At 68.2% G+C, this 49209-nt stretch carries 46 protein-coding genes and 1 pseudogene; 25 read left to right on the top strand and 22 right to left on the bottom strand.

Annotation, left to right across the window (positions count from 1 at the left end):
* Together GV790_RS24360 and GV790_RS24355 are read left to right on the top strand one after the other, a co-directional pair.
* Window positions 1–779 (top strand): TerD family protein (locus GV790_RS24360; protein ID WP_256673498.1); only part of this gene is annotated, 779 nt, incomplete at its 5' end.
* A 21-nt stretch (window positions 780–800) separates the two neighbouring features.
* Entirely contained in the window at window positions 801–2330 is a 1530-nt protein-coding gene (locus GV790_RS24355; protein ID WP_163816446.1) for a TerD family protein, read from the top strand.
* Between the two features lie 17 nt (window positions 2331–2347).
* Here the strand turns inward: GV790_RS24355 and GV790_RS24350 are convergent, their stop codons facing one another.
* The 3 genes from GV790_RS24350 to GV790_RS24340 all read right to left on the bottom strand — a co-directional run bounded on the left by GV790_RS24350 (window position 2348) and on the right by GV790_RS24340 (window position 7618).
* A complete protein-coding gene (locus GV790_RS24350; RefSeq protein WP_163816444.1) occupies window positions 2348–4087 on the bottom strand; it encodes a glycosyltransferase family 87 protein in 1740 nt (579 codons plus the stop codon).
* Between the two features lie 11 nt (window positions 4088–4098).
* Window positions 4099–6903 (bottom strand): transglycosylase domain-containing protein, encoded by a 2805-nt coding sequence (locus tag GV790_RS24345; RefSeq protein WP_163816461.1) that lies wholly within the window; start codon window positions 6901–6903, stop codon window positions 4099–4101.
* Between the two features lie 295 nt (window positions 6904–7198).
* Window positions 7199–7618, bottom strand: a complete 420-nt coding sequence (locus tag GV790_RS24340; protein WP_158430226.1) for a DUF5318 domain-containing protein — start codon at window positions 7616–7618, stop codon at window positions 7199–7201.
* Between the two features lie 346 nt (window positions 7619–7964).
* Here GV790_RS24340 and GV790_RS24335 point away from each other — a divergent pair, with 346 nt between their 5' ends.
* The 4 genes from GV790_RS24335 (at window position 7965) to GV790_RS24320 (ending at window position 11916) form a co-directional block, all read left to right on the top strand.
* Entirely contained in the window at window positions 7965–9086 is a 1122-nt protein-coding gene (locus GV790_RS24335; RefSeq protein WP_163816442.1) for a DUF1707 SHOCT-like domain-containing protein, read from the top strand.
* Between the two features lie 7 nt (window positions 9087–9093).
* Window positions 9094–9909: a DUF1707 SHOCT-like domain-containing protein gene (locus GV790_RS24330; protein ID WP_163816440.1), complete on the top strand. Its 816-nt coding sequence runs from the start codon at window positions 9094–9096 to the stop codon at window positions 9907–9909.
* 359 nt (window positions 9910–10268) lie between these two features.
* A complete protein-coding gene (locus GV790_RS24325; protein ID WP_014353629.1) occupies window positions 10269–10826 on the top strand; it encodes a PadR family transcriptional regulator in 558 nt (185 codons plus the stop codon).
* A complete protein-coding gene (locus tag GV790_RS24320; protein ID WP_163816438.1) occupies window positions 10819–11916 on the top strand; it encodes an inositol-3-phosphate synthase in 1098 nt (365 codons plus the stop codon). Before GV790_RS24325 ends, GV790_RS24320 begins: the two co-directional genes overlap by 8 nt.
* 70 nt (window positions 11917–11986) lie before the next feature.
* On the opposite strand, the gene GV790_RS24315 is transcribed toward GV790_RS24320, so the two are convergent.
* From GV790_RS24315 to GV790_RS24290, 6 genes are all read right to left on the bottom strand, one after another.
* Window positions 11987–12412 carry a GyrI-like domain-containing protein gene (locus tag GV790_RS24315; protein ID WP_163816436.1) on the bottom strand — a complete coding sequence of 142 codons (426 nt, stop codon included), beginning with the start codon at window positions 12410–12412 and terminating at the stop codon, window positions 11987–11989.
* A gap of 10 nt (window positions 12413–12422) precedes the next feature.
* Complete coding sequence (locus GV790_RS24310) at window positions 12423–12881, bottom strand: GyrI-like domain-containing protein (protein ID WP_163816434.1); 459 nt, start codon at window positions 12879–12881, stop codon at window positions 12423–12425.
* Window positions 12882–13153: 272 nt separating this feature from the next.
* Window positions 13154–15469, bottom strand: coding sequence for a transglycosylase domain-containing protein (locus tag GV790_RS24305; protein WP_178128286.1), 2316 nt, complete (start codon window positions 15467–15469; stop codon window positions 13154–13156).
* A gap of 265 nt (window positions 15470–15734) precedes the next feature.
* Window positions 15735–16631, bottom strand: a complete 897-nt coding sequence (locus GV790_RS24300; protein ID WP_375139423.1) for a carbohydrate ABC transporter permease — start codon at window positions 16629–16631, stop codon at window positions 15735–15737.
* Complete coding sequence (locus tag GV790_RS24295) at window positions 16628–17668, bottom strand: carbohydrate ABC transporter permease (protein ID WP_375139422.1); 1041 nt, start codon at window positions 17666–17668, stop codon at window positions 16628–16630. The genes GV790_RS24300 and GV790_RS24295 overlap by 4 nt, the downstream gene beginning before the upstream one ends.
* Window positions 17669–17713: 45 nt before the next feature.
* Window positions 17714–19009: an ABC transporter substrate-binding protein gene (locus GV790_RS24290; RefSeq protein ID WP_163816429.1), complete on the bottom strand. Its 1296-nt coding sequence runs from the start codon at window positions 19007–19009 to the stop codon at window positions 17714–17716.
* A gap of 120 nt (window positions 19010–19129) precedes the next feature.
* Between GV790_RS24290 and GV790_RS24285 the strand changes: the two genes are divergently transcribed.
* Together GV790_RS24285 and GV790_RS24280 are read left to right on the top strand one after the other, a co-directional pair.
* Window positions 19130–19978: a DUF2786 domain-containing protein gene (locus GV790_RS24285; protein ID WP_175585995.1), complete on the top strand. Its 849-nt coding sequence runs from the start codon at window positions 19130–19132 to the stop codon at window positions 19976–19978.
* Window positions 19979–20249: 271 nt separating this feature from the next.
* Window positions 20250–20762 (top strand): TIGR04338 family metallohydrolase, encoded by a 513-nt coding sequence (locus GV790_RS24280; RefSeq protein WP_163816427.1) that lies wholly within the window; start codon window positions 20250–20252, stop codon window positions 20760–20762.
* A 97-nt stretch (window positions 20763–20859) separates the two neighbouring features.
* Here GV790_RS24280 and GV790_RS24275 read toward each other — a convergent pair whose 3' ends face one another.
* Window positions 20860–21831 carry an o-succinylbenzoate synthase gene (locus GV790_RS24275; protein ID WP_163816425.1) on the bottom strand — a complete coding sequence of 324 codons (972 nt, stop codon included), beginning with the start codon at window positions 21829–21831 and terminating at the stop codon, window positions 20860–20862.
* Between the two features lie 83 nt (window positions 21832–21914).
* Here GV790_RS24275 and GV790_RS24270 point away from each other — a divergent pair, with 83 nt between their 5' ends.
* Complete coding sequence (locus GV790_RS24270; protein WP_163816423.1) at window positions 21915–22232, top strand: hypothetical protein; 318 nt, start codon at window positions 21915–21917, stop codon at window positions 22230–22232.
* A 109-nt stretch (window positions 22233–22341) separates the two neighbouring features.
* On the opposite strand, the gene GV790_RS24265 is transcribed toward GV790_RS24270, so the two are convergent.
* A complete protein-coding gene (locus tag GV790_RS24265; protein WP_163816421.1) occupies window positions 22342–23511 on the bottom strand; it encodes a thiolase family protein in 1170 nt (389 codons plus the stop codon).
* Between the two features lie 88 nt (window positions 23512–23599).
* Between GV790_RS24265 and GV790_RS24260 the strand changes: the two genes are divergently transcribed.
* Window positions 23600–24124 carry a winged helix-turn-helix transcriptional regulator gene (locus GV790_RS24260; RefSeq protein ID WP_163816419.1) on the top strand — a complete coding sequence of 175 codons (525 nt, stop codon included), beginning with the start codon at window positions 23600–23602 and terminating at the stop codon, window positions 24122–24124.
* 57 nt (window positions 24125–24181) lie between these two features.
* Here GV790_RS24260 and GV790_RS24255 read toward each other — a convergent pair whose 3' ends face one another.
* Together GV790_RS24255 and GV790_RS24250 are read right to left on the bottom strand one after the other, a co-directional pair.
* Entirely contained in the window at window positions 24182–25279 is a 1098-nt protein-coding gene (locus GV790_RS24255; protein ID WP_163816417.1) for an ABC transporter ATP-binding protein, read from the bottom strand.
* Window positions 25280–25418: 139 nt separating this feature from the next.
* A complete protein-coding gene (locus GV790_RS24250) occupies window positions 25419–26162 on the bottom strand; it encodes an oxygenase MpaB family protein (RefSeq protein ID WP_163816415.1) in 744 nt (247 codons plus the stop codon).
* Window positions 26163–26334: 172 nt separating this feature from the next.
* Between GV790_RS24250 and GV790_RS24245 the strand changes: the two genes are divergently transcribed.
* From GV790_RS24245 to GV790_RS24220, 6 genes are all read left to right on the top strand, one after another.
* A complete protein-coding gene (locus GV790_RS24245; protein ID WP_163816413.1) occupies window positions 26335–27129 on the top strand; it encodes an LLM class F420-dependent oxidoreductase in 795 nt (264 codons plus the stop codon).
* Window positions 27130–27388: 259 nt separating this feature from the next.
* A complete protein-coding gene (locus GV790_RS24240; RefSeq protein WP_163816411.1) occupies window positions 27389–29179 on the top strand; it encodes an ABC transporter substrate-binding protein/permease in 1791 nt (596 codons plus the stop codon).
* Window positions 29180–29905, top strand: a complete 726-nt coding sequence (locus GV790_RS24235) for an amino acid ABC transporter ATP-binding protein (protein WP_163816409.1) — start codon at window positions 29180–29182, stop codon at window positions 29903–29905.
* A gap of 171 nt (window positions 29906–30076) precedes the next feature.
* Window positions 30077–30373: a hypothetical protein gene (locus tag GV790_RS24230; RefSeq protein WP_163816407.1), complete on the top strand. Its 297-nt coding sequence runs from the start codon at window positions 30077–30079 to the stop codon at window positions 30371–30373.
* A 41-nt stretch (window positions 30374–30414) separates the two neighbouring features.
* Complete coding sequence (locus GV790_RS24225; protein WP_218586465.1) at window positions 30415–30627, top strand: type II toxin-antitoxin system RelE family toxin; 213 nt, start codon at window positions 30415–30417, stop codon at window positions 30625–30627.
* A 20-nt stretch (window positions 30628–30647) separates the two neighbouring features.
* Window positions 30648–31055 carry a nitroreductase family deazaflavin-dependent oxidoreductase gene (locus GV790_RS24220; RefSeq protein ID WP_280212033.1) on the top strand — a complete coding sequence of 136 codons (408 nt, stop codon included), beginning with the start codon at window positions 30648–30650 and terminating at the stop codon, window positions 31053–31055.
* On the opposite strand, the gene GV790_RS24215 is transcribed toward GV790_RS24220, so the two are convergent.
* The 3 genes from GV790_RS24215 to GV790_RS24205 form a co-directional block, all read right to left on the bottom strand.
* Complete coding sequence (locus tag GV790_RS24215) at window positions 31039–31419, bottom strand: hypothetical protein (RefSeq protein ID WP_163816403.1); 381 nt, start codon at window positions 31417–31419, stop codon at window positions 31039–31041. The genes GV790_RS24220 and GV790_RS24215 overlap by 17 nt on opposite strands.
* Before the next feature lie 359 nt (window positions 31420–31778).
* Window positions 31779–33002 (bottom strand): MFS transporter, encoded by a 1224-nt coding sequence (locus GV790_RS24210; protein ID WP_280212035.1) that lies wholly within the window; start codon window positions 33000–33002, stop codon window positions 31779–31781.
* Window positions 33003–33191: 189 nt separating this feature from the next.
* Window positions 33192–34421 carry a helix-turn-helix domain-containing protein gene (locus GV790_RS24205; RefSeq protein ID WP_280212037.1) on the bottom strand — a complete coding sequence of 410 codons (1230 nt, stop codon included), beginning with the start codon at window positions 34419–34421 and terminating at the stop codon, window positions 33192–33194.
* Window positions 34422–34609: 188 nt separating this feature from the next.
* On the opposite strand from GV790_RS24205, the gene GV790_RS24200 reads away from it, so the two are divergent.
* The 3 genes from GV790_RS24200 (at window position 34610) to GV790_RS24190 (ending at window position 37205) form a co-directional block, all read left to right on the top strand.
* A complete protein-coding gene (locus GV790_RS24200; RefSeq protein WP_163816399.1) occupies window positions 34610–34882 on the top strand; it encodes a hypothetical protein in 273 nt (90 codons plus the stop codon).
* Window positions 34879–35019: a hypothetical protein gene (locus GV790_RS24195; RefSeq protein ID WP_163816397.1), complete on the top strand. Its 141-nt coding sequence runs from the start codon at window positions 34879–34881 to the stop codon at window positions 35017–35019. Before GV790_RS24200 ends, GV790_RS24195 begins: the two co-directional genes overlap by 4 nt.
* Before the next feature lie 140 nt (window positions 35020–35159).
* Window positions 35160–37205 (top strand): PhoX family protein, encoded by a 2046-nt coding sequence (locus GV790_RS24190; RefSeq protein WP_163816395.1) that lies wholly within the window; start codon window positions 35160–35162, stop codon window positions 37203–37205.
* Here the strand turns inward: GV790_RS24190 and GV790_RS24185 are convergent, their stop codons facing one another.
* The 4 genes from GV790_RS24185 to GV790_RS24170 all read right to left on the bottom strand — a co-directional run bounded on the left by GV790_RS24185 (window position 37206) and on the right by GV790_RS24170 (window position 40314).
* Window positions 37206–37949 carry a glycoside hydrolase family 25 protein gene (locus GV790_RS24185; RefSeq protein ID WP_163816393.1) on the bottom strand — a complete coding sequence of 248 codons (744 nt, stop codon included), beginning with the start codon at window positions 37947–37949 and terminating at the stop codon, window positions 37206–37208.
* 145 nt (window positions 37950–38094) lie between these two features.
* On the bottom strand, window positions 38095–38631 hold the full coding sequence (locus GV790_RS24180) for a hypothetical protein (protein ID WP_163816391.1): 537 nt from the start codon (window positions 38629–38631) through the stop codon (window positions 38095–38097).
* On the bottom strand, window positions 38628–39725 hold the full coding sequence (locus GV790_RS24175) for a helix-turn-helix domain-containing protein (RefSeq protein ID WP_163816388.1): 1098 nt from the start codon (window positions 39723–39725) through the stop codon (window positions 38628–38630). The genes GV790_RS24180 and GV790_RS24175 overlap by 4 nt, the downstream gene beginning before the upstream one ends.
* Before the next feature lie 181 nt (window positions 39726–39906).
* Window positions 39907–40314: an SdpI family protein gene (locus GV790_RS24170; RefSeq protein WP_163816386.1), complete on the bottom strand. Its 408-nt coding sequence runs from the start codon at window positions 40312–40314 to the stop codon at window positions 39907–39909.
* A gap of 305 nt (window positions 40315–40619) precedes the next feature.
* On the opposite strand from GV790_RS24170, the gene leuS reads away from it, so the two are divergent.
* Window positions 40620–43490 (top strand): leucine--tRNA ligase, encoded by a 2871-nt coding sequence (gene leuS, locus GV790_RS24165; protein ID WP_163816384.1) that lies wholly within the window; start codon window positions 40620–40622, stop codon window positions 43488–43490.
* A 28-nt stretch (window positions 43491–43518) separates the two neighbouring features.
* Here the strand turns inward: leuS and GV790_RS24160 are convergent, their stop codons facing one another.
* Window positions 43519–44310 (bottom strand): polysaccharide deacetylase family protein, encoded by a 792-nt coding sequence (locus tag GV790_RS24160; RefSeq protein ID WP_228815192.1) that lies wholly within the window; start codon window positions 44308–44310, stop codon window positions 43519–43521.
* Between the two features lie 222 nt (window positions 44311–44532).
* On the opposite strand from GV790_RS24160, the gene GV790_RS30815 reads away from it, so the two are divergent.
* Window positions 44533–44766: a DUF2510 domain-containing protein gene (locus GV790_RS30815; RefSeq protein ID WP_218586464.1), complete on the top strand. Its 234-nt coding sequence runs from the start codon at window positions 44533–44535 to the stop codon at window positions 44764–44766.
* Window positions 44767–44804: 38 nt separating this feature from the next.
* Here the strand turns inward: GV790_RS30815 and GV790_RS24150 are convergent, their stop codons facing one another.
* A complete protein-coding gene (locus GV790_RS24150; RefSeq protein WP_163816382.1) occupies window positions 44805–45521 on the bottom strand; it encodes an SDR family oxidoreductase in 717 nt (238 codons plus the stop codon).
* Between the two features lie 201 nt (window positions 45522–45722).
* Here GV790_RS24150 and GV790_RS24145 point away from each other — a divergent pair, with 201 nt between their 5' ends.
* From GV790_RS24145 to GV790_RS24130, 4 genes and pseudogenes are all read left to right on the top strand, one after another.
* Window positions 45723–46289, top strand: coding sequence for a DUF6069 family protein (locus tag GV790_RS24145; protein WP_163816381.1), 567 nt, complete (start codon window positions 45723–45725; stop codon window positions 46287–46289).
* A gap of 288 nt (window positions 46290–46577) precedes the next feature.
* The gene (gene ggh / locus GV790_RS24140; RefSeq protein WP_163816379.1) at window positions 46578–47915 is read left to right on the top strand and encodes a glucosylglycerate hydrolase; all 1338 of its coding nucleotides are present in this window, start codon (window positions 46578–46580) and stop codon (window positions 47913–47915) included.
* A gap of 111 nt (window positions 47916–48026) precedes the next feature.
* The gene (locus GV790_RS24135; RefSeq protein WP_163816377.1) at window positions 48027–48923 is read left to right on the top strand and encodes a TIGR04222 domain-containing membrane protein; all 897 of its coding nucleotides are present in this window, start codon (window positions 48027–48029) and stop codon (window positions 48921–48923) included.
* Window positions 48916–49209: pseudogene (locus GV790_RS24130) on the top strand (TIGR04222 domain-containing membrane protein); the annotation flags it as partial. The gene GV790_RS24135 and the pseudogene GV790_RS24130, both read left to right, overlap by 8 nt.

The raw sequence follows: 49209 nt of genomic DNA, 5'->3' as shown, positions 1-49209 counted from the left end.
TTGCCGAACATGCCGCGGCTGCGCACCGGATCCCAGCCGAGACCCATCTTGACGAAGGTGAGCGCGGACCCGCCCTCTTTGCGCAGGGTGGCGGTTATCCGCCCCCGCCGGGCCCGGGTGCCGGCTACCCGCCGCCCGGTGCCCCGGTCCCGCCCCCGCCTACGCAGCCGCAGGGCGAGATCAGCCTGAGCAAGGACCGTCCGGTCAGCTTGCAGAAGGGCCAGCGGGTCACCCTGCGCAAAGAGGGCGGGTCCGCGCTCACCTTCGTCAAGATGGGTCTCGGCTGGGATCCGGTGCGCAGCCGCGGCATGTTCGGCAACCGCACGGTCGATATCGACCTCGACGCCTCGGTGGTCATGTTCGCCGACCATCAGCCCGCCGATGTCGCCTATTACGGCCAGCTCAGCTCCAAGGACGGCTCGGTGCGCCATCAGGGCGACAACCTCACCGGTGAGGGCGAGGGCGACGACGAGATGATCCTGGTGGATCTGACCCGCATCCCCGCCCACATCAGCACGCTGTTCTTCATCGTCACCTCCTACAAGGGTCACACCTTCGAGCAGGTGCAGAACGCCTTCTGCCGGTTGATCGACGGCGGCAACAACGCCGAACTGGCCCGCTACACCCTGGCCGGCGGCATGCCGTTCACCGCGATGGCGATGGCGAAGGTCTATCGGGCCGGCGGGGATTGGAAGATGCAGGCGCTCGGCGAAGGTTTCCAGGCCAAACATCCCGGGGAGGCAGTACCGCAGCTCGGCCGTTTCCTCGCCGCCGGCTGAGGGACGACGGGGGAAGTGGACGTGCGGCAACTGACGGCGGGGCAGAACGTTCCCCTGACCGCCCAGACGGTGCGGTTCGGCGTGCACGCCGATGCGGCACTGGATATTTCGGCGCTGGTGGTGAACGACGATCTGCGGGTGCGCGCCGCCGCCGATGTCGTCACCGGTGATCGGACGACGACGGCGGGAGTGCACCTCGGCGAGGACGGCGTCACCGTCTCCCTCGCCGAGGTCCGGGCCGACGCGCAGGCGGTCCTGCTGGTCGTGGCGGGCCGGTCGGCGGAACTGGGCAAGGTCGTTGCCGAGCTGTCCGAAAATGGCTCCGTCACGGTCGAATTCGCGATCGCGCCGGCCGCCGGTGAGCGCGCGCTGATCTGCCTGGAGGTGTACCGGCGTCAAGGCGCGTGGAAGGTGCGCGCGCTCGGCCAAGGCTATGCGGGCGGTCTGCCGGAACTGTTGCAGGCGCACGGTGCGGCCGGGATGGCGCCCGCCGCCGCCCCGCGGGCGGACACGTACGCGATGTCCGCACCCGCACAATCCGGCGGCAGCCCGCTCGACGTGGGCCACGGTCTGGAACGGCTGTGGATGATCTTCGAGGATGCCGCGAGATCGGCGGCGGCCCTGATCTCGGCCCGCGACTACGCGGCCAAACGGCTCGATCAGGAGCTGTCCGAAGCGGTCTCGGATCCGGCAACCAGGAACACCCCCGCCGCCGACGCCGCCCGCACCGCCGCCCAGCGCCGCCACGACGAACTCAACGCCACCGCCGAGGCGAACCATCGCCGCGACAGCGAGCAGCTGGTGCGGGAACTGGCCGAGGCCGATCAGGCGCTGCCGCCCGCGCTGGCGTCGTGGGAATCGCAGGCGTGGGATCGCGCCCCCGCACCCGCCGACGGCATCCGGCTCGGCGAGCTCTACGCCATCGACCGTGGGCCGCTGCGCATTCCGTACTGTGTGCCGGTCCCGCTGAACCGTCCGCTGTGGATCGATGCCGAATCCTCCGCGGCGGTCGCGCCGATCGTCGGCGCACTGCTGGCCCGGCTCGTCGCGGCGGCCCCGCAGCGCACCACCGTCGTCGACGTCATCGACCTCACCAGCGCGTTCACCGGCCTCACCGGCCTGCTCGGGCCCGTGCTCGGCGGCCCGCCGGTCACCCACCACACCGATATCTCGGCCCGGCTGAAGACTCTCGCCGACGCCGCCGAGCTCGCCGAAATGGCCTACAACAGCGGTGCGGGCACCCCGCCCACCGAGCATCGGGTGCTGGTGGCGGCCGATTTCCCGCACGGCTATCAGGCCACCGACGTGCAGCGGCTCGGTTCGCTGCTCATGCGCGGCGACCTGATCGGGCTGTCCACCGTGATCATCGGCAGCAATGAATCCGATTCCGACGACACCCTGGTCGCGACGTTATCGCAGGCCTGCCGTCACCTGCCGACGATCCCGGGCACCCCACTGTTCGATCCGTGGACCGGCAGCGCCTGGGAACTCGATCTGGATCTGCTGCCGCAGGAACCCGAACGGCAGGCCCGTATTCTGCGCGCTCGCTGAGGACCGCCCACGCGATGTCAGCGCGTGGGTACCCGGCCTTCCCGTGGCCGCAACCGTTCCGGTAGCCACGGCAGCAGCGGATCGGTGGCGTGGTCGAGTGGGCCGCCGACCGGATCGTCGACGAAATCGCGGCGCACCAGATCCTCCTCGGGCCGGTAGATCTGGCGCACGATCAGCGCGCACACGATGATCACCGCGATATCGCGCAGCAGCACGGTGCCGGTGAACCACTGCTCCGGCAGGCCTTTACGATCCAGGCCGAGGTAGTAGAACATTCGCGGCACCCAGACCAGCGCGTCGATCGTCATCCAGGCCAGCAGGATCCGGCGATGCGGCAGCGCGAGCACCGCGAGCGGTACCAGCCACAGCGAATACTGCGGGCTCCACACCTTGTTCGTCAGCAGGAAGGCGGCGATCACCAGGAAGCACAGCTGCGCCAGGCGCGGCCTGCGTGGGGCAGTCAGGCCGATATAGGCGATGAGCAGGCAGGCGATGACGAACAGCGTCAGCGACACCAGATTGAGGATGGCGGGCTGCTCGCCGTGCTCGAGCACACCGTCGAAGCCGGGCCAGCCGGTGAACGAGGTGATGACGTTGTAGATCGAATCCGGATCCGCGTGCCGGGTGGTGTTGAGCCGGAAGAACTCCCGCCAGCCGGTCGGATACAGCACCGCGATCGGGAGATTCACGATCACCCAGGTGCCCGCGGCGGCGCCGGCGGTGAGCCACGCCGCACCGAGCGGGCGAGTACCCAGAATCCGCACCCGATGGGGGATCTCGCGGATCCACTCTCGCGCCGCGGGCAGGCCGTCGATCTCGTTCAATCGGATCTTGATGTGCGCGCTCGGCGTGCGGTGCATCGGGTCGGCGCGCAGGCACAGCACCAGGATCGGGCCGAGCAGCAGCAGCGGATACAGTTTCGCCGCACCGCCCAAGCCGAGCAGCACCCCGGCCAGCACCGGTTTCTTGCGCGCCCAGGCCAGCAGGCCGGTCGCGGCGAAAGCCGTCGCCAGGGCATCGAAATTGGTGAAACCGTGCACGATCACCAGCGGTGAGCAGGCGACGAGGGCGGCGTCCCAGATCCGCCGGCCCGCCAGCAGCGCCGTCGCCCACACGGTGACCAGCCAGGCCAGCGCGAGACCGACCGCGATGACATTGAAGTAGATGACCACCTGCAGCGCGCCCGGCAGCGGACCGGCGTCCCAGCTCTTGGCGATCTGCATCGACACGTACTGATAGAGCCCCGACAGCACCGGATACTCCATGTACCGGGTTTCGGTACCGCCGTCCGGCGTCTCCTCGGTCCAGGACTTCTTGTACGGGAACGCGCCCTCGTTGAGCCGTTCCGCGCCGTAGAGCGGGACGGTGTCCGAATAGCACATGGCCGTGTACTGGCGGCCGTCGTTCCAGTCCAGGGTGAGGCCGCCGCCCGCGGCTTCGGTCTGCTGGATGCACGCGGCCTTGGTGCCCCAGCCGAGCGCGAGGAACAGCACCGTGAACAGGAACAGCACCCGCATCGGCGTCCAGAACCGGGTGCGGCCGATCAGGGCGTGATCACCGACCGGGCCGCCGATCACCGTGCACAGCTGCGCCGTCAGGGAGTCGTTGCGGCTCGGCCGGTCTCGGGCGTCGGCCGACCGGAGATCGGGAGCGAGCGGAGCCGGGGACTCGTATCGCGGGCTGCTGGGCTGCTCGGCCGACGGGCCGGTGTGCGCGTTCCCGTTGGTCGGCTCGCCCACCAGTCGCTGATCGGTCACGGCACCCGAGGCTACCGGGAGCGGCCGGGCGGAGCTCCGCTCGTCCCCCCGGAATCCTCGGCACCCTGGCCGCCGCCGGTGCCACCGCCGCCGGAGTCCTCGCCGCTATCGGAACTGTCCTCGCCGGATTGCCCCTGGCCGGTGGACGGTGATCCATCGGCCGGTGCGGTCGGCTGCCCCGGCAGCGGCCCGGAGTTCGACGGCTGCTGCGGCTGTGGCCGCACCTGCGCCTGCGGATTCGGTTGTACGCCCGGAACCGGGATGGTGATGCCGGGCAGAATCTCCACCTGGCTCGGGGTGATCACCACCGGCGGCTGGAACGGCGGCGCCTCCGTGGTGGACGGCGCGGTATACGGCGCGGTCCACTCCGGCACACCCGCCTGGCCCTTGATCGGTGCGGGCTTGGGGAAGGTCTCCTTCGGCGTGCCCTCGAGCGCGCCGTCCATGGTGTCCTTCCAGATGTCGGACGGCAGGCTGGAGCCGTAGATCATCGCGCCGCCGTAATTGCGCAGCGGCTCACCCTGTTCGGTGCCGACCCAGACCGCGGTGGACAGCGACGGCGTGTAGCCGACCATCCAGGCGTCCTTGTTCTCGCCGGTATCGCCGAGCTGGGCGGTGCCGGTCTTGGCGGCCGATTCCCGGCCGCCGGCCAGGCCGTGGTTGCGGGAGTAGGCGGCGATCGGCTTCATCGCCGCGGTGACGTTATCGGCCACGGCCTCCGAGACGCGCTGTTCGCCCGCGACCTCGCCACGGTCGAGCAGCACCTCACCGTCGGCGGTCACCACCCGCTGGATGAAGTGCGGGGCGTGGTACTTGCCCGAGGCCGCGAGAGTGGCGTAGGCGGAGGCCATATCGAGCACCCTGGCCTGGTACTGGCCGAGCACGATGCCGTTGTTCGGACCCGAACCATCCGGCTCGGTCAGCGTCTTGCCGACGCCGGGGATCTCCTCAGGGATGCCCAGCTTGTGCGCCATATCGGCGATCTTCTGCGGGCCGTTCTGCATATCCAGCTGCATGCGGTAGAAGCTGGTGTTCAGCGAACGCTTGAGCGCCTCGGCGATGGTGCACATGCCGCAGGATTCGCCCTCGACGTTGCTGATCTTGATGCCGTGCACGGTGAGCGGCGAGCTGTCGTACATCTGCGACAGCGGGATGCCCATCTCCAGGTTCTGTGCCAGGCCGAACACCTTGAACGACGAACCGGTCTGCAGACCCGCGTTGGCGAAGTCGTAGCCCTGGCCGTCCTTGCCGCCGTAGTAGGCCCGCACCGCACCGGATTTCGGATCGATCGACACCACGGCGGTGCGCAGCTTCTCCGGCTCGCCCTGCAGGTTCTCGGCGACCGCGTCGAGCGCGGCCTGCTGTGCCTTGGGGTCGATGGTCGTGGTGATCTGCAGACCCGCGGTGTTGAGCTGCTGCTCACTGATGCCCGCGGCCGACAGCTCACGCAGCACCTGCTGTTTGATTAGGCCCTCGGGGCCGTCGTCGTTGGCCTTGTCGCCCAGCGAGGACAGCGGCCGCACCGCCGGGTACTGCATCGACTTGCGTTCGGCGGCGGGCAGATTGCCCTCCGAGACCATGCCGTCGAGCACGTAGTTCCAGCGCGCCTTCGCGCCCTCGGGGTTCTGCTCCGGATCCAGCGAGGAGGGCAGCTGGATGGTGGCCGCGAGCACCGCGCCCTCGGCCACGGTCAGATCCTGCACCGGCTTGTCGAAGTAGGCCTTGGCGGCAGCGTCGATGCCGTAGGCGCCGCGGCCGAAGTAGATGGTGTTGAGGTAGGCGGCGAGGATCTCGTCCTTGCTCCACTGCCGCGCCATCTTCGCCGAGATCACCAGCTCTTTGAGCTTGCGGTTGAGGGAGCGTTCGTCACCGACCAGCGCGTTCTTCACGTACTGCTGGGTGATGGTCGAGCCACCGCCCGCGCTCTCCTTGCCGAGCAGGTTGTCGCGCGCGGCGCGGGCGAAACCGGACACCGAGAAGCCGGGGTTGGTGTAGAAATCCCGGTCCTCGGCCGCGGTGACCGCGTTGCGGACATGCGGCGGCACCTGGTCGATGGTGACCTCGGTGCGGTTGCCCTCCGGCGGAACCACCTTGCTGATCTCGGTGGTGCCGTCGGCGGCGTAGATCGTCGCCACCTGATTGGTTTTGAGATCGCCCGGCTGGGGAACGGAAACCGTGGAGTAGGCGATCAAGAACACGGTGCTCGGCACCACGATCGCCAAGGCGATCAGAACATAGATGGTGCGGCGCACGATTCGCCACGGCGATTTCTTCTTGGCGCGGGGCCTGCGTCCGCCGGGACCATCGGGGCCGTCGCCGTCGCCACCGCCACGCCGCGGCGGTGGGCCCGACGGCGGGCCGGAACGCGATTGTGCCCGGCGTTCACCGGTAGTCGAAGCGCCCGCGGCAGCGCCGGCGACGGGCCTGCGCGCGGCCGGACGCGGGCCCGTGCTCGAGGCCTTGCGGTCGCGCTGGGACACCGCCTCCGACAGCGAGGCCGGGCGGCTGATCTTCTGCGTCGACTGGGCCGACGGCGGCTTGGCGCCCTCGCCCGGCCGGGCGATCTTCTGGGTCGACTGCGAAGAGTTGGGCGCCGGATTCGGGCCGGGCCTGCCCTGCGGCGCGCGACCGGGGGGCGGAGCACCCTGCGGCCCCCGGCCCGGCGGCGGGCCAGGACGATGCGGCGGCTGCGGGCCGCGCGGATTACCGGGCGGTGGACCACCCTGCGGTCCACGGCCACCCTGCGGAGCCGGCCGTCCGTTCGGGCCGGGACGCGGACCGTTGGGGCCCGGCCGTGGGCCGTTCGGGCCTGGCATCGGCGCACCGGGGCGCGGTCCGCCCATACCCGGGCGGGGCCCGCTCACCTGCGGACGCGGACCACCCGGAGCGCCGGGCCGCCCGGGCGGCGGCCCCATCGGACGTGGGTTCGGGCCTGGTTGTGGGCTGCGCTGCGTGCGGGCGTTCGGGTCATCGCCGTGAGGGCTCTCGTAGGGCGAATTCACTGACAAGATCTCCAAAGCTCGTATCGGTCTGGGTGGCTCGGGGCCGGGCAGGTCGCGATGGACCGGGCTCGGCCCTATAAGTCACCCGACGGGCAGATGACCAGGTGTTTCATTCGGCAGCGGTCCGCCGGTTGGCTCGGGTTCCGGAGCGTCGTCGCGGCGGAACCGGTGTGGTGCCGAGCACATAGGACTGCACCAGATGATTCCAGCTGCAGGTCCGGCACACCTCGACCACATGGACCGAGAACTCCTCGCGCGTCTCGGCGAGACGGAGCAGTTCCTCCGGGGTGCGGGCCGAGCCCGCTACCGGGCCGAGGCCGTCGCCGTAGACCCAGGATACGAGGGTGAGCTGTTCTTTCCGGCAGATAGGGCATGTGACCTCGCTCCCCCGACCGTGGAATTTCGCCGCACGCAGCAGATATGGATTCGCATCACACACCTCGGCGACATCGACACGGCCCGCATAGACGTCAGCCAGCAGCGACCGGCGCCGTAGCGCATAGTCGACCACTTGCCGCTGAATTCGCACGCTCCCCAGAGTAGCCGTGTCCAATTCGTTGCGCTGGCGCCCGGCGTGTTCGGTGGCCGGGGACGGATACGTCCGCACTGGCGCATCTGCGACACCGATATCTGCTGGTCTGCCCGCTGATCAGCGCCGGACCCGCCGTCGCCCGGGCGAATCGCGTGCTGACACTCCCGGGTCGACGTGATCGACGAATCGCCGCGACTCCAGCGCATGACTATCCGACCGAACGACGCGGAGGTTCGGCGGGCGGCCCGCGGCCGCCGATCGGCCGGACCGGCGACGACGAAACCGCACGTCGCACGGTGAAACAGGACAGCGAAATGGGCACATGTCCGATTAGACTGCGTTCGTGTCGACGCCAGTTCCCGGTCGGATGCGCGCACGTGATCTCGACCGATCCCACACCGCGAGTGTGCTCGACGCCGCCTATGCGGAGGGCCAGCTCGGCGCCGACGAATATCACGACCGGGTTGCGCAGGCCAGGGCCGCGACAACGATGGGCGAGCTGTCCGCGCTGGTGGATGATCTGCAAACGCCGTCAGCGGTGCCGGCACCCGGCCCACGGACCCCCGCCCCGAGAACCGCGCGTCCGGTAACGGCCTACCCGACGTCCACCAGAGCTCGCTCCGCCGATCGCGCCGCCGCCGCCGAACTGCTCGACCTGGCCCGCACCGAAGGCCAGCTCACCGAAGACGAGCACCGCGCCCACTCCGATCTGCTCGCCGAGGCGAAAACCCTCGGTGATCTGGCCGAACTCACCGCCGACCTGCAAGGCCCGCGCCGCACCCCGACGCCACCGCGGCCGGCGCAGCCCACCCGTCAGGGCGGCTACCTGGCCGCACTCACCGCGGCCGCACTGCTCGTCGCCTTCGGTGCCTTCGCGCTGACCGGCCGCGCGGACGACCCCGCACCGGCCGAAACGCCGGTGGCCGCCGCCCCGGGCGACGGAGCACCCGAGGCCGAGCTTCCGGTACCGCGCGCCGACCTCGATGACGTCGACCCCATCGTCATCAAGACTCCGAATCTGCTCACCGGCGAGGGCCTGGCCCACTTTCTCGCCGACTACCGCGCCGAATTCGGCGACACCCTCGCCGACGAGATCTCCCTGTACCCCGACCACGGCGACGTCGACCGCGCCGTGCCGGGACAGCCCAACCGTCAGGTGTCCTACGACTACCGGGGCGGCTTCCAGCGGCCGAGCGATCCGACCACCCGCAAGGTCGACACCCCGACGGTCGATCTCGGCGTCCTCGATACCGCCGCGATCGGCGCCGCGCTGGCGAACGCCGCGACGATCGCGCAGGTGCCCGACGGCAAGGTCTCGCACCTGTCGGTCGAGATCCACAGCTTCCCGCCGAACGAGGGCCGCATGGTCGTGGCCGTCTATGTCGGCAACGAATTCCGCGAGTCCGGCCATTTCATCCTCGGCCCGGCCGGCGAGGTCCTGCGCGTATGGCCGTTCGAGGGGTAGGCCCGTGATGACGAGAAACGACCGGCTCAGGGCCCGTGACGCCGACCGTGTCGAGGCGTGCGCGCTGATCGACGCGGCCTTGCAGGACGGGCAGCTCACCGCGGACGAGCACGCCGAGCGGACCCGCGCGGCGATGCGCGCCACATCCTTCGGCGAGCTCAACGGCCTGGTCCGCGATCTGCAGGTGCCGGGCGATCTCGCCGGTTCGGCGGTGTTGCAGCACGACCGCCCAAAACGCCGCTGGTGGATTCCGGTCGCGGTGCTCGCGGTGGCCGCGGTGATCGGCGCGACGGCGGGCATCCTGCGCCCGGAGGAGGGCGGGGGCCCACTGGCCGTCGTCGATGCGGAGCAGGTCGAGGAGGGCGAGCCCGCGGCGCTGCCCAGTCTGGTCACCGGTTCCGGGTTCGCTCTGTTCGTGGACAGCTATCGACGCGAGTTCGGCGACGCCATCGTCGACACCGTCACGGTCATGCCCGAGTTCGTGGTGGTCCAGCGGCTGGAGGCGGGCCGTCCGGTGATGTACCGGTTCGATGCCGAAGGTTTCCAGACGAGCGGTTCCTCGACGGTGAGCTGGGCGAACGGCCGCCCCATCGATCTGGGGGCCATCGACCTGACCGCGCTGGCCGGGATTCTGCGCGGTGCGCCGGAGTCGGTGCGCCTGCCCGGCGGCGCGGTGCAGCATCTCGGTATCGGCTACGAACTGAGTGCCCCGGCCGATGCGGGGCCGGTCATCGACATCTTCGTCGAGGACGATGACGACCGGACCGGACACATGACCGTCGATCTCGCCGGTAAGCCGCTGGAGATCTTCCCGGCGGATTGAGCTGTCACGGCCGGGCAGCCGCCGGTCCGGACTGCCGCTCGTCGGTGACCTGAGCAGCTGCCGGCCAGTGATCTGAGCTGTCGCGGGTCGCAGCCCCGAGCTGCCAATGGCCGGCGGGGGCGCTGCCGCCCGGCCGGTGATCCGAGCCGCCAATGAACGGTGACGTGTTTCGGCGCCGATGCGAACGCCTTTTGGCTGCCCAGCGCGGCGAGCGTGGTGAACCGAGCTGGTCCAACACCGCCCCCACCTGCGCAAATGCGTAATACATCACTAACAACTATGCGTGGTTATATCGCTCCGATATAGTTGGTAATCGCATCCATCGGTTAGGTCTGCACACAGTCAGGGGGTGAAGCCCGATGCTCGAACTCGCAATCCTCGGGCTGCTCCTCGAATCGCCCATGCACGGTTACGAGCTGCGCAAGCGGCTGACGGGCCTGCTCGGCGCGTTTCGGGCCTTCTCCTACGGGTCGCTCTATCCGACACTGCGCCGAATGCAGGCGGACGGGCTGCTCGCGGAGGAGATCCCGGCCGGTGCGACCACACGTCGCGCCCGGCGGGTCTACCAGCTGACTCCGGCCGGACGGGAGCGCTTCAACGAGCTCCTTGCCGACACCGGACCGCAGAACTACACCGACGACGGCTTCGGCGTTCATCTGGCCTTTTTCAGCCGCACCCCCGCGGAAGCGCGGATGCGGATCCTCGAGGGCAGGCGGCGTCAGGTCGAGGAGCGCCGAGAGGGGCTACGGGAGGCGATCAAGAAGGCGAGTGGCTCGCTGGATCGCTACACCCGCCAGCTCCATCAACTCGGACTCGAATCAAGCGAGCGCGAAGTGCGCTGGCTCAACGAGTTGATTGCGGCGGAGCAATCGACGAAGGCGGCACCACAGAAAGAGGGAAATACCGGCCATGAGTGATGTCAAAGCTGCTGAGAGCGCCCCAGAGGTTCGCGTCGCCATCGTAGGTGTGGGCAACTGCGCATCCTCGCTGGTCCAGGGCGTTCAGTACTACAAGGACGCGGACGAGACCGCGACCGTTCCCGGTCTGATGCACGTCAAGTTCGGTCAGTACCACGTGCGCGACGTGAAGTTCGTCGCCGCGTTCGACGTCGACGCGAAGAAGGTCGGCTTCGACCTGTCCGAGGCGATCTTCGCTTCCGAGAACAACACCATCAAGATCTCCGACGTGCCGCCCAGCGACGTCGTCGTGCAGCGCGGCCCGACCCTCGACGGCATCGGCAAGTACTACGCGCAGACCATCGAGCTGTCCGAGGCCGAGCCGGTCGACGTGGTCAAGGCGCTCAAGGACGCCAAGGTCGACGTCCTGGTCTCCTACCTGCCGGTGGGTTCGGAAGAGGCCGACAAGTTCTACGCGCAGTGCGCCATCGACGCGGGCGTGGCCTTCGTCAACGCGCTGCCGGTGTTCATCGCCTCCGACCCGGAATGGGCCGAGAAGTTCACCAAGGCCGGCGTCCCGATCGTCGGCGACGACATCAAGAGCCAGGTCGGTGCCACCATCACCCACCGCGTGATGGCCAAGCTGTTCGAGGATCGCGGCGTGCAGCTCGACCGCACCATGCAGCTCAACGTCGGCGGCAACATGGACTTCAAGAACATGCTCGAGCGTGAGCGCCTGGAGTCGAAGAAGATCTCCAAGACCCAGGCCGTCACCAGCAACCTGAAGAAGGAGCTCGGCGCCAACGACGTGCACATCGGCCCGTCCGATCACGTCGGCTGGCTCGACGACCGCAAGTGGGCCTACGTGCGCCTGGAAGGCCGCGCCTTCGGTGACGTGCCGCTGAACCTGGAGTACAAGCTCGAGGTGTGGGACTCGCCGAACTCGGCGGGCATCATCATCGACGCGGTGCGCGCGGCCAAGATCGCCAAGGACCGCGGCATCGGCGGCCCGGTCATCCCGGCGTCGGCGTACCTGATGAAGTCCCCGCCGCAGCAGCTGGCCGACGACGTCGCCCGCGAGCAGCTGGAAGCGTTCATCATCAACGCCTGATCCACCCCGGGTCGAAACGGCGGAAAGCCGGTCGAAGTGAATGCTTCGACCGGCTTCCTCGTATTCGTGCTCAGTCGAGCGAGACGTACACCTCCACCGAGGTGGGCCCGGTGTAGCGCTCGACCTCGGCCGCGTGTGAGCGGGTGATGGTGCCGGCGCTTTCGGCCTTGCGCACCTGCGCCCAGGCCGTGCGCAGCAGGTCGTAGGGCTTGTCGGAGACGACGAACTTGGCGTACCGGCCGCTCGGCACGCGGGTGACCACATCGCCCGCGTCCATCTCGTCCATCGACGACACCTCGTAGCCGAGCACCGCCACCGCGTGATCGTTCTGGCCGATGTAGGCCGCGACCCGTGGCACGTTCTTCTCCCTGGCCAGGTACCGGTCCCAGGTGAAGTTCACCAGGTCCAGGTCGCGGGCGGCGACCTCGCGGCCGGCCAGCGGCACGGTGAGCCCGGCGACCAGGCTTTCGTCCAGGGTGACTATCTCGAAGTCCACAGCGTTGTTCCTACCCGTCCACCGAATCGTCTGCCAGCGCCACGAAGACCTCGACCGTCCGGTTGTCGGGGTAGCGCTCGAAATCGCCTGTGTAGGAACGCTCCAGCCGGCCCGCGGCCTCGGCGTCCCAGATCGCGCGCCATACCGTCACCACGGTGTCGCCGAGATCGTCACCGCTGAGGGTGAACCGGGCGAACCTGCCTGCCGGGATCCGGGCGAGTACGTCACCGGGTAGCAGGTCATCGAGACTGCGGCAGCGGTAGCCGACGATATGGGTCAGATACGAGTTGATCTCGGGCGCGTGGTCGACGAACGCGCTCGCCGGCGGACCGGGTAGCGCACGCGCCAGATTGCGCTTCCACGCTTCTTCCACCTTGGTGCGCCGCGGCCCCTCCACAGCCAGTGCCGGGCTGCGGAGCACGGTTCCCGCCACCAATGTCTCTTGGCGGTCAACGACATTGAAATCCACCGGCGTAGCCCCTATTTCTCGTCTGTCGTTCAGTTGGCGGCACGCGCCGGGCCCTCCGCTCGTGCCGCGGTGTTCGTTTCGGCGGCGCTCCCCGGCTGCTGCGTGGCACGCGGGCTACCGCCTGCGGGCCGCTGCTCGCGCCGCTGTCGTGTCGCTCGTCGCTTATCCTTCCGCATCGATCCGGCGGCGTCGGCGTCGGCCCGGTGCCGCTGCCGCACGGTCACGCTCTCACCCTGGCAAACGATGCTGCCATGGGTTGCGTTCCCCCGGCGTCATCCCGGCACCGGAATCACGATTCCCGGCAGGATCTCCACCTGCCGCGGCGGGGGCGGCGGCGGTGGTGGCGGGGGTGCCGGCGGGAAGATGACGATGGGTTCCTGCGGTTCGGGCTGTGGGGCCTGCGGGGCGGGCGGGAAGATGATCTCCGGTCCGCGCGGCTGCTCGCCGGGTGGCGGGTTCAGGATGTCGTAGGGCCCGCCGGAGGGCTGGGGTGGACCGGCCGGAATGATCGGCTGCCCGGACCCGCCTTCGGGAGCCGGGAAGTTCTCTGCCGGTGTGCCTTCCAGCGCGCCGTCCATGGTCTGCTTCCAGATGTCGGCGGGCAGGCCGGAACCGTAGATGCGGGCGCCGCCCGCGGTGCGGATCGCCTGCGAGTGTTCGGTTCCCACCCACACCGCCGTCGACAGCGACGGCGTGAAACCGACCATCCAGGCGTCCTTGTTCTCGCCGGTGTCGCCCAGCTGGGTGGTGCCGGTTTTGGCCGCCGATGGCCTGCCGTCGAGGGCGTGCCCGTTGGAGTAGGCGGCGATCGGCAGCATGGCCTGGGTGGTGCGGTCGGCGATGGCCGCGGGGAAGCGCTGTTCACCGGGTGGCAGCTGCTGGCCCACCTGATGTTCGGGGGCGCCGCGATCGAGCAGCACCCGGCCGGTGCCGGTCACCACCCGCTGCACGAAATACGGCTGGTGATACCTGCCGGAGGCGGCGATGGTCGCGTACGCCGAGGCCATATCGATCGGGCGCACCTGGTACACGCCGAGCACGATGGACGGCGCGGGCGGCCCGCCGTTCTCACTCAGCGAGCGGCCGGGCACCCCGGGAATCTCCTCCGGGATCCCGGCCTGATGCGCGGCGTCGGCGATGGCCTGCGGACCGTTGAACATCGACTGGGTGAGCCGGTAGAAGCTGGTGTTGAGGGACCGTTTGAACGCCTCGGCCAGCGAGCAGGTGCCGCATGACTCGTTGTCCACGTTGCGCACGAGCACGTCGTTGACCTGCACCGGTGAACTGTCGAACTGCTTGGCCATGGAGATGCCCTGACGCTGGGCCGCCAGTACCGCGAAGGTCTTGAACGCCGAACCGGTCTGCACCGGGGCCTGCGCGAAATCGAATCCGACACCGTCGGCGCCGCCGTAATAGGCCCGCACCGCGCCCGTGCGCGGATCGATCGACACCACCGCGGTGCGCAGTTCGGGCGGCTGGCCTTCCATCGCGCTCTGCGCCGCGGCGACCGCCGCCTGCTGTGCCTTGGGGTCGATGGTGGTGGTGATCTGCAGGGCACCGGTATTGAGTTCGTGTTCGGAGATGCCCGCCGCGCGCAGTTCGCGCAGCACCTGGGTGCGGATCAGGCCCTCGGGCCCGCGCGCGGCACCGTCGTCGGCGACGTCGGTGATCGGGATGATCGGCGGGAAGGTCGCGGTCTCGCGGTCGGCTCGGTTCAGCACGCCCATCTCGACCATGCCGTCGAGCACATACCGCCAGCGCGCCTTCAGATCCTCGAGATGGGTTTCCGGATCCAGGATCGACGGTGAGCGGACCAGTGCGGCCAGCACCGCGCCCTCGGCCAGGGTGAGCTCCGGGACCGGCTTGTTGAAGTACGCCTTCGCCGCCGCCGCGATGCCGTAGGCGCCGCGCCCGTAGTAGATGGTGTTGAGGTAGGCGGCGAGGATGTCGTCTTTGCTCCATTCACGGGCCATCTTGGCCGCGATCACCAGCTCGCGCATCTTCCGGGTGACGGTGCGCTCGGAGTCGAGGAAGGCGTTCTTCACATACTGCTGGGTGATGGTCGAACCGCCGCCGGCGTTCTCCTTGCCGAGCAGGTTGTCCCTGGCGGCGCGGAGGAAGGCGGGGATCGAGTAGCCGGGGTTGGTGTAGAAATTGCGGTCCTCGGCCGAGAGCATCGCATTGCGCACGTGCACCGGGACCTCGGCGAGCGGGACCGGTGTGCGGTTGCCCTCGGGCGGGACGACCTTCGCGATCACCGTGGTGCCGTCGGCGGCGGTGATGGTGGCGATCTGGTTGGTGCGCATCGCCGACGGCGAGGGGATCTCGGCACTCCAGTAGAACAGCGCCATCAGTAGCGCGGGCACGGCGATGAAGATGACGAACAGCGCGAGGATCAGCCTGCGGATCCGGCTACCACGGGTGCGCGGTCTTCGATCCGGGCCCTCCGGCTCGCGTCCGGACCTCCTGCCGGTGGAACCACCGTCCTCCGATTTTCCGGCGCGCGGGTCGAATCCGCTGATCGAGGCGTACTCCGGCTCCGGAGATCGGCCACCGCGGAGCCGGTCACGAAACGAGCTCACGATCATCTCCTCCCGGAGCGTCGGTAAAACTCGGCTACCCCACCGTCTGATCACACATCGTCACCGATCCACACCCGCCTGGGTACCGGAAACGGGCACAGACTTACCCCGCCGATCATAGCTGGACGATAGCTAGCTCAGTGTTTGCCGGCCCGGAGCGGGACGCGCGCCGCGACGGACGGTGCTTGATGACGACCGGTTCCCGCGCCAGAGCTCGCGATGAACGGCCGAGCGGGCCGGGTGCCGAGCGGAGAGCCAGGCACCGCCGCCCTCAGCTCTTGACGCCACCAGCGGTCAGACCGGAGATGATCCGCCGCTGGAACAGCAGCACCATGATCACCAGCGGAATCGTCACCAGCGTGCCCGCCGCCATGATCGAGGCGTACGGCTGGACCAGCGGGTTGTTGCCGGAGAAACCGGCGATCGCGACCGTCACCGGCTTGGTCGACTCGCTGGAGAGCAGCCGCGCGAGCAGGTACTCGTTGACCGCGGCGATGAACGCCAGGATCGCGGTGGTGAACACCGCTGGCGCCGCCAGCGGCAGCATCACCAGCCGGAACGCCTGCAGTTTGGTGGCGCCGTCGATGCGGGCGGCCTCCTCGAGCTCCCACGGCAGTTCGGCGAAGAAGGCCGCGAGGATGTAGACCGTCATCGGCAGCACGAAGGAGATGTTCGGGATGATCATCGCCTGGTACTTGCCGATCCAGCCCAGATCGGTGAACAGCTGGAACAGCGGGGTCACCAGTACGACCACCGGGAACATCGACGCGCTCAGGATCAGCCCCGACACCAGGTACTTGCCGCGGAAGCTCAGCCGCGCCAGCGCATAGGCGGCCAGCACGCCGAGCAGCAGCGCGATGACGGTGGTGATGGAGCCGATGATGACGCTGTTCACCATCGCCTGACCGAAGTCGTTGCCGCGGCTGGTGTCGAAGACGTCGCGGAAGTTCTCCAGTGTCAGATGCGTGGGCCACGGCGTGTTGTCGAAGGTGTAGCGCGGGTCGCGGAACGCGGTGACCGCCATCCAGTAGAACGGGCCGAGCCCCCACACCAGCACGATCAACGCGCCGATGTAGAGCCGCGCCGAGCCGAGCCTGCGGGTCCACGGCACGTTCCTGGTGACCGGCGCGGCGGGCTTCTCTTTCGTCATCGTGGTCGCGGCCATCATGCTTTCCGCTGCTCTTCCTGGGTGCGGACGGCGTTCGCGCCCAGCACCTTCACCAACACGAACGCCACTGCGAAGATCATCAGGAAGGTGATCGTCGACAGCGCGGCGGCACTGTTGGGACCTTGCCGGACCTGTTCGACCACCAGCATCGACACCGTGCGGGTGGCGGGGTTGTCGGCGGTCATGATGGCGGGCAGGTCGTACATGCGCAGCGCGTCCATGGTGCGGAACAGGATCGCGACCAGCAGGGCGGGCTTGAGCAGCGGCAACGTGATGTGCAGGAAGCGCTGCCAGGCCGAGGCGCCGTCGACCTTCGCGGCCTCGTAGACGTCGTTCGGGATCACCTGCAAACCGGCCAGCAGCAGCAAGGCCATGAAGGGCGTCGTCTTCCATACGTCGGCCGCGATCACCGCGAACCGGGCGGGCCATTCGTCGGAGGTCCACAGGATCCCGGTGCCGAGCACCCGGTTGACCACGCCGTCGTACTGGAACATGAATTCCCACAGCCGCGCCGTCACCGCGGTCGGGATCGCCCACGGAATGAGCACGGCGGCGCGCAGCAGCGCCCGGCCCTTGAAGGTCTTGCCCATCACCACGGCCATGGCGAGGCCGAGGATCACCTCGAGCGACACCGTGACCACGGTCAGAAACAGCGTCACGCCGATGGCCAGCCAGAACTGCGAGCCCAGGTTGCCGGTCGGGCAGTCGACGGTGCCCGCCGCGGTCTCGCACTGCTGCAGCAGCCAGTGCGTGTAGTTGGAGAACCCGGCGCTGCCGCCCTCGATGAACATGCCGGTCTCGGGGTCGATGCCGCCCGAATCCTGCTGGAACGACATCCACAGCGCCCGGAACACCGGGTAGCCGATGACCACGGCGAGCGCGACCAGCACCGGCGCGACGAACATCCACGCCTTACCGGAGCGCCGCAGCTCGTCGGCGATCACCGCGCCCCAGCCGCGCTTGTTCCGCGGTGGTTCATCCGCTTCGCCCGCGCGCACCTTCCGCACGGCCGTATCCGTTCCCGAAGGATCCGACACCCGTTCTCTCCTCATCCGGCAGGTCGGGTCCGTCCGAACTTCCCGCTAACCGGCCGCCTCGATGCCCTTCTGCATGCCGATGATCGCATCGTCCACCGACTTCTCGCCCTTCAGGGCGGCGAAGGCATTGTCGCGGATGGCCTTCGACACCGCCGGGTAGAACGGCGTCACCGGGCGCGGCACGGCGTTGGAGATCGAGTCCTTGAGGGCGGGCAGGTAGGGCATCTTGGCGATGAGGGCCGGATCGTCGTACATCGATTCGCGCACCGAGGGCAGCGCGCCGGAGGCGACGATGTGCTGGGCGTCTTCGCTGATCAGGAAGCGAAGGAAGTCGAGCGCGGTGGCCTTGTTCTTGGAGAACGCGCTGATCGCGGCGTTGTAGCCGCCGAGGGTCGAGGCGCCGATGCCGGACTCACCCGGCAGCGGGGCGACGGCGAACTTGTCGCGCACCACCGACGATTCCGAGCCTGCGTCACCGAAGGTGGACGGCCACGAGCGCAGGAACATCAGCTTGCCCTGGGTGAAGGCGGCGCCGCTCTCGGTCTCGGTGAAGGTGACCGCCTCCGGCGGGATGTCGCCGCGCTTGTAGGCGTCGACCAGCTTGCCGAGGCCGGCGCGGGCCTGCGGGCTGTCCACGGTCGGGGTCTTGCCGTCGGATCCGACGAAGGTGCCGCCGTAGGCGTTGATCACCTCGGCGGTGTTCACGGTCAGGCCCTCGTAGTTCTTGAGCTGGCCGGCGTAGCAGCCGATGTTGTTCTCCCGCGCGATATTGCACATGCCGAGCATCTCGTCCCAGGTCTTGGGCGGGTTCGGCACCAGGTCGCTGCGGTAGAACAGCAGGCCGCCGTTGGTGTTGCGCGGGGCCGCGTAGAGGGTGTTGTTGTAGGTGGCGCTGGCCACCGTCGGCGGCAGCAGGGCCGAGGTGTCGATGGCGAAGGAGTCCTTCAGCGGCTGGATCCAGCCCTTGGCGGCGAACTCAGCGGTCCACGGCACGTCCATGGCGAACACGTCGTAGTCCGAGGACTTGGAGCGCATGTGCTCGACCAGGTCGTCGTACTGCTGGGAGGCGTCGTTGGACTGCTCCTTGTAGGTGACCTGCTCGTCCGGGTGGGCCGCGTTCCACCGGTCGATGAGCTGCTTGACGACACCCGTCTCGGTGGTGTCCTTGCCCTCGACGTAGGTGATGGGCCCGCGTCCGGTGAGGTTCTCACTGGTCGGGTTGCCGCCGCTGTCGCTGGTGCACGCGGTGGCGAAGGCCGTGGTCAGCACCGCCGCCGAGGCCACCGTGAGCGCGGCACGGGACACGAGAGCAGCACGTAGGGACACCTTCTTCAAAGCCATCGCGGAAACTCCAAGGTCGAGACGTGAGCGGCAGCACACCCGGCGGTGCACAACGCAACATACATGTTGATCACCCGACGCGCCCGAGCATGTCGGTCGGTATGCCTAGGCTGGTTCGCGATGACTGTCGCAGATCCCGCCCCGGACAAGATGCTGACCCGCATCGGCGGGCTGCTGCGCAAGGCCGAGTCGACCGACAACGAGCACGAGGCCGAAGCCTTCCTCGCCGCCGCGCAACGGCTGGCCACCCGCTCCTCGATCGATCTGGCCGTGGCGCGCGCCCATGTGGCCGGCCGCGAGCGCAGACCCACCCCGATCCAGCGGATCATCCCGATCGGCGAGCCCGGGCGTAAGGGCCTGCGCACCTACGTCCAGCTGTTCGTGGCTATCGCCTCGGCAAACGATGTGCGCTGCGATGTGGCCAGGACCTCCACCCAGGTCTACGCCTACGGCTTCGACTCCGATATCGACACCTGCGAGGCGCTCTACACCAGCCTGCTGGTGCAGATGGTGCGAGCCTCCGACCAGTACATCAAGTCCGGCGCCTACCGGTCGGCGACGGTGGAGAAGATCGTCGTCGAGGTGCGCGGCGGCCGCCGGGTGCGCCGCCGGGTGCAGGCGCCGGTCGCCGCGGTGACGGCCCGGCTGAACTTCCAGATGGCGTTCGCGGCTCGTATCGGCAAACGGCTGGCCGAGGTGAAATCGGAAGTGGAGACCGAGGCCCGCGCCGAACCCGCCGCCGCGTCCACCGGAACCGCGCTCGCCCTGCGCAACAAGGAGATCGAGCTGGTCGATTTCTACACCCGCACCTCCGAAGCTCGCGGCACCTGGCGCGGCCCGCAGGCGTCCACCGGGTACGCGCCCGCCGCTCGCACCGCGGGCGACCGCGCGGGTCGCGCCGCCCGCCTCGGCACCTCCCCTGAACTCCCCGCCCCGCGCGGCCGCCTCACCGCACGCCGCGCGGACTGACCGTGTCCCGGCCTCCTACCCGGCCCAGCGCGAACGAGCCAACCACGATCGCGCCCGCGCACCACCGCGACAGCTTCAGCGTCTGCGGTCGGCGTCGCGGATGCCTCGGGTCGAGCTGGGCCTGGAGCACAAGTGCCCGCCGACCGCGGTACCTCGACCGGCGCCACGTCACCGTGCCCGCATCCCAGCCGATGTGTCGTCCACCTTCCACCGTGGTCCATCCGGCGTGGATGAGCCGGCCGACCCCCAGCGCAGCGCGGGTGGTGCCGTGATGAGCGTGCGAGACAGTCAGCGGGCCCGGGTCTATGACGCCGAGCAGTTGGTGCGCGGTGCGTTCGATCGGGCCGACGAGTTCGGCAACCGCACGGTGGAGGTGTTCGGTTCGCAGATCACCTTGCCGGTGGAGCGCCGGTTCGCCTCCGTCGAGTCGGTGCAGACCTATTGCGATCGGGTGCTGGCATTGAACTGGGTCGCGCGGCAATGGGCCCGGGCCGGCACGCCGGTGCGGGTGCGTTCCCGAGTGGGCACCACCGCGGCCCATTACGAGGCCGACGGCGCGGTGCTCGCCGTCCCGCTGCATACCGGCGGAACCGCCTGGGCGCTGCGGGAATTGGTGGTGCTGCACGAGCTGACCCACCATCTCGAACCACGTCCGGGTGAGCGCGCACCGCACGGCCCGGAATTCTGTGGCCGGTACATCGAAGTGGTCGACGGCGTGATCGGACCCGAAGCCGCCCTACTGCTGCGCGGCACCATGATCGGTTGTGGTGTGCGCATCGGTTGACCTGATCGCACCGTTCCGCTCACAGCTGTCCTGATCACGGTCAAGGGGCGTGGACCGGCCGGGTGAAGAATCTCCGGCCCGTGGTTCGTGGCGGCGGTCAGGGGCGGCCGAGGAGGGCGTGTACTCGGTCGAAGCGGTCGTACCACCAGGCGGTCCGGTCCGGGTCGGGATGCCGGTAACGCTCCAGCAGGTCCGGGTCGGGCGCCGGTGGTGTGCGCGGGACGGGGAGGTACCCGTCCACCGGTAGCAGTGGTTCGGCCACCACATCGCCCTCGAACAGCGCGACGGTGCCGAGCCCGCAGGCGAAGTCGAGCCCGGGCAGCGTCGCGGCGAGCGCGACCTGCGCCGACAGCCCGACGCTGGTCTCCAGTGCCGAGGACACCACGCACGGGAGTCCGGCGGCATCGGCGACCTCGAGCGCGCGGCGCACTCCGCCCAGCGGTGTGCACTTCAGCACCGCGATATCGGCGGCGCCCGCGACCGCCACACGCAGCGGATCCTCGGCCCGCCGAATGGATTCGTCCGCGGCGATCCGCACCTCCACTCGCCCGCGCACCGCGGCCAGTTCGTCGATCGTGCGGCAGGGCTGCTCGACGTATTCGAGACCGCCTGCCGCCCGGTCGATCTCGCGGATATTCCGTACCGCGGTCTCCACATCCCAGAGCGCGTTAGCGTCCACCCGCACCGCACCGTCCGGGCCGAGCGCATCACGCACCGCCTCGACCCGCGCCACATCCTCCGATAGCGAGCCGGGATGATCGGCCACCTTCACCTTGGCGGTGCGGCACCCCGACCCCGCGACGATGGCATGCGCCCGTTCCGGCCCGACCGCGGGCACCGTGCAGTTCACCGGTATCCGATCCCGCACCGGCGCGGGCCAGCCGACCGTCACCTGCTCGACGGCGGTGGCCAGCCACTGCGCGGCCTCCCGGTCGTCGTACTCGGGAAACGCGCAGAACTCACCCCAGCCGAGCGGTCCGCGCACCAGCATCCCCTCGCGCACGGTGATGCCACGGAACCGGGTGCGCATGGGTACCGCGTACACGCCGACGGCTTCGACCTCGCTCATCGTGAGCAGGGTAGTCGGCTCGGTCCGGACGTGGATTCGCCCTCGGTATTGCCGCGCCGCCGCGTCGCCCGCACACTCGAACTGTGCGACGGCGAATCCCGGATCTCGCACGCGCGATCCCCGCGACCCTGATCACGGCCGGAACCGGCTGGGTGACAATCCAATTGCTGGAGTGGTACGAGCTGACCGGCCGCGAGTCGGCACGCCCACACGACCTGACGGCCGCGTACGCGATCGCCGTCGTCGGCTTCGCGCTGACGATCGGCACTGTCGTCGTGTCCGTGCTCGATGCCGTCCGGAGCAGACGCCCGATCGGCTGGGCTCCCTTGATCGGCGCGCCGCTGTTCGCCGGAGCCTGGGTGTGCGGATTCCTGGTCGCCATCTTCACCGCGCCCGGCTGAGGCGGTCCGGGATCGGGGCGTGTGAGCTCGAACGGGCGGGCCGGGCGCCGATGTGCCCTCGGGTGTACACCCGACCCGCCCATCCGCGCTCGCTCGCCACACGTTCGGTTCAGAGTCGTTCGACGATCGTCGCGTTCGCCAAACCTCCTGCCTCGCACATTGTTTGCAGGCCGAATCGCGCGCCACGTTCCTGCATGGCGTGCACCAGAGTCGTCATCAGCCGGGCCCCCGATGCGCCGAGGGGATGCCCGATCGCGATCGCTCCGCCATTGACGTTCACTCGGCTCATATCCGCACCCGTGTCGTGTGCCCAGGCCAGCACCACCGGTGAGAATGCCTCGTTGATCTCGATCAGATCGATATCGGACAGCTGTAGCCCGGCCCGCCGCAAGACCTTTCGGGTGGCCGGGATCACCGCGGTGAGCATCAGCAGCGGATCGTCACCGGCGACGGCGAAGCTGTGCAGCCGGGCGAGCGGTCGCAGACCGAGCTGAGCGGCCTTCTCACTGGTCATGATCAGTACGGCCGCGCTGCCGTCGCTGACCTGGCTGGCCGTCGCCGCGGTGATCTGCCAGCCGATCTGCGGAAACCGTTCGGCCATGGCGGGGTCGTAGTAGGCCGGGCGCAGGCTCGCGAGGGTGTCCATGGTGCTGCCCACCCGGATGCCCTCATCGGTGCTCAGTCCGGCGATGGGTGCGAGCTCGGCGTCGAATCGTCCGTCCTTGGTGGCGGCGGCCGCCTTGTCGTGACTGGTCAGTGCGAATTCGTCGAGCTGGGTGCGAGTCAATCCCCAGGTGGCGGCGATCAGTTCGGCGCTGATGCCCTGCGGCACCCACCCCTCCGGATAGCGCTCGGCGAATCCGGCGCCGGACGGATCCTCGGTGCCGATCAGGCTCGCGCCCATCGGCACCCGCCCCATCGATTCCACGCCCGCGGCGACCACGATGTCGTAGGCGCCCGAGATGACGCCCTGTGCCGCGAAGTGAATGGCCTGCTGACTGCTGCCGCACTGGCGGTCCACCGTGGTGGCAGGCACCGACTCGGGAAAGCCTGCGGCCAGGGCGGCGCGGCGGGTCATATTCACGCCCTGCTCACCGACCTGGGTGACGATGCCGCCGATGACGTCGTCGATGAGCTCGGGATCGATGCCGCTGCGCTCCACCACCGCGCGCAGGCTGTGGGCGAGCAGGTCGACCGGGTGGACGTCGTGCAGGGCTCCATTCGGCTTGCCCTTGCCGATCGGCGTGCGGACTGCCTCGACGATGACCGCGTCTCTCATGGTTCTTCCTTCCGATCGCGTCACATCTGACTATGACGCTATATAGCCAGGGTACGTCTGGCAATAGTGGAGGCAAGTCAGGGTCGGTATGATGCTGGTCATGGCAGCCGTGATGGAAGGGCCTCTCGCCGACCTCAGCTCATGGAAACCCGAGCACTGCTCGATCGCGAAGGCGCTCGACGTGGTCGGCACTCGCTCGGCCATCCTGATATTGCGCGAGGCCTATTACGGCACCACCAGATTCGACGGCTTCGCGGCACGAGTCGGCATCACCGACGCCGCGGCCGCGAGCCAATTGCGCAAGCTCACCGCGGCAGGGCTGCTGGAGAAACGCCCCTACCAGGACGAAGGCAAACGAACCCGCCATGAGTACGTGCTCACCGGCAAGGGTCGCGATCTGCTGCCCGTGGTGCTGGCGTTGATGCAGTGGGGCGACACCTACTTGCAGCCCGGCCCCGCGCCGTTGCAACTGGTCGAGGAATCAACCGGGGCGCCGGTGCGCGTGCAGGTGCGCAGCGAATCCGGACGAGAGATCGCGCTCGAGCAGCTCGGTGTGCGGCTGAACGAGGAGTGGGTGCGGTCCAGAGGTGGGCCGGGCGCCGACCGCACCTAGCGTGTCGAACCGCTGCGAGATTCGTCCGCCCGGTACGAGCCGGGCGGACGTGCGGTCTCAGTTCAGCCGGCGTCCGTCGTCGGCGGCGAAGAAGTAGGTGTGTTCCGGGTCGGCGGTGAGCAGCACCCGCTCGCCCTTGGCCGGCGGGTTACGCCAATCCGCGCGGGCCACAATCGTTTCGCCGGCATCGTCGGCGATGGTGCGTCCGTAGATGTAGGCGTCGGAGCCGAGTTCCTCGACCACGTCCACCTCCATCTCGATCCCGGCGCCGCCCTTGGTGAGCGCGGAACCGTCCCCGCCGATCTCCAGATGCTCCGGCCGCACGCCGACGGTCACCGAGCCATTGCTCGCGTCGGCCACCGAGCGCGGCAGCGTCAACCGGTGTCCGCCGAGGGAGACGGTGCCGTCGGAGACGGGCAGGGTGAACAGATTCATCGCGGGCGAGCCCATGAACCCCGCGACGAACACGTTGGCCGGATCGCGGTACAGATCGCGCGGCGAGGCGCACTGCTGCAGCAGTCCATCGCGCAGCACGGCGACCCGATCGCCCATGGTCATGGCCTCGACCTGGTCGTGGGTGACATACACCGTGGTGGTGCCGAGTCTGCGCTGCAATTGCGCGATCTGGGTGCGAGTCTGCACCCGGAGCTTGGCGTCGAGGTTCGACAGCGGCTCGTCCATCAGGAACACCTGCGGCTGCCGCACGATGGCGCGACCCATGGCGACGCGCTGCCGCTGACCACCGGAGAGCGCCTTGGGCTTGCGGTCCAGGTAGGGCTCGAGGTCCAGCAGTTTCGCCGCCTCCAGCACCCGCTGCTTGGTCTCCGCCTTGTTCACCTTGGCGAGCTTGAGCGCGAAGCCCATGTTCTCCGCGACGGTCATATGCGGGTAGAGCGCGTAGTTCTGGAACACCATCGCGATATCGCGTTCCTTCGGCTCGGCGTGCGTCACGTCCCGCTCGCCGATCAGGATCCGGCCGCCGTTGACCTCCTCCAGACCGGCCAGCATCCGCAGCGAGGTGGATTTCCCGCAGCCGGACGGCCCGACCAGGACCAGGAATTCACCGTCGGCGATCTCCAGGTTCAACTGGTCGACAGCCGGTTTACCAGCGCCCGGGTACAACCGGGTGGCCTGGTCGAAGGTCACCGTAGCCACGGCAGATCACTTCCCTTCACCGGCAGGAACGTGCCGGACGATCCGAGTAGAGGGTTCCGGCGGATCTTACGTGCGGTGCGCTCGCCCCGCAGCGCCGGTCGGTGTGGGCCACGCCGCCGCGGGGCGCCGGGCACCTATCTCACCGGGCGGTCGGGACGTACCGCAGCGCTCGGGGAGCGAGCTGCGCGCCGGACCGGAGGGTGGCCGCATATGCACGCAGCGCCGCCCGGTCGCGCGCGCTCACGGTGACGCCGAGTAGTTCGGCGGCGCGTTCGTGCAGCAGCCCGCGGATCGCATAGCCGGGTGTCAGACGCGGCACCCACGCGTCGGGCCGCAGTGCCTGCGGGGCCAACTGCGCACCGTGGGGCGTGAGGCGCAGCCGGGTGGCGCAGAACTCGGCGAAGTAGTGCTGGAATTCGGCCCACGTTTCGGGCATGTACCGCGCCGACATGCCGTAAAGCCGGTACCAGTCACAACATTCGGCGTACAGCTGTTCGTGCTCAGCGGCCGAGAGCGGGACGTCGAAGGTGTTCACCGCGGTGAACAGGGTGTCGACGTAGGTCGCGTGCTGGAAATGGAACAGCTCGGGGTGCAGCGCGTGATAGCGGCGCCCGAGCTGATCGCGCCCCTTCACGTGCTCGTGCCCGTACCGGATGATCGGGCGCCCGTCGCGTTCGTCGTAAGCCAGGCGAATCATCTGCAGAACCGTGCGCCGCTTGTGCCACCAGAGCCGATACGGGACGTGGTCCACGAACGCGGTCGCGATCGCCGGATGCAGGATCTGCAAGGTCACCGCACGCGGCAGCGCCAGCAGGAAGCGCCGGTCACCCAGATGACGCCGTAGTAGCGAACCGGATTCGCCGTCCTTCCGGTGACCAGCCATGTGCACCACCATTTCCGACGCGGATCCCGCAGATCAGTCGATGAGATTGTGAGGCAATATACCTCTCACTCTATCAGCCTGGCCCTGGCTGCGCGCGGTTCGCCCGGCCGGAATACGCGCACGGCGGTAGCCTCGGTCGGGCAAGCGCCCCGAGGGACGAGGAGTCAACGCGATGAGCCGACCGGTTCGTGTGGGAGTTCAGCTGCAACCGCAACACGCGTCCGAATACGGCCTGATCCGGGACGCGGTGCGGCGGGCAGAGGACGCGGGCGTTGACATCGTCTTCAACTGGGACCACTTCTTCCCGCTCACCGGCGATCCCGACGGCGCGCATTTCGAATGCTGGACCATGCTCGGCGCGTTCGCCGAGCAGACCGAGCGGGTCGAGATCGGCGCGCTGGTCACCGGCGGTGGTTATCGCAATCCGGATCTGCTCGCCGATATGGCGCGCACCGTCGACCACACCAGCGGCGGCAGGCTGATCCTCGGGATCGGCGGCGGCTGGTTCGAACGGGATTACGCCGAGTACGGCTATGAATTCGGCACCCCTGGCACCCGGCTGGACCTGCTGAAATCGTCCCTGGCCCGGATCGACGCGCGGATGAAGAAGCTGAATCCGCAGCCGGTACGCGATATCCCGATGCTCATCGGCGGTGGCGGTGAACGCAAGACGCTGCGCCTGGTCGCCGAACACGCCGATATCTGGCACAGCTTCGGCGATCTCGAGGTCTTCACCCGCAAGAGCGGCATCCTCGGGGGCCATTGCGCCGCCGCGGGCACCGACCCCGGGCGGATCGAGCGCTCGGTGAGCTGGCCGGGCCGCAGCCTGGCGCCCGCATTCCTCGAGGCGGGCGCGACACTGTTCACCGTCGGCGTCAGTGGCCCGGATTATGACCTGAGCCGCGTCGTGGAGGCGATCAACTGGCGCGACGAGATCAACCCGGAGCCGATCAGCGGGATCGCCTGATACCTGTCGCGGCGGTCGCGCGGAAGGTTCCCGCGACGATCGGGGGCGGCGCGAGCCGACGCTTCTCGCTCGATCGAGGCGGAACCCGCGACCGGCGTCCTCCGATTAGCAGCGCGTTGTCCGGCGGTTGCGGCGGGATTTCTCGCACCGTGGTCGAATCCGCCGGAACGGGCCGATCCAGTGGTCACCGACCTCGCGCCGCCCGGCTCGCGCCGGTAGCCGCCGGATAGCCTGAGCTGGGCGGCTAGGGTGTTCTCCCATGGCTGGTCTGCTCGCTGTGCGGTCTCGTGTGTTGATCGCCGTGATATTGCTCGCCGTCGTCGGCTTGGCGACGGCCTGCGGTTCCGGTGACGGCTCGTCGGCCCGCGATCTGTGCGCCCCACCCGGGGTCGAGGCGGCCGCGGCCGCACCGAAGAACCTGGCGTCACCGGCCAAGGCGGGCGAGGACCGCTACACCACGCCGGCCACGGTGCCGCTGGAGTCCATCGACATCTCCAAGCTGGGGCTGATCACCCCGGGCAAGCTGAGCGTCGGCACCCTGTCGGACGCGCCGCCGAGTATCTGCGTGAACTCCGCGGGCGCTTTTACCGGTTTCGACAATGAACTGCTGCGCGCGGTCGGCGCGAAACTGGGTCTGCAGGTAGAATTCTCCGGCACCGAATTCGCGGGCCTGCTCGCGCAGGTAGCCGGCGGGCGTTTCGATGTCGGCTCGTCCAATATCACCACCACCGAAGAGCGCAGGCGGATGGTGGACTTCACCAACGGCTACGACTTCGGCTATTTCTCGCTCGTCGTCGCCGACGGCAGCCCGATCGGCAGTTTCGACGATCTCGGCCCGAGCAGCCGGGTCGCGGTGGTGCAGGGCACGGTGCAGGACGAATACGTCGTCAACACACTGGGTTTGGATCCGGTGAAGTTCCCGGATTACAACACCGCCTATTCCAATCTGAAATCCGGGCAGGTCGATGCCTGGGTGGCGCCGTCGGCGCAGGCCGAGGGCGCGATCTCGCCCGGTGATGGCACGAAGATCGCCGAGAACTCCTTCAGTCTGGAGAATTTCGCGGCCTGGGCGGTCGGCAAGAACAAGCAGCCGCTGGTGGATGCGCTCAACGCCGGTCTGGACGCGGTGATCGCCGACGGCACCTACGCCGAGCTCTACAGCAAGTGGGTGCCGCGCGAATTGCCGCCGGGCTGGAAGCCGGGCTCGAAAGCCGCCCCGGTGCCGGAGCTTCCGGATTTCGCCGCCATTGCCGCCGAACGCGCACCGGCCGAGCAGACGCAGACCGAACCGAAGTCGACGCTGGAGCAATTGGGCGACACCTTCTTCGATTGGTCGCTGTACCGGCAGGCCTTCCCGGATCTGTTCAAAACCGGCCTGCCGAACACATTGATTCTCGCGGTCGTCTCCGGTGTGCTCGGCACCGCGATCGGCATGTTGCTCGCGGTGGCGGGCATCTCGCGCAGTCGGTGGCTGCGCTGGCCGGCCCGGATCTACACCGACATCTTCCGTGGCCTGCCCGCCGTGGTGATCATTCTGCTGATCGGCCTCGGTGTCGGCCCGGTGGTGCGCGATCTGACCGGAAACAACCCGTACTGGCTGGGTGCGGTGGCATTGGCGCTGCTGGCCTCGGCCTATATCGGCGAGATCTTCCGCTCCGGCATCCAGTCGGTGGAGCCGGGCCAGCTCGAGGCCGCCCGCGCCATCGGCTTCGGATACCGGCAGGCGATGACGCTGGTGGTGATCCCGCAGGGCGTGCGCCGGGTGCTGCCCGCACTGATGAATCAGTTCATCGCGCTGATCAAGGATTCGTCGCTGATCTATTTCCTCGGGCTGCTCGCCGCCCAGCGTGAGCTGTTCGCCGTCGGCCGTGACCTCAACGCGCAGACCGGCAACCTGTCCCCGCTGGTCGCGGCCGGTCTGGTGTATCTGCTGCTGACGATTCCGCTCACCCACCTGGTGAACTACATCGACCGGCGCATGCGGACCGGCCGCCCCGATCAACCCATCGACCCGGTCGAACAGGCCGCGATCACGGAAGGGCGTGGGTAGATGAGCGCCTCACTCACCGGCACCGGCCTGCGGCTGAAGCTCGGGAACAACGAGATCCTGCGCGGTGTGGACATCCACGTCGACGCCGGCAAGACCACCACCGTCATCGGGCCGTCCGGTTCCGGTAAATCCACGCTGCTGCGGGTGCTCAACCGCCTGCACGAACCCGACGCCGGCGACATCCTGCTCGACGGCACGTCGGTGCTCACCGAGGACCCGGATAAGCTGCGCCAGCGCATCGGCATGGTGTTCCAGCATTTCAACCTGTTCCCGCACAAGACCGTGGCCGAGAATGTGGCGCTCGGTCCGCGCAAGCTGCGCGGATTGTCCAAGGAGCAGGCGCGGGCGCTGGCGCTCGAGCAGCTCGAGGTGGTCGGGCTGGCCGGTAAGGCCGATTCCCGCCCGGCCAACCTGTCCGGCGGCCAGCAGCAGCGGGTGGCGATCGCGCGGGCGCTGGCCATGAAACCGGACATCATGTTCTTCGACGAGGCCACCTCCGCGCTCGACCCGGAGCTGGTCAAGGGCGTGCTGGCGCTGATGTCGGATCTGGCCGCGGGCGGTATGTCGATGATCGTGGTGACCCACGAGATGGGCTTCGCCCGCAGCGTCTCCGACAGCGTGGTGTTCATGGACGCCGGTCAGGTGGTGGAGACCGGCAGCCCCGACGCACTGTTCGACAATGCGGAGACGCCACGACTGCGCCGATTCCTCGACCAGGTGCTGTAGGGGCCTGCTTCATCGGTCGGTCCCGGCCTCACAACCGGCGCTGGTCGCCTCGGCGAATCCACGCCGGTCGTCCGGCGTGGCGATTTCGTCGCTACCACGCATTCATGCGCACTTGATAATGTGTGAGGTGCTCTTCGGTTCCGCCCGACCCACACGGGAAGAAGGATTCTGATGACGACAGCACACGCTCAGCACACCGAACACGAGCACAAGCACGGCCCGGCCTGCGGGCACGTCTCCGTCCCGCACGGCGACCACGTCGACTACGTGCACGACGGCCACCTGCACCGCGAACACGAAGGCCACTACGACGAATGTGAGGCCGGCGGCCACACCGAATGCTCCCCGCACGACCACGTCCACGGCGAGGGCTGTGGGCATGTCGCGGTGCCGCACGGCGATCACGTCGATTACATCCACGACGGTCACCGCCATGCCCCGCACGATGGCCATTACGACGACCACTGAGTCGTAGCTTCCCATCCGGGGGCTGCAACCGGCTGAAACAATTGCAGAAGCTGCCCCGCGACGTGCTCGAGTCCGCCCTGCGCGCGATCATCGCGCTGACCAAGGACCCGCGCCCATCCGGCGCCAAGAAACTCGTCGGCCGCAACGACTGGCGGATCCGCAGCGGCCAGTGCCGCATCGTCTACGAGATCGACGACGCCGAGTCTATGATCCGTATATTCGTGGTAGCCAAACGTTCTGATGTCTATCGCTGAACAGGATGCGGGGAGGTGCGGTGGATCTAGCGCGGATCAATCGGGAGACGATCGCGAAGTTCCGTGCGGGTGAGGACCCGGAAGGCATGCACCGGGATCGGCTGCTCCTGCTGACCACGACCGGCCGCCGCAGCGGACGCCCGTACACCGCGCCGATGATGTTCCACCGCGACGACGACCGGGTACTGGTGATCGCCTCCAACATGGGCGCGCCCCGTCATCCGGACTGGTACCTGAATCTGGTCGGCGACCCGAAGGTGGTCGTCGAGGTAGGTGACGAGACCTACGACGCCTTCGCGACCACGCTCGACGGCGAGGAACGCGAGCGGATCTGGGCCATGCTGAAACAGGCCTACCCGTGGTTCGCCGACCACGAGCGGAAGACCGAGCGGGTGATCCCGGTGGTGGCTCTCACTCGGGCCGCATAGCCGCTCCGAAGCGAGTGAAGCCGGTCAGCGCGGGCCGGATCGTCGGCTCGCCCGCCGGCCCGGACCGCAGCCCCGCGATGACCTCCTCGGACATCTCGCCGTAGGTCTCGAACGATTGCACGGTGCAGTGTGCCATCACGTCCTGGATATAAGGGTCGGACAGCTGCCAATGTGCCAGCACCGCTTCGGAATCCGGATAGAGCTGGAAGCTGTGCGCCAGGCCGCGCTCCTCGTCCAGAAAGACGTGAACCATCAGCTGCGGACCGTGCTCCTCGACAAACGCCACGGCGCGTTTCACCGCCGCCGAGAACTCCTCCAGATGCCCTTCGGTGATCCGCATCGTGTTGTGGAAAAGGATGCTCATACCGACCAGGTTGGAACATCAACCATACTCGAGGTCAAGAGGTCCCAGGCGCCAGACTCGTGGCAGCGGACCCGACCGACATCGTCCGACCCGTTCGATGCCTGGGCCCGGTGCCATAGCACCCCGAGCGCAACGCGAGCTGTCGGCGGCCAGGACGCGGAAGGGGTGGCATTGGCAACGTATCCCTTGCAGGCCCATACGCTGCCCCCCGGATGATCGATGATCCGGTTCGCTACAGTGCAGGACAACTGTCTGAGCCACCCCATGGCCGCGAATGTCGAAGCGTTCCGTCCGGCGTGATCACCGTAATGGAGCCGGATCGAGCCGTCATCGCTGGGAAGATCATCGACAGCGCATGCCTAGAGGCTCGGTCCACGCGCCCCGGCCCGCACCTCGCCCCGCGCGCTGAGCGCGGCGATAGCGGCGGCGATTCCGATGGCGCCGACGGCCGACAATGCTGTAGCCGTCCAGCCGAACCACTCGACGGATGCTGCGCCGCAAGCGGTTCCGAGGCTGCCGCCGATGAAGTACACCAGCATGTACGCGCTGTTGAATCGGGCGGGAGCGTTGGGGTCGATGGCCAGTACGGTGCTCTGATTCGCCACCTGAGCGGCGAAGAGGCCGGCGTCGAACAGGGCGAGGCAGATCAGGACGGCGATCGTGTTCGCGAGGGTCGGGCCGGTGATGAAGAGGGCGGTACCGGCAAGCGCGAGACCCAGCAGGATGACCCGCCGCGCGCCCACCCGATCGGTCCAGATGCCGGCCAGCTGCGTAGCGGGGATGCCTGCGAGCCCGGCCAGTGCGTACAGGCCGATCTGTTCTGCGGAGTAGGAGAACGGCGGCGCCGAGAGCGCGACGGCGAGCCCGGCCCATACCGCGCAGAACGCGAAGAACCACAGCGCGCCGCACACCGCGGCCACCCTCAGCGTGGGGTGCCGTACGAACAGACCGGGCAGTGAGCGCAGCGTCGCGAGGTAATCGAGTTCGGCGGCGCCTCGGGTCGCAGGCAGCAGCACCAGGCACAGCCCGGCGGCGCACAGGCAAGCCACGGCGAATACCAGAAGCATTCCGCGCCAACCGATTTCCTCGGCCAGCCATCCTCCCGCGATCCGGCCCGCGAGGATCCCGGCCGAGATGCCCGCGGTGACGATGCCGAGGACCGTGGCCCGCCGGTGTGCGGGAGCCAGCCGCCCCGCGAGCGAGCTGAGGCTCGCCCCGACCGACGAGCACGCGCCGATAACGCCGATCAGCAGACCCACCTGCCACGCACGATCCGCGACGGCGCTCACCGCCAACGCGACGGCCAAGGCGCCGAACTGCATCGCGAGCGTCCGGCCGGGCGAGAATCGGTCGATCATTGGGACGATCAGCCCGAGACCCACCAGATACCCGATCGGGCCACCCGCAAGCGCGAATCCGGCCACGGCGATCGACGTATGCAAGGAGCCCGCCACTTCGGCGATCGCCGGTTGCAGCGGGTAGATGGTTGACGTCCCGAGCGCAGCCGCGAGCGACATGAACAATACGACCGAACCGCGCAGCCGCAGATCATCACGGAGGTCGTCGGCGAGATGAGCATTCACATCGACCGACGGTAAGAATCGCCGAGATCGATGGCTGGCGGGATCTCGACATCACCGTGGTCGAGATGGCCCCTCGCGCGCGGTCCGCGCTGCCTCGGCCATGGAGCTCTCGCCGGACAGCTGCGCTGGGCCGCGACGCCGGGCGCTGGTCGTGCGCTCAGGGCGTGGCTATTCGCGAGGTATCGGCGACTAAGCGGGCACCAGGCCGATCTGCCGACCCAACTCGTGAACGTCATTCCTCATGCCCGAAGGGGGTTTACGCATCAGCGCGTGCAACATATCGCGGGCGTGTCCGTTGTATTTGGCCGTCTCGGGTGCGGTGCGGACCGCCTTGTCCAGCAGAGCCAGCGTCGCCACCGGTTCGTCGCGTTGCTCGTGCGCGCGGGCGACCTCGATGAAGTGGCGGCTGCGACGGGGGACCGATGCGATCTGGTCGGCGTCGAAGCCGCTGGCCGCGCGAAGTGCTTCGCCGGGGCGGCGCAGCTCGACGCCCAGAGTTGTCGCGTGGGCCGCCATCACCGGAACCGAGAAGGAGGTCTGGACGTGCCGGTAGCCCACGCCCAATTGCCGGGCGGTGGCCTCGGCCTTCTCCCAATATGACCAGGCGTCGCCGTGCCGGCCGCGCCGGGCGTGCACATACGCGATCTCGGCGTTCAGCGCGCCGGCAATGCCATGCCAATCATCGGGTGTGGTGTCGCGGTCGAGATAGGGCGCCAGACGTTCGACGGCCGTGCGCGCGAGTGCGTCGGCCTCCTCCCACCGGCCCGAATCCCGCAGCGCCTGTGTCATCGCCCATGCGCCGCAGGCGATCACATACGGATCGTCCGCCTCGTAGCCTTCGGACAACGCGCGATCGGCCACGAGCCATACGAGTTCGGGGGCGGGTTGGTAGGCCACGTAGAAGTCGGCCAGCTGATAGACCCCGGCCAGGACCCGCCGCGCCGCGCGGCGATTCTCACCACCTGCCCGCACCGCGCCCTGCGCATCCCTGATCAACCCGGGCAGCAGCCTCCCGAGCTGGGTCCGATGGTCCGGGCTGGCATGGCGAACCTTCCAGGCCTGACGCAGCCTTCCCTCGAGATGGCGGATATCGGCGGGCCGTGCCGGTGCCGACAGCCGGTACTCGGTGAGCGCGGCCTGCACCTCGGTGAGCGCGCCATGCCGCTCCCCGGCGAACACGGCGACCGGAACCGCGTAGCCGTTGCCGGTGAGCTCGGCCAGATCCGCGAGTTCCAGGGCGTGCGCGATCCGTAACAGCATCGGCAACCGCGGTGGTTGCAGTCGGCCGTTCTCGACAGCTTTCAACCATTCGGTCGACCGGCCGACCAGGCCAGCGAGCACCGCGCGCGACATGCCGGCCCGCTCCCGCAGGCGCTTGATCCGCGCACCGACCGTAGCGTCCTCGACAGGGTTGATCACCACGGCATCCCTTCCGCTGTTGAACCCTTTTTCCCAGCGTAACGCCGGGTACAAGCGGTCGAGGTACAAAACGTACCCGTCGCAGACCCCGCGCATTTCTACTGTCTCCCGCATCGCGCGGCGCCGGGTGTGTGCCCCTTCGTCCCCGGCGCCGGGCGGACCAAAAACCAACAACCGCAGGGGGTTCCATGTCGGACTACATCACCGCGTTCGCAGTCGCGGGCACGGTTGCCGTCTTATTGCTCGGCCTGATCTACGTTCTGCCCTACGCCTTCGATGACGATGAACCTCCGATCACCGCGCGCGCACCTCGAATGTCGGCGCGGATGGCGCACGCCACGATGCAAGCGCACCGTCGGTGCGGTATCGACAGCTGCCCGCACAAGCGGGACGCCTATCGGACCCTGGTGGCGGTGGGGGCGATCGTTCCGGATCAGCGCGCCGAGCGGTTCACGCGGTGACCGAGGACGCCCACATTCGTGGCTGGGTGCAGTGGGATGACGGCACGTGGTCGACCCTCGATGAATACGGCATGCCGGGTGAGCGGCGCACGCTGGCGGAAGTTCTCCAGGAATGGGAACGTGGCCACACGCGCTGACCGGCTTCCATCGGCGCCGATTTGTCCTGTTCAGGGCGATAACTGAGGGCTGCCTAATTCGATGGACGTTCATCTTGCCGTAGTCTTCGACTCGCCCTGGTGGTTTAGCGTGCGCCCGTCGGCTTGATCCAGGAGGCACCGTGAGCTTCACCCCACTCGCCCTTTTCGTGCAGCATGACGGCAGTTCGTCGCGCTCCGCGGTTACCTGCGCTTACAAGTGCGGTAACGCGTGCTTCCACGAGGTCTCCAACAAGTCCTCGGGCGAATATTTCGGCGACATCGTCTCCGCCATGTCGCGGCGCGGGGTGCTCAAGGGCGGCGCGGCCGCGGTGCTGGCGGTGGGGGCGGGCAGTTTGCTCGCTGCTTGCGGTGACGACGGTGCCGAGGCGGCATCGAACACCGACGCCGGTTCGGGCCTCGGGTTCACGCCGGTGGCGCCCAACAAAGAAGATGCCGTCGTCGTCCCCGAGGGCTACCAGCAGGGCGTGGTGATCCGCTGGGGTGATCCGATCTTCCCCGACGCGCCGCAATTCGATTTCGACAACCAGACCGCCGCCGCGCAGGCGAAGCAGTTCGGCTACAACAACGATTTCGCCGCGCTGCTGCCGATCGAAGGCCAGGCCAACCGCTACCTGCTCGTCGTCAACCACGAATACACCACCGAGCCGTTCATGTTCAAAGGCTTCAACGGCGACACCATGACGCCCGAGCAGTTCGGTATCGCGATTGCCGCGCACGGACTTTCGGTGGTCGAGGTGGCGGGTGAGTCCGGTTCGGGCAAGCTCACCCCCGCCTTCGGCAAGTACAACCGCCGCATCACCGCCGACACCGAATTCCTGCTCACGGGCCCGGCCGCCGGCAGCGATTTCGTGAAAACCTCCGCCGACCCCACCGGCACCAAGGTCGCGGGCACCTTCGCCAATTGCGCGGGCGGGGTGACCCCTTGGGGCACAGTGCTTTCCGGCGAAGAGAACTTCAACGGCTATTTCGCCGGCAAGCCCGCCGATCCCGTCGCCGCCGAACGCGCCGAGCGTTACGGCGTCGGAGAGGTCGATTCGCCGCACTTCTGGGAGAAGTTCGACAAGCGTTTCGATGTAGCGCAGGAACCCAACGAGCCCAACCGGTTCGGCTACGTCGTCGAAATCGACCCGTGGGATCCCACCTCCACCCCGGTCAAGCATTCCGCGCTCGGCCGCAACAAGCACGAGTCGGCCAATATCCACGTCACCGACGACGGCACCGTGGTCGCCTACAGCGGCGACGACGAGCGGTTCGAGTACATGTACAAGTTCGTCTCGTCCCGCAAGATCCAGCCCGGCACCGGTGCGGCGAGCCGCCGCCACAACATGACCATCCTGGACGCAGGCACGCTGTACGTCGCCAAACTCACCGGCGATCACCCCGACCGCATCGACGGCTCCGGCAATGTGCCGTCCGATCAGGGCTTCACCGGTAAGGGCCAATGGATCCCGATCCTCGAGGCCGGCGAGGACGGCAGCGCGAAATCACTGGTGGAAGGCATGTCCGCCCAAGAGGTCGCGGTCTTCACCCGGCTGGCAGGCGACAAGGTCGGCGCCACCAAGATGGACCGCCCGGAGGATTTCGAGGCCAACCCCAAGACCGGCAAGGTCTACGTGGCGCTGACCAACAACAGCAAGCGCGGCGAAGACGGCAAGGCCGGCCCCGACGAGGCGAACCCGCGGATCAAGAACAAGAACGGGCAGATCCTCGAGATCGTCGACGACCACAAGGGCACCGAGTTCACCTGGTCGCTGCTGCTGGTCTGCGGCGATCCGGCCGCCGCCGACACCTACTACGGCGGATTCGACAAGACCAAGGTCAGCCCGATCTCCTGCCCGGACAATGTGGCCTTCGACCCGTACGGCAACCTGTGGATCTCCACCGACGGCAACGCGTTGAAATCCAACGACGGCCTGTTCGCGGTGACGCTCGAGGGCGAGCGCCGCGGTGAGACCAAGCAGTTCCTCACCGTGCCCGCCGGCGGCGAGACCTGCGGGCCCGTCGTCACCGAGCAGCGGGTGCTGGTGTGTGTGCAGCATCCGGGTGAAGCGGATGGTGCGTCGGCCGACGCGCCCGTCTCGCATTGGCCCGATGGCGGCGACACCCAGCCGCGCCCGTCGGTGGTCGCCGTGTGGAAGGCCGACGGCGGGCGCATCGGCATGTGATCAGCTGCTGCCGAACAGCCCGGCCATGTTCGCGAACTGCGCGAAATTGCCCTGGGCTCCGCTGTAGACGTTCACGTCGGTACCACCGGCGATGCCGGGAACGGATCCACTGTCGGTGGTCTGCCAGAACGTCCACGCGGGCCAATCACCCGGCACCTCCGGCTGTGGATTGCCGCGATAATCGGCGATCCACAGCGGGTACCGGTGGAACTGATCGCTGTCGGCCATCGCCGTGCGCCAGAAGTTCGGATAGGTGTAGATGATCGGCACCCGCCCGGTCAGTGCCTGCACGGTGTTGAGATAGCGGTGCGTCCAGTCGATCAGCGCGGCCGGGGCGAGCCCGCCCGAATCCTCCAGATCGAGCACCGGCGGCAGGTCCAGCGGCCCGTTCTGTCCCAGCACTACCGCCGCGTACATCGCGGCCTGCGGTTCCGGCGGCAGGTGCGGCCGCGCGTAGTGGTAGGTGCCGCGCGCCACCCCCGCCGCCCGCATGAGCACGCTGTCCGGCACGAAATACGGGTTGATGTAGCTGAGCCCCTCGGTCGCCTTCACCATCGCGAAGTCGTGCCCCGACCGCTTCACCGCGAACCAGTCGATCATCCGCCCATCGATGTGCTGCCACGACGACACATCCGGCCCGGTCTGCTCGGCCTGCGCCGCAGGCACGGTCGCGGTGAGGACGCCGCCCGCGATGAAGGCGGACAACGCAAGCTTGCAGGTCGCTCTCCAGCGGGTACTTTCCATGCCGTCCGACGATAGCCACCCGGTCGCCTTGTGACCAGTGTTACACCTGATGCTTTGCCAACTGTTCCCTGGTGAGGAGTCACAGGACCGTCCGGGATCGGTCCGCCCCTGTAGTCGCCTTTGGTGATGCTCCGATGCGCGCCGGTCACAGCAGTTGGTGTCGACGCGCCCATGCAGGAAATTCGGATCCGGTACACGGCAACCGCATCCCACTGTCGGTCAGCATGTCGATCAAATTCGTGGCCTCGACCTCGACGAGTTTTGCGCATTCGCAGGCGGAGGCGAGCAGCCACAGTGTTCCGTGGACCTCCAGGCCGTGATGGCGGGCAACCCTGCTTGCGCATCTGTCATCGGTGATCGCGATGCCACCGACAAGTTCGGCGGCCGCGAAAACGCTGGCTTCGCCCACATCGCGTTCGGCGGCGCCAATACGCCGCGTCCATTTCTCGAAGACCAGCAAGGCGTCGATCGTGTCGAGCTGATCCACGCCCAGCCAGGTTGCCTCGAGTGCGTTGACCAGCGATGGCCAGGTGCTGCATCCGTGCCGTAGTTCGGCGCGCACGAATTCGGTTGTCGTGCAGACATCCTCGATCAGAACAGAACCGAGGACATCGACCCGATCGATTTTCGCGAAGTGGGCGAGGCATGTCGTGTCGAAGACGAGCCTGCGCGGCATCGTCACGGTACGAATCCTTCGTTGTCTTCCAGCCCCAGATCCTTCGCCGTGATCTGGCCGTGCATCATCTCGACCGCACGGGAGGCCGTTATCAGGTTGTCGCGCCACGCGGCAAGAACGGCATCGGCGTAGCTCGGCGGGACTCGAACGCGCTCGAAGTCCGGTGGGGGAGTCCAGCCGACAGCCTGCATCATCTCCGCGTGGGTCGGGGTCGGGCCGGACCGGTACTTCGCAGCGGCTTGCCGATCGATCAGCCCTGCCACTTCGGCCTGTCTGATCGTCAGGGTCCATGAGGTGCGATAACGAGCTGCCTTCCCGACCAGAACCGTCCGGAGAGCCGAGTCCGTGTCGTGCTGTCGGACCGCTTCTGCGGGTAGCAGCAGTTCGGCGGCGAAGGCATCGATCACAGCTTCACGGTCCGATCTCGCTGCCGCGATTCCCCCACCCAGGTCGCTCGAGTATTCGTCGCCGAGAACCATATGGCCGAGTTCGTGGGCTGCCGTAGCGCGACGACGGCCCGGGTCACCGTCCCTGCTGACGACTGCCACTGCGAGGTCGTCATCGATCAGCGAGGCCCCCTCGCCGGGAAGGTCTACCACGAGCACCAACTGACCGGCCCGCTCGCAGACCGCCATCATCGTGTCGATGGGTTCCAGACCCAGATCCAGTTCTCGCCGTAACCATTGTGCGGCCGCACGCGCGTCGTCCGGGGTTTCGACCGGGTCCTTGTAACGCCGCATCGCGGGGCGGTCCATGCCGAATTCGATGGCGTCGTGCACATCGCGAAGCCAGCTGCTCAACGCCGACTCGATGCGATAGGACATTCGGGCAGCTTGCGTATCTGTATCGTCGACGAGCGGTGTCCGCCGGGAGATCACTTCGGGTCGAGCGAACAGGAAATGCCCGAGGGGCATCCCGAGTGCCGCCGCCAGCCTGCTCAGTTCGACCGCGTTGATCTGGCGACTGCCTGCCTCGATCTTCGCAACCTTGCTGCGCTCGAGCCCGACCCGGGCCGCGAGTTCACCCTGTGAGAGCTCTGCGGCAAGCCGGCTTTCACGCACGCGTTCACCGATCTCTGCCCACACGCGTTCGTCCGACATGGTGCGATTTTCGCACACATTGTGTGTCACGTCACTGGTGAACGAGAACGATGGAACAGATAGGCGCTGGGTGACAGCTCATGAGCCTTTTCGTGGTCGAAGCAAGCGAACCGACCTGCCGCGTAGATCAGATCTCGTCCGCGGCAGTCGGCCGGATCGAGGCTCGATGGAACCGCTCCGCTCAGACCGCGGGTTGGCAGGTGTCGCGCAGCGAGCAGGCGCCGCAGGAATTGCCGCAGCCGCCGGTTTCGGCGGGCGGGGCGAGGGCCGCGGCGGCGCGGGCTCCGGCGGTGGCGCCGGCGCCGAGGGTGAACAGGGCGATCACGGCGACGCCGAGCGCGATCAGCACGACGGCGAACCCACCGGCCGCGAGCGTGACGAGCCCGCCGCAGAACAGCAGCGCACCGGCGGCGAGGGAGGTGGGGGCGGCGACGCGGTTGGCGACGCGGAAGACCTCGTCGGTGCTCAGCGCCTCATCGGTGTGCACGCCGACGAATCGGTTGCGCGGCAGCTTGCCCGCCAGACCCAGCACGCCGATCGCCAGCGCTACCGCGGCCAGCAGGAACAGGATGATGGGGACGACAACCACCCGAGCAGGCTACCGCAGGCCGTCTACCAGCGGCCGACCGCTACCGGCGAAGCGACGCGATCGTGGCGGGCGTCACGGCCGTGCGCCGAACCGCGCGGGACCGCCGGATCCGGTCACCACCGGTTCGCGGAAATCCGGCGATGAGCCGCCGTACCAGGGCCACCAGACCCGCTGGTCGGCCGGACGAACGCACAGACCGGTTCGCCGCCGACCCGATCGGCCCCTTTTTGGGGTTGTCAAGTGCCAAGACTTACCCTGTTCGACGACGATATTTCTCCCGATCGGCGAGCAAAGAAGGCAGAACCGTGCAGGACACCCGTGCAACCGACCCTGCGGCCGGGCAGACAGCCGCATCCGACGACGCACCTGCGCACCGCTACACCGCCGAGCTCGCCGGCCGGATCGAGCGCCGCTGGCAGCAGACCTGGGCCGAGCGCGGCACCTTCCACGCCCCGAACCCGGTCGGCCCGCTGGCCGGCCCGACCCCGCCGGACAAGCTGTTCGTGCAGGACATGTTCCCGTACCCGTCCGGCGCGGGGCTGCACGTCGGTCACCCGCTCGGCTATATCGCCACCGACGTGTTCGCCCGCTACCACCGCATGCACGGCCGCAACGTGTTGCACGCGCTGGGCTACGACGCCTTCGGCCTGCCCGCCGAGCAGTACGCGGTGCAGACCGGCGCGCATCCGCGCGACACCACCGAATCCAATATCGCGACCATGCAGCGCCAGCTGGATCGGCTCGGCCTCGGCCACGATCGCCGTCGCTCGTTCGCGACCACCGATCCCGAGTACTACAAGTGGACGCAGTGGATCTTCCTGCGCATCTACAACGCCTGGTACGACCAGGAACTGGATCGTGCCCGCCCGATCGCGGAGCTGGAAGAGCAGTTCGCCAGCGGTGCGCGTGCGGTGCCGGGCGACAAGGACTGGGCGAGCCTGTCGGTAGCCGAGCGCCGCGCCCTGATCGACTCCTATCGCCTGGTGTACCAAACCGATTCGGTGGTCAACTGGTGCCCGGGCCTCGGCACGGTGCTGTCCAACGAGGAGGTCACCGCCGAGGGCCGCAGTGAGCGCGGCAATTTCCCGGTGTTCCGTAAGCGCCTGTGGCAGTGGATGATGCGGATCACCTCCTACGCCGATCGGCTTGTCGACGATCTGGATCGGCTGGATTGGCCGGAGAACGTCAAGGCCATGCAGCGCAACTGGATCGGCCGATCCCGTGGTGCGCAGGTGCGTTTCGCCGCCGACGGGCATGAGCTGGAGGTCTTCACCACCCGCCCGGACACCCTGTTCGGCGCGACCTACGTGGTGCTGGCGCCCGAACACGAGCTGGCCGACCAGCTGACCGCTCCCGCCTGGCCGGACGGCGTGGACCCGCGCTGGACCAACGGCGGCGCCACGCCCGCCGACGCACTGGCCGGATATCGCAAGGCCATCGCCGCGAAGTCGGATCTGGAGCGCCAGGAGAACAAGGAGAAGACCGGCGTCTTCCTGGGCAGCTACGCCACCAACCCGGTCAACGGCGCGCAGGTGCCGATCTTCGTCGCCGATTACGTGCTCAGCGGGTACGGCACCGGCGCGATCATGGCCGTCCCGGGCCACGATCAACGCGACTGGGAGTTCGCGACCGCGTTCGGACTGCCGATCGTCGAGGTGATCTCCGGCGGTGACGTCACCGAGGCCGCCTACTCCGGCGACGGCACCCTGGTGAATTCCGACTACCTGAACGGACTGAGCGTCGAGGAGGCCAAGGCCACCGTCATCGGCAGGCTGGAAGCCGACGGTCACGGCACCGGAACCGTCCAGTACAAGCTGCGCGACTGGCTGTTCGCCCGTCAGCGGTACTGGGGCGAGCCGTTCCCGATCGTCTACGACGAGGACGGCGCACCGCACGCATTGCCGGAATCCATGCTGCCCGTGCAGCTTCCGGAACTGGACGATTTCGCGCCGGTCACCTTCGACCCGGACGACGCCGATTCCGAACCGTCGCCGCCGCTGGCCAAGGCCACCGACTGGGTGCACGTCGAGCTGGATCTGGGCGACGGCCCGAAGAAATATCGTCGCGACACCAACGTCATGCCGAACTGGGCGGGCAGTTCCTGGTATCAGCTGCGCTACGCCGACCCGACGAACTCGGAGACGTTCTGCGCCAAGGAGAACGAGCAGTACTGGCTCGGCCCGCGCACCGAGGGGCACGGCCCCGACGATCCGGGCGGCGTCGACCTGTACGTCGGCGGTGTCGAGCACGCCGTGCTGCACCTGCTGTACGCGCGGTTCTGGCAGAAGGTGCTGTTCGATCTGGGTGACGTCTCCGGCTGCGAGCCGTACCGCAGGCTGTTCAACCAGGGCTACATCCAGGCCTACGCCTACACCGATTCTCGCGGAGCGTACGTGCCCGCGGCCGAGGTGGTCGAGCGCGACGGCAAGTTCTTCTGGACCGACACCTCCGGCACCGAGATCGAGGTGAACCAGGAGTACGGCAAGATCGGCAAATCGCTGAAGAACGCCATCTCCCCGGACGAGATCTGCGATCAGTACGGCGCCGACACCTTCCGCTTCTACGAGATGTCGATGGGTCCGCTGGACACCTCGCGTCCGTGGGCGACCAAGGACGTCGTCGGTGCGCACCGCTTCCTGCAGCGGGTGTGGCGGCTGGTGGTGGACGAAGAGTCCGGCGCGCTGCGCGTCACCGACGAACAGCCAACGGACGAGACGCTGCGACTGCTGCACAAGACCATCGCCGGCGTCGACGAGGATCTGGCCGCACTGCGCGACAACACCGCGGGCGCCAAGCTGATCGAGCTGACCAACCACCTCACCAAGGCCTACCCCAACGGTGCGCCGCGTTCGGTGGTGGAGCCGGTGGTGCTGATGCTGGCCCCGCTGGCCCCGCACATCACCGAGGAACTGTGGGAGCGCCTCGGCCACACCACCGCATTGGCGCACGGGCCGTTCCCGGTCGCCGATCCGGCGTTGCTGGTGGACGAGTCGGTGGAGTACCCGATCCAGGTGAAGGGCAAGGTGCGCAGCCGCATCCAGGTGCCCGCCGATGCCGATCAGGCGTCGATCGAGGCGGCGGCGCTGGCCGATGAGAAGATCGCGACGCTGCTCGAAGGCAATGCGCCGCGCAAGATCATCGTGGTTCCTGGTCGCATGGTGAACATCGTTCCCTGAGTAGGACGTAGGGCCTGAGCCACCGGGTTCAGGCCCGCACCTGCAACACATCGTCGAGCGTGACCATCGACAGGTTGCGTTCCCGAATGATGTCGACCAGCTGCCCGTAGCAGCGGGTGACGGGCGGGAAGTTGGCGTGCCCGATGACGATCGTCTGCGGGTTGAAATACTTACGCGCGCATTCCATCAGGTACGCCTCGGTGATCAGCCCGGAGTCCGACAGCGAGCCGTACCACATGACCGGGACGGTATAGCCGAGGTCGGCGGCCACGGCATCGACGGCGGCGTTGTGCCGTCCGAACGGTGGACGATAGTAGGGCGTGCCGTCGACTCCGAAGGTGTTCCACAGGAACGTCTTACAGCGCTCGAGTTGCGCGGCGGCCGCCGACGCGGAGCTCGCGGTGAGATCGGCATGATCCCACGTGTGGTTGCCGAGTTGGATCTGCCCGGAATCGACCAGCGGACGCAGTTCGTCGCGGTGCGCGCTCCAGGATTCGTAATAGGCGGTGACGAAGAAGGTGAACCGGGCGCCGGTGTCCTTGGCGAACCGGATGTAGGCGCCGACCACTTCGGGACTCGCACCGTCGTCCACGGTGAGCGCCATGCTGCTGCCGGGCCCCGGCAGCGCGGTGATGGTCTCGGCCGCGATCGTCGTCTTCGGGCCACCCGGTGGCGGCGGCAGCAGCGGCGGCGGCACCGGCGCCGGAACCGGCACCTCCGGCATTCCCGCCGCGGCCGGCTCACCCTGCGCCGCACTGCATCCGGCCAAGGCCATCGCAGCCCCCGCGGCCACCATCGACAACATCTGGCGTCTGTCCATCACGCAACCCCGCTCGCCGAACCGAACCGTGCTACCGAAGACCTCACTGACGTGCTGATATGCAGCGAGGACTCTACCGGCGTCGAACCGGTTTCCCTGGGATCGCCACAACTGCGCTGGACACACAGCGCGCCTTCGAGGCCACTCCGACCGCGCACTTCCCGGCACCGGCCGCACGCAGAGCGTTGCAACCATCGCGGCAGTCAACGAAATACTGGGCGGATGGGAGCATTGAGCATCTGGCATTTTTTCGTCCTGCTGGTCTTTCTGGTGCTGATCGCAGGAGTGGCGGGCCTCGTTTTCGCCATCGTCAAGGCATCGACTTCGGGTTCGCGGCCCGCGAGCCGCCCGCTGACCGCAATGGCGCCGGGCTGGTATCCCGATCATGCCGATCCGAGCCTTCTCCGCTGGTTCGACGGGCACCAGTGGACCGCTCAGACCCGACCACGTGCCTGACCACTGGACAGTGCTTCGGGCCAAGCGATGCTCTTGGTTCAGCGCGCGATCGGGCGCAGGATGATTTCGGTGGGGTGGGCGTCGCGCGGTGTCTCGATGGCATTGCGCACGGCCAGTGCGACGGTTTCGGCGGTGAGGAATTCCTCCGGGCGGTATTCGCGCCCCTCGCCTGCGATGATGTCGCGCTGCATATCGGTATCGATGCGGCCGGGGTGAATCGAGGTCACCCGCAGGTCGGGCTCCTCGAGCCGCAGCGCGTCACCGAAGGCCCGCAGGGCGAACTTGCTCGCGGCATAGGAACCCCAGCCCGCGTTGGCGCGCAGCCCGGCCCCGGAATTGATCAGCACCACATGCCCGTTCGCGGCGCGCAGCGCGGGCAGGAGCAGGCGGGTGAGTTCGGCTACCGCGATGACATTGGCCTCCAGCTGGTTACGCCACTGCCGCACCGACGATTCGGCGATGGTGCCGAGATCGGCGATCCCGGCATTGTGTACCAGGACATCCAGCCGTTCGATCGGGGCGACGGCTTGCGCGACAGCCGGGTAGTCGGTGAGTTCGACCGGAACCCCGGTCGCGCCGGGCAGCTCGGCGAGGATGGCATCGAGCGACTGCCTCGACCGGGCGCCGAGCAGCAGATCGTGGGTGGGGGCGAGCGCCCGGGCGATGGCGGCGCCGAGACCGCGACTCGCGCCGGTGATCAGCGCGGCCGGCCGAGTCGGGTGGGCGGCGATATCGGTGTCAGCGGCGAATTCCATGACGATCACGCTATCGGGCGCCGAACGCGCGTTCCGCTCCCGGGATCGGCGACCGCAGTGCCTGTACCTGCGCCGACATCTCCGCGCGCCGTGCAGGCATCGGTGGATGCGCGGGGGAACCGGCGGCCGGTGGGCAGGTCGCGGCGACAGGCCAGGTCGGTTCCGATATGCACAGCAGGCTCTGCGAGGTAGTTTCGCCCTATGACGGATCCGTCGCGCAACTACGGGCGGGAAGACCCGCACCAGCAGCCCTACACCCAGCCCTACACCCAGAGCCAGTACAGCTCGCACTACGCGGAGCAGCCGCAGCAGTACGGGCAGGAGCCGCAGCGGCAGATGCCGCAGATCAATCTGGGCAGATTGTGGGCCGGTGGCGTCGGCACGGCGGTGGTGGTCGCGCTGGTCATCGTCGTCGCGATCATGCTGGTGCGCGGGATCCTGAAGATCTCGGTCCTCTCGCCGGAGGGTGCGGGCGCCTACGGCACGGTCTCGACCACCTCGTACGCGCTGGCCGGCGCCGCCGCCGCGATCGCCGCCACCGGCCTGCTGAACCTGCTGCTCGCGTTCATGCCGAGCCCGATGCAGTTCTACTACTGGATCACCGGCCTGCTCACCGCCCTGGCGGTGCTGCTGCCGTTCACGTTGGTAGCCGATCTGGACGCGAAGATCGCCACCGCCGTGATCAACCTGATCGCCGGACTCTGCATCATCACGCTGCTCGGCTCGATCGGCGCCAGCGCCATCCAGCGTCAGCCGCAGCAGTACTGAGTCGTGGGTCGGCTCCGCCCGGAGCCGACGCCGCTGCCTGCGTCCAGTTGCCGCTGCTGCGGCCCATCGCCGCGTGTGCGGGTCGGCGCGGTCGCACATTCGGCCGGCCGTTGCGGTGGTGCGATCGGCCGGCCGTTGCGGTGGTGCGATCGGCCGGGGCGACCCACGGTGCTCGACTCCGGTGTCGCACAGCAGCCTCCGGTGACGAACCCGAAACACGGAGCTCACCGGCCGGTAACAACCCGGCCCCGACGAGCGTTTGCGCCGGTCAGCCCGCAGAATAGGAGCATGGTCCACCCAGGTTTCACCCCCACTCAGCTCTCCGCCCGCGCGGCCTATCTGCTGCGGGGTAACGACCTGGGCACGATGACGAGCGCCGCGCCCCGGCTGTACCCGCACATGTGGAGCTGGGACGCGGCGTTCGTCACGGTCGGTCTGGCGCCGCTGAGCGTGGAACGGGCAGTGGTGGAGCTCGACACGCTGCTGTCAGCGCAGTGGAAGAACGGGATGATCCCGCACATCGTCTTCGCCAACGGCGTCGACGGCTATTTTCCCGGTCCGGCCAGGTGGGAGTGCCGCACGCTGGCCGTGCACGCGCCCGACGGTCCCGACACCTCCGGCATCACCCAGCCTCCGGTGCACGCCATCGCGGTGCAGCGCATCCTCGACCATTCGCGCAGGCACGGCCGCAGTACCCGAGCCGTGGCCGAGGAGTTCCTGAATCGGCGCTGGCCCGATCTGGTGCGCTGGCATCGCTGGCTGGCCACCGCCCGCGACCCCAAGGAGAACGGCCGGATCACGCTCTATCACGGCTGGGAATCCGGGATGGACAATTCACCGCGCTGGGATCGGGCTTACGCGAATGTGGTGCCAGGGGATCTGCCCGCCTATCGCCGCGAGGACGTGCTGGTCATCGACGACCCCAGCCAACGTCCGAGCGACCGCGAATACGACCGCTACCTGTGGCTGGTGGAGCAGATGCGCCGCGCGGGCTACGACGATTACCAGCTCACCTCGATGATGAGTTTCGCCGTCGAGGACGTGTTCGTCTCCGCGATCTTCGCCATGGCGTGCGAGGTGCTGGCCCAGATCGGCGAGGAATACCATCAGCCCAACGCCGACGTCCGTGAGCTGTACGGATGGGCGAAACGGTTCCGCGCCGGTGTGGTCGCCTCCGCCGACCCACGCACCGGCGCGGCACGCGATTTCGACGTCCGGTTGCAGCGCTGGATCACCACCGAAACCTTGTCGATGTTCGCGCCGCTGCTGTGCGGCGGGCTCGAACGCGACGCCGAACGCGCCCTGATCCGCGCGTTCGAGGGTCCGCGCTGGTGCGCTCACCCCGATCTGCGCTACGCGCTGCCGCCGTCGACCTCCCCGGTGTCCAAGGATTTCCGTCCGCGCGAATACTGGCGCGGCCCGGTCTGGCCGGTGATGACCTGGCTGTTCTCCTGGTCGTTCGCCCGCCGCGGCTGGGCCGAACGCTCCTACATGCTGCGTGCCGAGGGCCTGCGCCAAGCCAGCGACGGCAGCTTCGCCGAATACTACGAACCGTTCACCGGCGAACCGCTCGGCAGCATGCAGCAGTCCTGGACCGCGGCTTCGGTTCTCGATTGGCTGGGCTGAAAACTCACTGGTCACGCGGGTTTTACTGTTCCGCCACCGGTTTGTCGTGGCGCCGAACACTCTTCGCCCCGATACTTGGTGCAACGGTGACGCAGGTCGGAGGCGCGAAGAATGAGTGTGATGGAGCGGTTCGCCGCAGCGCATCCCGACGTGTTCGCGGGGGAGACCTGGGGTATTTCGGGTTCGGCATTCCTGTCGGTGTACCTCCCGGTGGGGATTCTCGCCGTCGCGGCGGGATGGTGGTTGCAGCGCAACATCGACCGGTCGGCCGCGCCGCCCGAGAAGTTGAGTGCGCCCGAGATCGCCATGTTGTACGGCGATCAGCGTCCGGTGATGGCGGCACTGGCCTTGCTGCGCAGCCACGATCTCATCGATTCGCGTGCCACCCCGACGCGCGCGATGACCTCGGCCGACCGCGCCGAGCTCGATTGGTTCACGCTTGCGATCTTCGACCGGCTGACGGCACAGGAACAGACCGTCGCCGGCATCGCGGCGTCGGCGAGCGCCCAGATCGAGCAGCTGCGGGAGTCGCTGACCGAGCGCGGGTACCTGCCCGACGCGGCTTTCCGGCGGGCCGCTCGTGATGCGGGCATGCCCATCGCGATCGTGGCGATCTTCGGCGTCATCCGGTTCTTCGCGGGATTGATCAACGGCAATCCGACGATGTTCCTGTTCTTCACGCTGGCGGCGTTGGCGATCGCGTGGGGCATGGTGGTCCGTCCCGGCCGGGTCACCGGGCGCGGCGCCGAGGCCAAGAAGCGGGCGGTGTCCGAGCACACCTATCTGCGGCCGCAGAATTCGCCCGCCTACGCCACCTATGGCATCGGTGCCGCCGCGATCGCGGTGGCTGTCTTCGGCACGTCCGCGCTGACCGTCCTCGATCCGGGACTTGCCAATGCGGTGGATGCCCCGACCGGTGGCGCCGATGGCGGCGGAGGTGCCGGCGGGGACGGTGGCGGTGGTTGCGGTGGTGGTGGCGGTTGCGGCGGTGGTGGTTGCGGTGGATGAGTTCGCCACGCACCTCGAGCTCGTCGCGGCGGGAGAGACCTGGGGAATCTCCGGCGCCGACTTCCTGATGGTCTACATTCCGGTCGCGCTGCTGGCCATTGCGGCCGGGATATATCTGCAGCACAAGTACACCCACCGGCATGCGTCCGAATGGACCGGCGTCTCGCTCGACAAGCTGACCGCTCCCGAGACGGCGATGCTGTTCAGCGCGGAACGTGCGGTCACCGCCGCCGTCACGCTGCTGCGCAGCCATGAACTCATCGATTCCGATGCCACACCCACCCGC

It is taken from the genome of Nocardia cyriacigeorgica (assembly GCF_010858045.1).
Classification (GTDB): Bacteria; Actinomycetota; Actinomycetes; order Mycobacteriales; family Mycobacteriaceae; genus Nocardia; species Nocardia cyriacigeorgica_E.
Note: the sequence above shows the minus strand (reverse complement) of the source record. Positions and strands in the feature narration are given on the sequence as shown.

What these genes read in the sequence shown, in the direction of transcription:
- GV790_RS24245 (WP_163816413.1), top strand. Translation starts at nt 26,335, where the DNA reads ATGAGCCGACCGGTTCGTGTGGGAGTTCAGCTGCAACCGCAACACGCG.
- GV790_RS24175 (WP_163816388.1), bottom strand. Translation starts at nt 39,725, where the DNA reads ATGTCGGACGAACGCGTGTGGGCAGAGATCGGTGAACGCGTGCGTGAA.
- GV790_RS24300 (WP_375139423.1), bottom strand. Translation starts at nt 16,631, where the DNA reads ATGATGGCCGCGACCACGATGACGAAAGAGAAGCCCGCCGCGCCGGTC.
- GV790_RS24185 (WP_163816393.1), bottom strand. Translation starts at nt 37,949, where the DNA reads ATGGAAAGTACCCGCTGGAGAGCGACCTGCAAGCTTGCGTTGTCCGCC.
- GV790_RS24135 (WP_163816377.1), top strand. Translation starts at nt 48,027, where the DNA reads ATGAGTGTGATGGAGCGGTTCGCCGCAGCGCATCCCGACGTGTTCGCG.
- GV790_RS24145 (WP_163816381.1), top strand. Translation starts at nt 45,723, where the DNA reads ATGACGGATCCGTCGCGCAACTACGGGCGGGAAGACCCGCACCAGCAG.
- GV790_RS24320 (WP_163816438.1), top strand. Translation starts at nt 10,819, where the DNA reads ATGAGTGATGTCAAAGCTGCTGAGAGCGCCCCAGAGGTTCGCGTCGCC.
- GV790_RS24330 (WP_163816440.1), top strand. Translation starts at nt 9,094, where the DNA reads ATGACGAGAAACGACCGGCTCAGGGCCCGTGACGCCGACCGTGTCGAG.
- GV790_RS30815 (WP_218586464.1), top strand. Translation starts at nt 44,533, where the DNA reads ATGGGAGCATTGAGCATCTGGCATTTTTTCGTCCTGCTGGTCTTTCTG.
- GV790_RS24260 (WP_163816419.1), top strand. Translation starts at nt 23,600, where the DNA reads ATGATGCTGGTCATGGCAGCCGTGATGGAAGGGCCTCTCGCCGACCTC.
- GV790_RS24215 (WP_163816403.1), bottom strand. Translation starts at nt 31,419, where the DNA reads ATGAGCATCCTTTTCCACAACACGATGCGGATCACCGAAGGGCATCTG.
- GV790_RS24200 (WP_163816399.1), top strand. Translation starts at nt 34,610, where the DNA reads ATGTCGGACTACATCACCGCGTTCGCAGTCGCGGGCACGGTTGCCGTC.
- GV790_RS24230 (WP_163816407.1), top strand. Translation starts at nt 30,077, where the DNA reads ATGACGACAGCACACGCTCAGCACACCGAACACGAGCACAAGCACGGC.
- GV790_RS24240 (WP_163816411.1), top strand. Translation starts at nt 27,389, where the DNA reads ATGGCTGGTCTGCTCGCTGTGCGGTCTCGTGTGTTGATCGCCGTGATA.
- GV790_RS24345 (WP_163816461.1), bottom strand. Translation starts at nt 6,903, where the DNA reads ATGCCAGGCCCGAACGGCCCACGGCCGGGCCCCAACGGTCCGCGTCCC.
- GV790_RS24305 (WP_178128286.1), bottom strand. Translation starts at nt 15,469, where the DNA reads ATGATCGTGAGCTCGTTTCGTGACCGGCTCCGCGGTGGCCGATCTCCG.
- GV790_RS24290 (WP_163816429.1), bottom strand. Translation starts at nt 19,009, where the DNA reads ATGGCTTTGAAGAAGGTGTCCCTACGTGCTGCTCTCGTGTCCCGTGCC.
- GV790_RS24150 (WP_163816382.1), bottom strand. Translation starts at nt 45,521, where the DNA reads ATGGAATTCGCCGCTGACACCGATATCGCCGCCCACCCGACTCGGCCG.
- GV790_RS24160 (WP_228815192.1), bottom strand. Translation starts at nt 44,310, where the DNA reads ATGGACAGACGCCAGATGTTGTCGATGGTGGCCGCGGGGGCTGCGATG.
- GV790_RS24250 (WP_163816415.1), bottom strand. Translation starts at nt 26,162, where the DNA reads ATGGCTGGTCACCGGAAGGACGGCGAATCCGGTTCGCTACTACGGCGT.
- GV790_RS24235 (WP_163816409.1), top strand. Translation starts at nt 29,180, where the DNA reads ATGAGCGCCTCACTCACCGGCACCGGCCTGCGGCTGAAGCTCGGGAAC.
- ggh (WP_163816379.1), top strand. Translation starts at nt 46,578, where the DNA reads ATGGTCCACCCAGGTTTCACCCCCACTCAGCTCTCCGCCCGCGCGGCC.
- GV790_RS24325 (WP_014353629.1), top strand. Translation starts at nt 10,269, where the DNA reads ATGCTCGAACTCGCAATCCTCGGGCTGCTCCTCGAATCGCCCATGCAC.
- GV790_RS24285 (WP_175585995.1), top strand. Translation starts at nt 19,130, where the DNA reads ATGACTGTCGCAGATCCCGCCCCGGACAAGATGCTGACCCGCATCGGC.
- GV790_RS24275 (WP_163816425.1), bottom strand. Translation starts at nt 21,831, where the DNA reads ATGAGCGAGGTCGAAGCCGTCGGCGTGTACGCGGTACCCATGCGCACC.
- GV790_RS24280 (WP_163816427.1), top strand. Translation starts at nt 20,250, where the DNA reads ATGAGCGTGCGAGACAGTCAGCGGGCCCGGGTCTATGACGCCGAGCAG.
- GV790_RS24265 (WP_163816421.1), bottom strand. Translation starts at nt 23,511, where the DNA reads ATGAGAGACGCGGTCATCGTCGAGGCAGTCCGCACGCCGATCGGCAAG.